Annotated in this window: 47 protein-coding genes and 1 pseudogene; 30 read left to right on the top strand and 18 right to left on the bottom strand. The window is 69.1% G+C overall.

Annotation, left to right across the window (positions count from 1 at the left end):
• Positions 1–289 precede the first annotated feature (289 nt).
• The gene (gene glnA, locus QC818_RS16925; protein WP_309654042.1) at positions 290–1,696 is read left to right on the top strand and encodes a glutamate--ammonia ligase; all 1,407 of its coding nucleotides are present in this window, start codon (positions 290–292) and stop codon (positions 1,694–1,696) included.
• Positions 1,697–2,038: 342 nt separating this feature from the next.
• Here the strand turns inward: glnA and QC818_RS16920 are convergent, their stop codons facing one another.
• Positions 2,039–2,752 (bottom strand): ZIP family metal transporter, encoded by a 714-nt coding sequence (locus QC818_RS16920; protein WP_309654041.1) that lies wholly within the window; start codon positions 2,750–2,752, stop codon positions 2,039–2,041.
• A gap of 228 nt (positions 2,753–2,980) precedes the next feature.
• Here QC818_RS16920 and QC818_RS16915 point away from each other — a divergent pair, with 228 nt between their 5' ends.
• The 3 genes from QC818_RS16915 to glnG all read left to right on the top strand — a co-directional run bounded on the left by QC818_RS16915 (position 2,981) and on the right by glnG (position 6,377).
• Positions 2,981–3,565 carry a DUF4124 domain-containing protein gene (locus QC818_RS16915; RefSeq protein ID WP_309654040.1) on the top strand — a complete coding sequence of 195 codons (585 nt, stop codon included), beginning with the start codon at positions 2,981–2,983 and terminating at the stop codon, positions 3,563–3,565.
• Between the two features lie 366 nt (positions 3,566–3,931).
• The gene (gene glnL / locus QC818_RS16910) at positions 3,932–4,978 is read left to right on the top strand and encodes a nitrogen regulation protein NR(II) (protein WP_309654039.1); all 1,047 of its coding nucleotides are present in this window, start codon (positions 3,932–3,934) and stop codon (positions 4,976–4,978) included.
• The gene (glnG, locus tag QC818_RS16905) at positions 4,971–6,377 is read left to right on the top strand and encodes a nitrogen regulation protein NR(I) (RefSeq protein WP_309654038.1); all 1,407 of its coding nucleotides are present in this window, start codon (positions 4,971–4,973) and stop codon (positions 6,375–6,377) included. Before glnL ends, glnG begins: the two co-directional genes overlap by 8 nt.
• Before the next feature lie 578 nt (positions 6,378–6,955).
• Here glnG and QC818_RS16900 read toward each other — a convergent pair.
• On the bottom strand, positions 6,956–8,770 hold the full coding sequence (locus QC818_RS16900; RefSeq protein ID WP_309654037.1) for an aminopeptidase P family protein: 1,815 nt from the start codon (positions 8,768–8,770) through the stop codon (positions 6,956–6,958).
• A gap of 1 nt (position 8,771) precedes the next feature.
• Positions 8,772–10,343, bottom strand: a complete 1,572-nt coding sequence (locus QC818_RS16895) for a peptide MFS transporter (protein WP_309654036.1) — start codon at positions 10,341–10,343, stop codon at positions 8,772–8,774.
• 266 nt (positions 10,344–10,609) lie between these two features.
• On the opposite strand from QC818_RS16895, the gene QC818_RS16890 reads away from it, so the two are divergent.
• Positions 10,610–11,947, top strand: coding sequence for a deoxyguanosinetriphosphate triphosphohydrolase (locus QC818_RS16890; RefSeq protein WP_309654035.1), 1,338 nt, complete (start codon positions 10,610–10,612; stop codon positions 11,945–11,947).
• Between the two features lie 9 nt (positions 11,948–11,956).
• Here QC818_RS16890 and QC818_RS16885 read toward each other — a convergent pair whose 3' ends face one another.
• Entirely contained in the window at positions 11,957–12,766 is an 810-nt protein-coding gene (locus QC818_RS16885) for an ATP-grasp domain-containing protein (RefSeq protein WP_309654034.1), read from the bottom strand.
• 85 nt (positions 12,767–12,851) lie between these two features.
• On the opposite strand from QC818_RS16885, the gene QC818_RS16880 reads away from it, so the two are divergent.
• The gene (locus QC818_RS16880; protein WP_309654033.1) at positions 12,852–13,595 is read left to right on the top strand and encodes a ribonuclease I; all 744 of its coding nucleotides are present in this window, start codon (positions 12,852–12,854) and stop codon (positions 13,593–13,595) included.
• A gap of 20 nt (positions 13,596–13,615) precedes the next feature.
• Here the strand turns inward: QC818_RS16880 and QC818_RS16875 are convergent, their stop codons facing one another.
• Positions 13,616–14,512 carry a nuclease-related domain-containing protein gene (locus tag QC818_RS16875; protein ID WP_309654032.1) on the bottom strand — a complete coding sequence of 299 codons (897 nt, stop codon included), beginning with the start codon at positions 14,510–14,512 and terminating at the stop codon, positions 13,616–13,618.
• A gap of 251 nt (positions 14,513–14,763) precedes the next feature.
• On the opposite strand from QC818_RS16875, the gene QC818_RS16870 reads away from it, so the two are divergent.
• Entirely contained in the window at positions 14,764–15,666 is a 903-nt protein-coding gene (locus QC818_RS16870; protein ID WP_309654031.1) for an NAD-dependent protein deacetylase, read from the top strand.
• Positions 15,667–15,796: 130 nt separating this feature from the next.
• Here QC818_RS16870 and QC818_RS16865 read toward each other — a convergent pair whose 3' ends face one another.
• Together QC818_RS16865 and QC818_RS16860 are read right to left on the bottom strand one after the other, a co-directional pair.
• Positions 15,797–16,171: a translation initiation factor Sui1 gene (locus QC818_RS16865; protein ID WP_309654030.1), complete on the bottom strand. Its 375-nt coding sequence runs from the start codon at positions 16,169–16,171 to the stop codon at positions 15,797–15,799.
• Between the two features lie 50 nt (positions 16,172–16,221).
• Positions 16,222–16,974, bottom strand: a complete 753-nt coding sequence (locus QC818_RS16860) for a helix-turn-helix transcriptional regulator (RefSeq protein WP_309654029.1) — start codon at positions 16,972–16,974, stop codon at positions 16,222–16,224.
• A 191-nt stretch (positions 16,975–17,165) separates the two neighbouring features.
• Here QC818_RS16860 and QC818_RS16855 point away from each other — a divergent pair, with 191 nt between their 5' ends.
• The 4 genes from QC818_RS16855 (at position 17,166) to QC818_RS16840 (ending at position 22,646) form a co-directional block, all read left to right on the top strand.
• Entirely contained in the window at positions 17,166–18,578 is a 1,413-nt protein-coding gene (locus QC818_RS16855) for an aminotransferase (protein WP_309654028.1), read from the top strand.
• Between the two features lie 127 nt (positions 18,579–18,705).
• The gene (locus tag QC818_RS16850; RefSeq protein WP_309654027.1) at positions 18,706–20,106 is read left to right on the top strand and encodes an APC family permease; all 1,401 of its coding nucleotides are present in this window, start codon (positions 18,706–18,708) and stop codon (positions 20,104–20,106) included.
• A gap of 378 nt (positions 20,107–20,484) precedes the next feature.
• Complete coding sequence (locus tag QC818_RS16845) at positions 20,485–20,868, top strand: DUF6394 family protein (RefSeq protein WP_309654026.1); 384 nt, start codon at positions 20,485–20,487, stop codon at positions 20,866–20,868.
• 44 nt (positions 20,869–20,912) lie between these two features.
• Positions 20,913–22,646, top strand: a complete 1,734-nt coding sequence (locus QC818_RS16840; RefSeq protein ID WP_309654025.1) for a potassium channel family protein — start codon at positions 20,913–20,915, stop codon at positions 22,644–22,646.
• A gap of 56 nt (positions 22,647–22,702) precedes the next feature.
• Here QC818_RS16840 and QC818_RS16835 read toward each other — a convergent pair whose 3' ends face one another.
• The 7 genes from QC818_RS16835 to QC818_RS16805 all read right to left on the bottom strand — a co-directional run bounded on the left by QC818_RS16835 (position 22,703) and on the right by QC818_RS16805 (position 30,133).
• Positions 22,703–23,389: an HAD-IA family hydrolase gene (locus QC818_RS16835; protein ID WP_309654024.1), complete on the bottom strand. Its 687-nt coding sequence runs from the start codon at positions 23,387–23,389 to the stop codon at positions 22,703–22,705.
• A 142-nt stretch (positions 23,390–23,531) separates the two neighbouring features.
• On the bottom strand, positions 23,532–24,539 hold the full coding sequence (locus tag QC818_RS16830) for a sodium:calcium antiporter (RefSeq protein WP_309654023.1): 1,008 nt from the start codon (positions 24,537–24,539) through the stop codon (positions 23,532–23,534).
• Between the two features lie 24 nt (positions 24,540–24,563).
• Positions 24,564–25,274, bottom strand: coding sequence for a retron Ec48 family effector membrane protein (locus QC818_RS16825; RefSeq protein ID WP_309654022.1), 711 nt, complete (start codon positions 25,272–25,274; stop codon positions 24,564–24,566).
• Positions 25,271–26,422 carry a reverse transcriptase family protein gene (locus tag QC818_RS16820; RefSeq protein ID WP_309654021.1) on the bottom strand — a complete coding sequence of 384 codons (1,152 nt, stop codon included), beginning with the start codon at positions 26,420–26,422 and terminating at the stop codon, positions 25,271–25,273. Before QC818_RS16820 ends, QC818_RS16825 begins: the two co-directional genes overlap by 4 nt.
• A 342-nt stretch (positions 26,423–26,764) precedes the next feature.
• Positions 26,765–27,829, bottom strand: a complete 1,065-nt coding sequence (gene fba / locus QC818_RS16815) for a class II fructose-bisphosphate aldolase (protein ID WP_309654020.1) — start codon at positions 27,827–27,829, stop codon at positions 26,765–26,767.
• A gap of 67 nt (positions 27,830–27,896) precedes the next feature.
• Positions 27,897–29,060: a phosphoglycerate kinase gene (locus tag QC818_RS16810; RefSeq protein ID WP_309654019.1), complete on the bottom strand. Its 1,164-nt coding sequence runs from the start codon at positions 29,058–29,060 to the stop codon at positions 27,897–27,899.
• Positions 29,061–29,098: 38 nt separating this feature from the next.
• Positions 29,099–30,133: a type I glyceraldehyde-3-phosphate dehydrogenase gene (locus QC818_RS16805; RefSeq protein ID WP_309654018.1), complete on the bottom strand. Its 1,035-nt coding sequence runs from the start codon at positions 30,131–30,133 to the stop codon at positions 29,099–29,101.
• A gap of 180 nt (positions 30,134–30,313) precedes the next feature.
• Here QC818_RS16805 and QC818_RS16800 point away from each other — a divergent pair, with 180 nt between their 5' ends.
• From QC818_RS16800 to QC818_RS16765, 8 genes and pseudogenes are all read left to right on the top strand, one after another.
• Complete coding sequence (locus QC818_RS16800; RefSeq protein WP_309654017.1) at positions 30,314–30,772, top strand: Hsp20/alpha crystallin family protein; 459 nt, start codon at positions 30,314–30,316, stop codon at positions 30,770–30,772.
• 31 nt (positions 30,773–30,803) lie between these two features.
• Entirely contained in the window at positions 30,804–31,196 is a 393-nt protein-coding gene (locus QC818_RS16795; protein WP_309654016.1) for an Hsp20/alpha crystallin family protein, read from the top strand.
• A gap of 121 nt (positions 31,197–31,317) precedes the next feature.
• Positions 31,318–32,205 (top strand): annotated as a pseudogene (locus tag QC818_RS16790) (class I fructose-bisphosphate aldolase).
• Between the two features lie 292 nt (positions 32,206–32,497).
• Positions 32,498–33,016, top strand: coding sequence for an Hcp family type VI secretion system effector (locus QC818_RS16785; protein WP_309654015.1), 519 nt, complete (start codon positions 32,498–32,500; stop codon positions 33,014–33,016).
• A gap of 239 nt (positions 33,017–33,255) precedes the next feature.
• Entirely contained in the window at positions 33,256–35,349 is a 2,094-nt protein-coding gene (locus tag QC818_RS16780; RefSeq protein WP_309654014.1) for a type VI secretion system Vgr family protein, read from the top strand.
• The gene (locus QC818_RS16775; protein ID WP_309654013.1) at positions 35,346–36,191 is read left to right on the top strand and encodes a DUF4123 domain-containing protein; all 846 of its coding nucleotides are present in this window, start codon (positions 35,346–35,348) and stop codon (positions 36,189–36,191) included. The genes QC818_RS16780 and QC818_RS16775 overlap by 4 nt, the downstream gene beginning before the upstream one ends.
• Before the next feature lie 2 nt (positions 36,192–36,193).
• On the top strand, positions 36,194–36,667 hold the full coding sequence (locus QC818_RS16770) for a DUF3304 domain-containing protein (protein WP_309654012.1): 474 nt from the start codon (positions 36,194–36,196) through the stop codon (positions 36,665–36,667).
• Complete coding sequence (locus QC818_RS16765; protein WP_309654011.1) at positions 36,660–38,456, top strand: DUF2235 domain-containing protein; 1,797 nt, start codon at positions 36,660–36,662, stop codon at positions 38,454–38,456. Before QC818_RS16770 ends, QC818_RS16765 begins: the two co-directional genes overlap by 8 nt.
• Positions 38,457–38,577: 121 nt before the next feature.
• On the opposite strand, the gene tkt is transcribed toward QC818_RS16765, so the two are convergent.
• Both tkt and QC818_RS16755 read right to left on the bottom strand, forming a co-directional pair.
• A complete protein-coding gene (gene tkt / locus QC818_RS16760; protein ID WP_309654010.1) occupies positions 38,578–40,581 on the bottom strand; it encodes a transketolase in 2,004 nt (667 codons plus the stop codon).
• Between the two features lie 206 nt (positions 40,582–40,787).
• Positions 40,788–41,471: a GntR family transcriptional regulator gene (locus tag QC818_RS16755; protein ID WP_309654009.1), complete on the bottom strand. Its 684-nt coding sequence runs from the start codon at positions 41,469–41,471 to the stop codon at positions 40,788–40,790.
• An 88-nt stretch (positions 41,472–41,559) separates the two neighbouring features.
• On the opposite strand from QC818_RS16755, the gene QC818_RS16750 reads away from it, so the two are divergent.
• From QC818_RS16750 to QC818_RS16710, 9 genes are all read left to right on the top strand, one after another.
• Positions 41,560–43,614, top strand: coding sequence for a TonB-dependent receptor family protein (locus tag QC818_RS16750; RefSeq protein WP_309654008.1), 2,055 nt, complete (start codon positions 41,560–41,562; stop codon positions 43,612–43,614).
• Positions 43,615–43,765: 151 nt separating this feature from the next.
• Complete coding sequence (locus QC818_RS16745) at positions 43,766–44,851, top strand: ABC transporter substrate-binding protein (RefSeq protein WP_309654007.1); 1,086 nt, start codon at positions 43,766–43,768, stop codon at positions 44,849–44,851.
• Positions 44,848–45,915: a FecCD family ABC transporter permease gene (locus tag QC818_RS16740; protein WP_309654006.1), complete on the top strand. Its 1,068-nt coding sequence runs from the start codon at positions 44,848–44,850 to the stop codon at positions 45,913–45,915. Before QC818_RS16745 ends, QC818_RS16740 begins: the two co-directional genes overlap by 4 nt.
• A complete protein-coding gene (locus tag QC818_RS16735) occupies positions 45,915–46,730 on the top strand; it encodes an ABC transporter ATP-binding protein (RefSeq protein WP_309654005.1) in 816 nt (271 codons plus the stop codon). Before QC818_RS16740 ends, QC818_RS16735 begins: the two co-directional genes overlap by 1 nt.
• A gap of 130 nt (positions 46,731–46,860) precedes the next feature.
• Positions 46,861–48,081, top strand: coding sequence for a methionine adenosyltransferase (gene metK, locus QC818_RS16730; protein ID WP_309654004.1), 1,221 nt, complete (start codon positions 46,861–46,863; stop codon positions 48,079–48,081).
• A gap of 124 nt (positions 48,082–48,205) precedes the next feature.
• On the top strand, positions 48,206–49,900 hold the full coding sequence (gene ligB / locus QC818_RS16725) for an NAD-dependent DNA ligase LigB (RefSeq protein ID WP_309654003.1): 1,695 nt from the start codon (positions 48,206–48,208) through the stop codon (positions 49,898–49,900).
• Positions 49,901–49,966: 66 nt separating this feature from the next.
• Positions 49,967–51,376, top strand: a complete 1,410-nt coding sequence (gene ahcY / locus QC818_RS16720) for an adenosylhomocysteinase (protein ID WP_309654002.1) — start codon at positions 49,967–49,969, stop codon at positions 51,374–51,376.
• Positions 51,377–51,419: 43 nt separating this feature from the next.
• Complete coding sequence (locus tag QC818_RS16715; RefSeq protein WP_309654001.1) at positions 51,420–52,568, top strand: GGDEF domain-containing protein; 1,149 nt, start codon at positions 51,420–51,422, stop codon at positions 52,566–52,568.
• A gap of 86 nt (positions 52,569–52,654) precedes the next feature.
• Complete coding sequence (locus tag QC818_RS16710; RefSeq protein ID WP_309654000.1) at positions 52,655–53,476, top strand: UDP-2,3-diacylglucosamine diphosphatase; 822 nt, start codon at positions 52,655–52,657, stop codon at positions 53,474–53,476.
• Here the strand turns inward: QC818_RS16710 and QC818_RS16705 are convergent.
• Positions 53,473–54,021: a TetR/AcrR family transcriptional regulator gene (locus QC818_RS16705; protein ID WP_309653999.1), complete on the bottom strand. Its 549-nt coding sequence runs from the start codon at positions 54,019–54,021 to the stop codon at positions 53,473–53,475. The genes QC818_RS16710 and QC818_RS16705 overlap by 4 nt on opposite strands.
• A 113-nt stretch (positions 54,022–54,134) precedes the next feature.
• Between QC818_RS16705 and QC818_RS16700 the strand changes: the two genes are divergently transcribed.
• Positions 54,135–54,788: a glutathione S-transferase family protein gene (locus QC818_RS16700; protein ID WP_309653998.1), complete on the top strand. Its 654-nt coding sequence runs from the start codon at positions 54,135–54,137 to the stop codon at positions 54,786–54,788.
• Here QC818_RS16700 and QC818_RS16695 read toward each other — a convergent pair.
• Positions 54,785–55,717: an AEC family transporter gene (locus QC818_RS16695; RefSeq protein ID WP_309653997.1), complete on the bottom strand. Its 933-nt coding sequence runs from the start codon at positions 55,715–55,717 to the stop codon at positions 54,785–54,787. The genes QC818_RS16700 and QC818_RS16695 overlap by 4 nt on opposite strands.
• A 242-nt stretch (positions 55,718–55,959) precedes the next feature.
• Here QC818_RS16695 and metF point away from each other — a divergent pair, with 242 nt between their 5' ends.
• A complete protein-coding gene (gene metF, locus QC818_RS16690) occupies positions 55,960–56,802 on the top strand; it encodes a methylenetetrahydrofolate reductase [NAD(P)H] (RefSeq protein ID WP_309653996.1) in 843 nt (280 codons plus the stop codon).
• Positions 56,803–56,955 lie beyond the last annotated feature (153 nt).

Genomic DNA, 56,955 nt, shown 5'->3' with positions numbered 1-56,955 from the left:
CTGCATCGCGGGGCATTCTGCGGCGCCATGCTGGGGCATGCCTGGGGGCGCGACGCGGCACGATTCGTGGGCGGCTTCTTTTTTTCCGTTTTATGGCAGCGGGTTATCGTGTTGACTGCGCGGTGTGCGGAAAACCTGGCATGCGACCTGCATTGAACGGGACAGTGCCATGATGATGCATGGCGTCGTGGGCAGGCCGCCCGCGGCATGCTACAACGTCGGCTGGACACACCCGCGACCGGCGACCCGTAACACGCATTGCCATCTCAGCTATCCAGTGGAGGATCCCATGTCCGAGAAGACGCTCGCCCTGATCGAAGAACACGACGTGAAGTGGATCGACCTGCGCTTCACCGACACCAAAGGCAAGGAGCAGCACGTCTCCATTCCGGCCCGTGACGTGGACGACGAGTTCTTCGAGAACGGCCAGATGTTCGACGGCTCCTCCATCTCCGGCTGGAAGGGCATCAACGAGTCCGACATGATCCTGCGTCCGGACGACGGCACCGCCTTCCTCGACCCCTTCACCGAGGACGCCACCCTGGTGCTGCGCTGCGACATCATCGAGCCGGCCACCATGCAGGGCTACGAGCGCGATCCGCGCTCCATCGCCAAGCGCGCCGAGGCCTACCTGCAGTCCACCGGCCTGGGCGACACCGCCTTCTTCGGACCCGAGCCCGAGTTCTTCATCTTCGACGAGGTGCACTGGAAGGCCGACATCGAAGGCGCGATGTACAAGATCACCTCCGAGGAGGGCGCCTGGGCCACCGACCGCCAGGTCGAGGGCGGCAACCTGGGCCACCGTCCGCGGGTCAAGGGCGGCTACTTCCCGGTGCCCCCGGTGGACAGCTTCCATGACATCCGCAGCGCCATGTGCAACACCCTGGAGGCCATCGGCCAGAGCGTCGAGGTGCATCACCACGAGGTGTCCAACGCCGGCCAGAACGAGATCGGGGTGAAGTTCAACACCCTGGTCAAGAAGGCCGACGAGGTGCAGGAGATGAAGTACGTGATCCACAACGTGGCTCACGCCTACGGCAAGACCGCCACCTTCATGCCCAAGCCGCTGGTCGGCGACAACGGCAGCGGCATGCACGTGCACCAGTCCTTCTGGAAGGACGGCAGCAACCAGTTCGCCGGCGACGAGTACGCGGGCCTCTCCGAGATGGCCCTCTACTACATCGGCGGCATCATCAAGCACGCCCGGGCCCTGAACGCCTTCACCAACGCCTCCACCAACTCCTACAAGCGACTGGTGCCGGGCTTCGAGGCGCCTGTGATGCTGGCCTACAGCGCCCGCAACCGTTCCGCCTCCATCCGCATCCCCTACACCGCGAGCCCCAAGGGCAAGCGCGTCGAGGCCCGCTTCCCGGACCCGACCGCCAACCCCTACCTGTGCTTCGCGGCGATGCTGATGGCCGGCATCGACGGCATCAAGAACAAGATCCATCCCGGCGATGCCATGGACAAGAACCTCTACGACCTGCCGCCGGAAGAGGGCAAGTCCATCCCGACCGTCGCCGAGAGCCTGGACCAGGCCCTGGCGGCGCTGGACGCCGACCGCGCCTTCCTGACCGAGGGCGGCGTCTTCACCGACGAGATGATCGATGCCTACATCGAGCTGCTCCAGGAAGACGTCGAGCGCCTGCGCATGACCACCCATCCGGTCGAGTTCGACATGTACTACAGCTGCTGAGGCCGCGGCGCCCCGGCGCCGCCCTCCGGCACATCAAAGGCACGCCTTCGGGCGTGCCTTTTTCGTGATGCCTCGCATTTCACCGGGAAACGGCCGGCCAACCCGGCGGCGGGTGGGGAGGCTAAGCGTTAGCGCATCCGCCATGACCCGGTTCGGCGCTCTTCGCAATGTAGCGTGACACCGTTGAGGTTCGTAGGAGCGCTGCTCCGCAGCGCGATCCGCCGCGTCAGCGGCGGCAGAGCGGGGCACCACCGAGGAGGCGGATGTCTGGGGCGCCTGCGGCGCCTTTCGCGCAGCAAGCTGCGCTCCTACGCAACCCGTCGCACCCTGCCCTGACGCTGGTCAGTGGAGCAGCAAATGCCCGCCGATGCCCAGCGCGAAGCCCAGCACCGCGCCGAGCGGCGGGCCCCAGTGGCGCTCGAGCCGGGCCTGGGGCGCCAGGTCCTGGAATACCGAATAGAGGATGCCGCCGGCCGCGAACAGCATGATCGCCGCCACCGCCGCCGGGTAGTCGGCCAGCCACCAGTAGCCGCCGAGGCCGGCCAGCGGCCCCAGCCAGGCCATGGCGAAGAACAGCCCGAGCAGGCGGCGGTTCGAGTAGTCGGTGGTGCCGTGGAGCTCCCGGTAGGCGTTGAAGCCCTCGGGCAGGTTCTGCAGCGCCATCAGCAGGGCCAGCAGGGGGCCGCCATGGCCGCCGTAGGCGAAGGCCGCGCCCAGCGCCAGGGCCTCGGGCACGAAGTCGGCGAGCATGGCGGCGAGCTGGCTGGCCGAGGTGCCGCTGCGGTGGAGCAGGATATCCAGCCCCATGAAGGCCAGCCCGCCGGCCAGGAACCAGCCCAGCGCCGGGGCCATGGCCAGGTCGCCGAGGCTGTCCGGCACCAGCACCAGGGCCACCGCCGAGAGCAGGGCGCCGCCGCCGAAGGCGATGATGCCGTGGCGCAGCTCGGTCTCCAGCCAGCGAGGGCCGATACGCTCCTCCAGGGCGATCCAGCCGCCCAGCGGCATCGCCATGCCGGCCATCAGGGTCAGGGTCGCGACCGTCTGCCATGCGTCCATGCGGAATGCTCCTCGCCTCGTGGTGTCCGATGGCTATCCTATCCGCATCCGCCGGGGGCGCGCAGGGGCATTCCGTGGCGGGCCCGGGCTGGACTAGACTCGGACGAGCCTTCGGCCTCGGCGCCGCCCGGCTCTTGCGTCACTCGCCGAGTGTTCGGGCAGCGCCTAGGCTGAAAGCATGATGGCGCCCTGCGGGCGTGCGGACGTCGACGATCCTGGGAGAGACGCATGAAAACGGCAGTCGTGTTACTGACTCTGGGCCTGACGCTCAGCCTCTCGGCCGGTGCCGAGACCATCTATCGCAGCACCGATGCCCAGGGCAACGTCATCTTCACCGACGATCCCGGGGCGGGCGGCGAGGAGGTGAATCTGGCGCCGCTCACCGTGGTGCCGGCCCAGGCGCCGCAGGTCGAGGGACTGCCGGTTCGCGGCCAGGGGCAGGCGAGCCGCCCCCGTGACGATGCCGGGCCCGGCCAGCCCTTCATGCCCTACGACCGTTTCGCGATCGCCTCCCCCGAGCACGAGACGACCCTGCCCACCGGCGCCGCGGGCAATGTCCAGGTGCGCCTGGGCATTCGCCCGGCGCTGCGCGAGGATCATCGGGTGCGCCTGCTGCTGGACGGCCGGGTCAGCCAGTCGGCCATGCACACCGACGCCTTCATGCTCTCCAACCTGAACCGCGGCGAGCACGTGCTCGAGGCCGAGCTGCTCGACGCCAGCGGCGCCGTGCGCCATCGCAGCACGCCGGTGACCCTCTACGTGCAGCGCGCCAGCGTCAACCTGCCCCGCAATCCCAACAACCCGGGCAATTAGCTGCCCCCGGGCCGGCCGCATCCGCCGCCCTGTGCGGACGGCTCCCCGCGGCCTTGTGCCCCGCCGCCGGGGCGTGGCGACGGCCGCTTCGATGCCTTCGACCATGCCGAGCGGGTGAAGCAGGGCAGCGCCTTCCGGCGCGCCGAACGCCTGCGCGGCGAGCGGCCGCCGCCGGAGGCCGACTGATCCACCGCGACGCCGGCCGACGCCTTCCCGCAGTGCGTGCACCAGGTTGGTGCACTAAAATGGTGCACAGTGCCCCCGGATATCGCCGTCATGGCGCCGGCTCGCCGCCCGCTCCATGATGGCGCGCTTCTTGCAGCGTACTCCGGGGCCAGTCGCCACTTCGCTGCCGGGAATGCCTGCATGTATCAACGCCTGATGGAACACCTCACCACCGCCGTGCTGCTGCTGGATGGCGAGCTTCGCCTGCGCTGGATGAATCCCGCGGCGGAGGCGCTGCTGGCGCTGAGCCGCGCCCGGGTCACCGGGTTGGCCCTGCCGGGGCTGGTCGGCGGCGAGGAGGAGATCGGCGAGGTGCTGGCCAAGGCCCGGGACGAATTCCATCCCTTCACCCAGCGCGAGGCGCGCCTGATGCGGCCCACCGGCGAGCCGCTGACCGTGGACTACACCGTCACCCCCCTGGCCCCGGACGAACTGCTGCTGGAGATGGAGCCCCGCGACCGGCTGCTGCGCATCTCCCGGGAGGAGGCCCTGCAGACGCGGCAGGAGACCATCAAGGTGTTGGCCCGGGGGCTGGCCCACGAGGTCAAGAACCCCCTGGGCGGGATCCGCGGGGCCGCCCAGCTGCTGGAACGCGACCTGGACGACCCGCAGCTCGCCGAGTTCACCCGGATCATCGTCGAGGAGGTCGACCGGCTGCGTGACCTGGTGGACGCCATGCTCGGCCCCAACCGCATGCAGCATCGCGAAGCGCTCAACATCCACCGGGTGCTGGAGCGAGTGCGCTCGCTGATCGCCGTGGAGCACCCCGAGGTGGCCATCCGCCGCGACTACGATCCCAGCCTGCCCGACCTGACGGGCGACGAGTCGCAGATGATCCAGGCGATCCTCAACGTGGCCCGCAACGCCGTGGAGGCGATGACCGAGGCGCAGACCCCGGCCCCCGCCCTGGCGCTGCGCACCCGGGCCCGGCGCCAGTTCACCCTGGGCGCCGAGCGCCACCGCCTGGTCTGCGAGGTGAGCATCGTCGACAACGGCCCCGGCATCCCCGAGGCGCTCCAGGAGACGCTCTTCTACCCCATGGTCTCGGGCCGCGCCGAGGGCAGCGGCCTGGGGCTCTCCATCGCCCAGTCGATCCTGCACCAGCATCAGGGACTGATCGAGTGCGATTCCGAGCCCGGCCATACCGAATTCCGACTGCTGATACCGCTGGAGGCATCCCATGACTGAAGCCGCACGCGTCATGGTCGTCGACGACGACCGCGCCATTCGCTGGGTGCTGGAGCGCGCCCTGGCCCAGCCCGACTTGGCGGTCGAGTGCGTGGAGCGCGCCGACCGGGTGCTGGAGCGCCTCCTGGCGGAGCCGCCGGACGTGCTGGTCACCGATATCCGCATGCCGGGCATCGACGGCCTGGACCTGATGGCCAGGGTGCGCGAGGCGCACCCGGACCTGCCGGTGATCGTGATGACCGCCCACTCGGACCTGGACAGCGCCGTGGCCTCCTACCAGGGCGGCGCCTTCGAGTACCTGCCCAAGCCCTTCGACGTGGACGAGGCCCTGGCCCTGGTGCGCCGCGCCGTGGCCCATGCCCGGGAGCGGCAGCGCCCGATCCGCGCTCCCGAGGGTCTGGACACCGAGATCATCGGCGAGGCCCCGGCCATGCAGGAGGTGTTCCGGGCCATCGGCCGGCTGGCCCAGTCGCACATCACGGTGCTGATCAACGGCGAGTCCGGCACCGGCAAGGAGCGCGTCGCCCAGGCGCTGCACCAGCACAGCCCGCGGGCCGGCAAGCCCTTCATCGCCCTGAACATGGCGGCGATCCCCCGGGACCTGATCGAGTCGGAGCTGTTCGGCCACGAGAAGGGCGCCTTCACCGGCGCCACCGCCAGCCGGCAGGGCCGCTTCGAGCAGGCCGACGGCGGCACCCTGTTCCTCGACGAGATCGGCGACATGCCCGCCGAGACCCAGACCCGGTTGCTGCGGGTGCTGGCCGACGGCGAGTTCTATCGGGTCGGCGGCCACACCCCGGTGAAGGTGGACGTGCGCATCATCGCCGCCACCCACCAGGACCTGGAGGACCTGGTCGACGACGGGCGCTTCCGCGAGGACCTCTTCCACCGCCTCAACGTCATCCGCATCCACCTGCCGAAGCTCGCCGACCGGCGCGAGGACATCCCGCGCCTGGCCCTGCACTTCCTGGCCGAGGCCGCCAAGGAGCTGTCCACCGACGTCAAGGTGCTGACACCCGAGGCCGAGGCCCACCTGACCCGCCTGGCCTGGCCGGGCAACGTGCGCCAGCTGGAGAACACCTGCCGCTGGCTGACGGTGATGGCCTCGGGCCGCGAGATCCTGGTGGAGGACCTGCCGCCGGAGCTGCGCGACGGCGACCCGGGTGGCGCCACCGGCGACTGGCGGGCCGCCTTCCGCGACTGGGCCGACCGGGCGCTCGCCGCCGGCCATACCCACCTGCTGGAGGAGGCGGTGCCGGACTTCGAGCGCATCCTCATCGAGACCGCGCTCAAGCACACCGGCGGGCGCAAGGGCGAGGCCGCCGAGCTGCTGGGCTGGGGGCGCAACACCCTGACCCGAAAGCTCAAGACGCTGCTGCCGGAGATGGCGGAGGATTAAGGGCGAGGTGCCCCCTCTGGGGTCGGCAAGGGGGGGTAGGAGCGCAACTTGTTGCGCGATGGGTTTTTTCGACCTCCGGGCCCAAGCCGGGCGCCTGCGGCGCCTTTCGCGCAGCGGAGCTGCGCTCCTACACGGCGCGGGGCCACCCAAGCCCCGAGAACCTGCCGGGCGCCGGGCGGCGTCGGGGTGGTAGGAGCGCAACTTGTTGCGCGATGGGGGGCAACAAGGATCGGGCGCCTGCGGCGCCTTTCGCGCAGCGAAGCTGCGCTCCTACACGGCGCGGGGCCACCCAAGCCCCGAGAACCTGCCGGGCGCCGGGCGGCGTCGGGGTGGTAGGAGCGCAACTTGTTGCGCGATTGGGCTTTTTCGACCTCCGGGCCCAAGCCGGGCGCCTGCGGCGCCTTTCGCGCAGCGAAGCTGCGCTCCTACACGGCGCGGGGCCACCCAAGCCCCGAGACACCTGCCGGCGGGCGCCTGGCGTCGCCAGGCATCCGGGTGGCTCGCCCATAAACGAGGGGCGCCGGCCTGGCCGGCGCCCCTCGCACTTTCCGGGCTCGTCCGCGGTGCGGGCGGTCCGGTCAGCCGCGCTCGAGCGGCCGGGTGCGGGCCTCCAGCCAGGCCAGGGCCTCGCCCTCCAGCTTGGGGGCGAGGCGTTCGCGAACCTCGGCGTGGTAGGCGTCGAGCCAGTCGGCCTCGGCGGCGTCGAGCAGCGAGACGTCGATCGGCCGGGTGTCGATGGGACACAGGGTCAGCGTCTCGAAGCGCAGGAAGTCGCCGAACTCGCTCTCTGCCGCCGGGCGGTTGGCGGCCAGGTTCTCGATCCGGATGCCCCACTTCCCGGGGCGATACACGCCGGGCTCGATGGAGGTGATCATGCCCGGCTGCATGGCGGTGTGCGGCGCCGCCGGTGCGGACCAGGCGATCACCTGGGGTCCCTCGTGGACGTTGAGGAAGTAGCCCACGCCGTGGCCGGTGCCGTGGCCGTAGTCGCGGCCGCTGGCCCACAGCGGCGCCCGGGCGATGGCGTCCAGGTGCGGCGAGGGAATGCCGCGCGGGAAGTGCGCCCGGGACAGGGCGATGGTGCCCTTGAGCACCCGGGTGTAGTCCTCGCGCTGGGCGTCGGAGATCTCGCCCACCGGCACCACCCGGGTGATGTCGGTGGTGCCGCCGTGGTACTGGCCGCCGGAGTCGATCAGCAGCAGGCCGTCGCCGGCGATGCGGGCGTGGGCCTCCGGGGTGGCGTGGTAGTGGGGCAGGGCGCCGTTGGCGTTGAAGGCGGCGATGGTGCCGAAGCTGCGGCTGACGAAGCCGGGGCGCCGCGCCCGGGCGGCGGTGAGCCGCTCGTCCACGGTCAGCTCGGTGACCGCCTCGCCGCGCTCGAGCGCCGCCTCGAGCCAGGCGAAGAATTCGCACAGGGCGGCGCCGTCCTCCTCCATGGCCTCGCGCACGTGGGCCAGGTCGGCGTCGCTCTTGCAGCCCTTGGCCAGGGTGCTGGGCTGGCTGGCCTCCACCAGGGTCACGCCCTCGGGCAGCGCCCGGCGGGTGCCCAGGGTCAGCTTGGCCGGGTCGAGCAGCACCCGCGCCTCGGCCGGCAGCTCGCCCAGCCGGCGGTGCCAGTCGGCGTAGTCCGCCACCGCGATGCCGTCCTCGGCCAGGGCCGTGGCCAGGGCGTCGTCGAGCTTGCCCGGGGCGACGAACAGGGTGGCCGACTCGCGGCCGACCAGCAGGTGGGCCAGGAACACCGGGTTGAACTCGACGTCGTCGCCGCGCAGCTGGGTCAGCCAGGCGATGTCGTCGAGGGTCGAGATCGGGTGCCAGTCGGCGTCATGCTCGGCCATGGCCGCCCGCACCCGGGCCAGCCGCTCGGCGCGGGACTCGTCCAGGAAGGCGTGGGGATGGGCGTACAGCGGCGCCTCGGGGAGCGCCGGGCGGTTCGGCCAGATGGCGTCGAGCAGGTCCAGGTCGCCGCGCAGGCGGATGCCCTTGGGCGCCAGCCGGTCCTCGAGGCGGCGCGCATTGGCCAGCGACACCACGTCGGCGTCGAAGCCCAGGGTGGCACCCTCGTCGAGCCGCTCGGCCAGCCAGCGCATCGGCGCGTCGGCCTGGCCGGGGTGCAGCTTCATCAGCTCGATGCCGCTGCCCGCCAGCTGCTCCTCGGCCTGGACCCAGTAGCGGCTGTCGACCCAGACGCCGGCGGCGTCGCGGGTCACCACCAGGGTGCCCACCGAGCCGTCGAAGCCGGAGAGCCAGGCCCGGCCGGCCCAGTGCTCGGGCAGGTACTCGGAGTTGTGGGGATCGGAAGACGGCAGCCACCAGGCGTCGATGCCCTGCGCGTGCATGGCGTCGCGCAGGGCGGCGAGGCGGGCCGCGGGGGTCGAGGGGGCTTGGCTCATGTCAGGCTCCGGTGGTGGATGTGGAGGGGTGGGAGGCATCGCGCTGGCTGCCCTTGAGCATGCGCCCGATCAGCGGCGTCAGCATCGCCAGCACCAGGGCACAGAGTACCAGCGCCACGGCCGAACGACCGAACAGCGCCGGCAGTTCGGCGAGCTTGTCGGCACTGACGTTGCCGCCGATCAGGCCGGCCACCAGGTTGCCCAGCGCCAGGGAGGTGAACCACAGGCCCATCAGCTGGCCGCGGATGCGCTGGGGCGCCAGGGTGCTCATGGTCGACAGGCCCACCGGGCTCAGGCACATCTCGCCGAGGGTCAGCAGCAGCAGGCTGGCGGTGATCCACAGCGGCGAGACCAGGCCGTCGCCGGTCAGGACCTGGCGCGCGGCGAGCATCATCAGGCCGAAGCCGGCGGCCGCGAACAGCAGCCCCATCACGAACTTGGTGGCGCTGCCGGGTTCCCGGCCGCGGCGGCCCAGCGCCGGCCACAGCCAGCCGAACAGCGGGCCGAGCAGGATGATGAAGACGGCGTTGAGCGACTGGAACCAGACGGTGGGGATCTCCCAGCCGAACAGCGCGCGGTCGGTGTAGTCGTTGGCGAACAGGTTGTAGGAGGTGGGCTGCTGCTCGAAGGAGGCCCAGAAGAAGGCCGAGGCGACGATCAGCAGGAAGGCCACCACCACCCGGGCGCGCTCGCGGGCGTCGAGGCCGGCGAGGGTCATCAGGTAGACGAAGAAGCCCAGCGCGCAGACGATGATCACGCTGGTCATGGCCTCGGCGATGGCCACCGGGTCGAGCCGGATCACGCCGATCGCCATCAGGCCCACCAGGGCGGCGCCGAGGATCGACAGCCCCGACACCGCCAGGCCCACTCCGCGGCGCTGCACGGCGGGGGCGTCCCAGCTGGAGTCGCGGCCCCGCTGGCGGTCGGCGCGGCGCATGGACGGGATCGCCCACAGGCGGAAGATCAGCAGCGCGGCCAGCATGCCCAGCCCGCCGATGCCGAAGCCCCAGTGCCAGCCCTGGTGCTCCATCAGCAGCCCGGTCATCAGCGGGGCCAGCAGCGCACCCAGGTTGATGCCCATGTAGAAGATCGAGAAGCCGCCGTCGCGGCGCGCATCGCCCTCGTCGTAGAGGCTGCCCACCATCACGGTGATGCAGGTCTTGAACAGCCCCGAGCCCAGCACGATCAGCAGCAGGCCGACGAAGAAGGCGGTGGCCCCCCACAGCGCCGAGAGGGCGATGGCCAGGTGGCCCAGGGCGATCAGGATCGAGCCGTACCAGACGGCGCGGCGCTGGCCGAGCCAGTTGTCGGCCAGCCAGCCGCCGGGCAGGGCCGAGAGGTAGATGGCGCCGGCGTAGATGCCGACGATGGCCGCGGCGTCCTCGCGGCTGAAGCCGAGGCCGCCCTCGTGGAGGCCGGCGGCCATGAACAGCACCAGCAGCGGGCGGATGCCGTAGTAGGAGAAGCGTTCCCACATCTCGGTGAAGAACAGCGACCCCAGCGGGCGGGGGTGGCCGAAGAAGCCGCGATCCCGTCGGGACGTCGCGTCGGGGGCGTCGGTGGTTGGGTGCATGGAGCGTCTGCCTTGTAAGGAGGTTGTTACGTCACGGGCCGCGCCGGATGGTTGCCAGGCAAGGGTGCTGCCAAGGGTCGCTTTTCCCTAGTCTTTTTTCTGGAAGGCGCGGCCATGACAGACGATTCTATGGAAATTTGTTAGTCGGCGAAATGACGCGACGGACCTGCGGCGCGTCGATGACGCGATCCTGTAATCCGGCGGCGCGGCGATGGCAATGCCGCGCGTGCCGGTGCCAGAATGGAGCCTTCAAGGAGAGCACGCCCATGACGCAGATGACCTGGCAGCGGCTGCTCGACCCGGCCCGGCTGCACGACCAGCGCGGCACCGCCCGGGACGAGATCGGCCGCAGCCCCTTCCACAAGGACCACGACCGCATCGTCTTCGCCGGTTCCTTCCGGCGCCTGGGGCGCAAGACCCAGGTCCACCCGCTGACCGACAACGACCATATCCACACCCGCCTGACCCACTCCCTGGAGGTGGGCTGCGTGGGGCGCTCGCTGGGCATGAGCGTCGGTGAGGAGCTGCGCGAGCGGCTGCCCCGGGGCATCTCCCCGGCCGACCTGGGGGTGATCGTCCAGGCCGCCTGCCTGGGCCACGACATCGGCAACCCGCCCTTCGGGCACGCCGGCGAGTACGCCATCCGCGACTGGTTCAAGCGCGCCGAGGACGACGGCAGCGGTTTCCTGGAGGGGCTCACCGACGCCGAGCGCGCCGACCTGCTGACCTACGAGGGCAACGCCCAGGGCTTTCGCATCGTCACCCAGATCGAATACAACCAGTTCCGGGGCGGCATGCGCCTGACGGCGGCGACCCTGGGGACCCTGCTCAAGTATCCCTGGACGGTCGAGCACGGCGGCGGGGCCGGCAAGTTCGGCTGCTACCAGAGCGAGGCCCACCTGCTGGCCGAGGTGGCCGGGCGCCTGGGCCTGCTGCCCCAGGGCGACAACCGCTGGAGCCGGCATCCGCTGGCCTGGCTGGTGGAGGCCGCCGACGACATCTGCTATGCGCTGCTCGACCTGGAGGACGGCCTGGAGATGGGCATCCTCGGTTTCGACGAGGTGGCCGAGGTGCTGATCCAGATCGCCGGCGGCGAGCCGGCCGACTTCCCGGTGATGCAGCGCCAGGGCGTGTCCCAGCGGCGGCGCATCGCCGCCCTGCGCGGCGCGGCCATGGAGCGCGCGGTGACCGAGGTGGCGCGGGTGTTCGTCCAGCACGAGGGCGAGCTGCTCGGCGGGCGGCTGGACAGCGACCTGCTCGAGCTCTGCCACCCGGACCTGGACTGGGGGGTGAAGTCCGCCAAGCAGCTGGCCCGGGAGCGGATCTTCCGCAACGAGCGCAAGGCCAAGCTGGAGATCGGCGCGCATACGACGCTGGGCATCCTGCTCGAGGCCTTCATCGGCGCCGCCCACGAGCTGCACCACACCGGCCGCTCGACCTTCAAGCACCAGCGGGTGCTGGCGCTGATCGGCGAGAACACCCCGCGGCCCTCCTGGTCGCTCTACGACAGCTACCGCCGCATGCTCGACTTCATCGGCGGCATGACCGACCACTATGCGGTGGACCTGGCCCAGGAGATGGGCGGCCGCCTCAAGGGCGACTGAGCCGCCGGCTCAGGCGGTCAGGCGCAGCGGCGGCTCCCCGTCGGGGTCGCGGTCGTCGTCGCCCAGGCCCAGGACGCGCCCGATGGCGGCGCCGATGCGGCGGCTGCTGTCGGCGATGCCCTGGTTGCCGAACAGGCGGTTGAACTCGAAGACATAGGGGTGGCCGTCGACCATGGCGATATCGAAGCCGGCGTGGTCGAGGTCGAGCTCGCGCGCCAGGCGCCGGGCCAAGGCGATGGCCGCCTCGGGCACGGCGGCGTGCTCGATGCGCCCGCCCCGGCTGACGTTGGCCCGATACTCGCCCAGCGGCGTGTGGCGCCAGTAGGCGGCGATCAGTTCGCCGCCGACCAGCACGATGCGCAGGTCGCGGTCGATGGGGAGGCGGGCCTGGGCGTAGAGCACCGGTTCCTCGGCGAGATGCTCCTGCAGCGCGTCCCGGGAGGCGATCAGCCGCACGCCCTCGCCCATGGCGCTCTTGATCCGCTTGGCGATGAAGGGATAGCCGAAGCGCGACTCGACGTCCGCCACGGCGGCGCGGGAGGCGCCGCGGATCGCGGTGGGCGGCACGTGCTCGGGGCACACGGCCTGGAAGGCGCGGGTCTGCTGGACCTTGTCGTGGCCCAGGTGATAGCTGGCGAGGCTGGGGAAGATCCGCGCGCCGAGGCCGTAGGCCAGGGCGTTGACCTGCCAGTATTCGGGGAACAGCAGCCAGTCCGCCTGGCGGATCTCCTCCAGGTGGTCGTACATGCGCTCCGGCTTGATATAGCGCACTCCGGGAATGCCCAGGGTGCGAAAAACGTCGAACGTGATGAGTTTCATGGCGATGAAAAGAGCATCTCCTGCGAAGGCGACGGATTATTGTCCGTCGGCGCGTCCCTGGCAAGCCCTTTCGAGCGCCCTGGCGGTGCTGCTCCTGGCGCTGGTGCTGGCGGCACCGGCCGCCCGGGGGGAGCCCCCGGCAGTGGCGGGCGTCGACCGCTACACCCTGGCGCTGACCTGGCACCCCGGCTTCTGCGCCAGCCGCTCGCGGCCGCCCCGGGAGTGCCGCGAGCCGGCGCTGCGCCGCGGCACGGCGGACGGCTTCGTGCTGCACGGCCTGTGGGCCGCGCTGCCCGACGGCTTCCGGGCGCGGGGCGTGAGCCGCCGCGACTGGCGGCGCAAGGGGTGCTTCCTGGAGACGCCGCGCCCGGACGGCGGCTTCTGCCGGGCGCACCCGCCGCTGGCGTTGCCCGAGACCCTGGGGCGACGGCTCGACCGGGCCATGCCGGGGCGGGCGAGCTGCCTGGATCGCTACCAGTACGCCAAGCACGCCGCCTGCCTGGCGCTGCCGGCGCCGGCGCTGTTCGAGACCGCGCTGACGCTGCTGGAGCGCGTCAACGCCAGCGCCTTCGCGGACTTCGTGGTGCTGCATCGTGGCGGCGAGGTGGCGCGCAACGCCCTGATCGGCGCCTTCGAGGCCGCCTTCGGCCCTGGCACGGGGCGGTCGCTGCGCCTGGTATGCCGTGGGCGCGGCAACCGGCTGCTGACCGAGGTGCGCATCGGCCTGGCGGCCGAGGCCCTGGCGCGCTTTCCCGCCGCGGACGGCCTGGTGCGGCTGGAGCGCGGCCGCTGCGCGGCCCGGGTGCGGATCGCCGACTTCGGGGGCTGAGCGTCGGGCGCGCTCGCGCCTCAGGGCACGGAGACGCGATGGGCGCCGGCGCGGCGCTGCAGGGCGAGGATGGCGGCATCGTGGGTGGCGGCGTCGAGCTCGCCGGGGCGCAGCGCCGGCAGGCGGTCGGCCAGGGCCTCGCCGCTGACCACCAGCAGGTCCTCGGCGGCCTCGGCCTCGGCGATCTGCCAGCCGGGCAGCGCCAGCACGCCCTGCACCGGCACGGCGCGGCCCAGCTCCTTCTCCAGCCATACCGCCAGCCAGCGCACCGCGCGGCGGGTGTCGCGCAGCGGGCGTCGCTCGAACCAGCCGGGGAAGCGCAGGCGCTCGCGTTCCACGGTGACCCGGTTGTCCTCCTCGCCGGAGGGCAGCACCGCCGGGCTGCGCGCCCAGGTCTCGATGACGAAGACCCCGTTCGGGGTGATCGCCACGTGGTCCAGGGTGTCGTCGGCGCCGGGCACGTCGTGGAAGACGAAGTAGGGATGGGACTCGGGGCGGATCAGCCGCTCCAGCTCCTGGCCCACCGCCAGCTCGCAGGCCAGGCCCAGCTTGAGGCGGCGGATGCGCTGGAAGTCGCGGATCAGCCGGAAGCAGAAGATCAGCACCAGCACCGTGGACAGGGCGCCGTAGAGGGTCCATTCCAGCCAGTTCTGCTCGCTGGCGAACAGCATGCGGCCCATGCCGTAGACCATCGGCACCATGATCGCGATGGGGCCCAGGGCGCCGTTGAGGAAGAGCCCGGCGAAGGCCCGATCGAGCCGGTCGCGCAGCGACTGCCCGGGCTCGCGCAGCCGATGGGCGTCGAACGGCGAGCTGACCCGGGCATCGTGGAGGTTGCGCAGCGCCATCACGATCACCGCGGTCGCCGCCAGGGGGAAGAGGAAGATCAGGGGAAGCAGGTATGCCAGCCAGGCCATCGGGTTTCCTTGCCCGTGGGAGATCCTGCCCATTCTAGACAACCTTGCCCCCGGGGGGCCATGCTCGGTTCGTGCGAGCGAGGAGGGGCGAGGTGTGAGGTGCAAGGGGCGAGGTGCAAGGGGCGAGGTGCGAGGTGCGAGGTGCGAGGTGCGAGGTGCGAGGTGCGAGGGGCGAGGGGCGAGGTGCGAGGTGCGAGGTGCGAGGGCGAGGTGCGAGGTGCGAGGGGTGAGAGGTGAGAGAAACCAGTGGGATGATGGATGATCTGTCCGACCTGACGCGGCTGGTGGACTTCGTGGCGCGCACGCCGCGCCTGGCCGTGCTCACCGGCGCGGGCATCAGCACCGCCAGCGGCATCCCCGACTATCGCGACGATCGGGGCGACTGGAAGCGTTCGCCGCCGATGCGCCACCAGGCGTTCATGGGCAGCCACGGCGCCCGCCAGCGCTACTGGGCGCGGGCGCTGATCGGCTTTCGCGCCCTGCAGGAGGCGCGCCCCAACGCCGCGCACCAGGCCCTGGCGCGGCTCGAGGCCGCGGGGCATGTGGCCGGGGTGATCACCCAGAACGTCGACGGCCTGCATCGCCGGGCCGGGTCGCGGCGGGTGATCGACCTGCACGGGCGCGCCGACCTGGTGCGCTGCATGGGCTGCGGGGCGACGCGGATGCGCCACGACCTGCATGCCGAGCTGGCGCGATGCAATCCCGACTGGCTAGAGACCGGCGCCCGGGCCGGTCCGGACGGGGACGCCGACCTGGAGGCGGACTTCGCCGACTTCCGGGTGCCGGCCTGCACCCGCTGCGGCGACGGGATCTGGAAGCCCGACGTGGTGTTCTTCGGCGACAGCGTGCCCCGCGAGCGGGTCGACGCGGCCTTCGCCCTGCTGGCCGAGGCCGAGGGGCTGCTGGTGGTGGGCTCGTCGCTGATGGTCTATTCGGGCTTTCGCTTCGCCCGGGAAGCCGCCCGGGCCGGCAAGCCGCTGGCCTGCCTGAACCTGGGGCGCACCCGGGCCGACGACCTCTACACGCTCAAGGTGGCGGCCGGCGCCGAGGCGGGGCTGACCGCCGTGGCCGAGGCGCTGGAGGAAGGGGCGCCCCATCGGGCGGATCGTGGCGCCTCCATCGCGGAGACAGGCGCCACGCCGGGAAGGCGCTGATCGATGTCGCGAGCATTCGCCGTGTCAGCGGCGGTGGAATCATCCGGGCGCCTGGCGGCGCCCTTCGCGCGGCGTAGCTGCGCTCCTACGACCTCTGCCGGGTTCCGTTCCGCCTCGCCCTCGGCGGCTGCTAGCCGCCGGCCAGCTTGACCTTGTAGCCGCGCTTCTCCAGCTCGCCCTTGAGCACCTCGCGCTGGTCGCCCTGGATCTCGATCACCCCCTCCTTGAGGGCGCCGCCGGTGCCGCAGCGCTTCTTGAGCTCCTTGGCCAGGGCCTTGAGCGCCTCGGCCTTGAGCGGCACGCCCTCGACCAGGGTCACGCCCTTGCCCTTGCGGCCCTTGGTCTCGCGGCGCAGGCGCACGATGCCGTCCAGGCTCGCCAGGCGTTCGTCCTCGGCGGCCTCCTCGCAGCGGCAGTCGGCCAGGGGTTCGCGACATTCGGGGCAGATGTCGCCGTGTTCGGTGGAGTAGACCAGCCCGCGCAGCTGGTCCTGCAGGGATGCCATGTCGCCTCCTGAGCAGTGCGGGTAGGGCCTCGATGATACGGCGCCCGCGGCTAGCGGTCGATCCAGTCGATGAAGATCGCGAACAGGGCGGACTGGGAGTTCACCTCGAACTTGGCGTAGAGGTTCTTGCGGTGCATGCGCACCGTCTCCGGCGAGATCTCGAGGCGGCGGGCGCTGGACTTGGCCGAGTGGCCGCGCAGCAGCAGCTGGCAGACCTGGCGCTCGCGCTCGGTGAGCCGGTCCTCACCGAAGCGGTCGAAGGCGTCCCGCAGGCGCGGGGCCGGCGGGCTGGGCGAGGGGTGGTCGGCCTCGGCGGGCACGTCGTCGCTCTGCCAGTGGCGGCGCCCCAGGGCCAGGATCGCCGGCGCCAGGGCGCGCAGGGTCTCGAGCTCGCCGCGCGTGAAGGGGCTGGCACTCAGGCCGTGGTAGAGGCAGATGGAGATGCGTTGGCCCGGCGCCAGGTCCAGCAGGAAGTAGCAGTCCTCCACCGAGCCCGCCTCCAGGTAGTAGACCCGGTAGTACTCGCTGCGGAAGAAGTCGTCGGGGGCGATGTCGGCCAGCCGGTAGAAGCCCTCGCCGAGCCCCTGGTCGACGGCCAGGCAGAAGGGGTCCAGCAGGTAGCCCCGGGAGAAGTAGCGATCCAGGATCCGGTCGCGGCTGCGGGCCGGAATGCCCCGCTTGTAGATCAGCCGGGGCGCGGCCCGGGCGTCCTCGAGGATCACCAGGGCCGATTCGATGGGCACCAGGGCGTCGATGGCCGCGACCAGGGCCTCGGCGAAGCCGTCCCCGCCGCAGCGGGTCACGGCATCGGCCAGGGCGTGGTGCCAGCGTTCGAGGTCGGCCAGCGCAACGCCGGCCGGGGTATCTGTGGGGTTCGCGATAGCGGGCCTCCGGGCGCATGGGACGGGGCGGGTCACCCACCCAATTGGGGTATGGGGGCGGCCGCGGCGGGCTGCCTATACTGCCGCCACTCTTTGCCGCCCACAGGATGCGTATGACCAATATCACCGAATCGGAAAAAATTTCCAATATCGATGACGCCCGCCTGACCGCCGCCGACAAGGCGCACTACATGCACGGCTACCACGTCTTCGACGAGCATCGCGAGCATGGCTCGCTCAACATCGTCGACGGCGACGGCGCCCACATCCGCGACGCCCAGGGGCAGCGCTACCTGGATGCCGTCGGCGGCATGTGGTGCACCAACATCGGCCTGGGCCGGGAGGAGATGGTCGAGGCCATCGCCGACCAGACCCGCCGCCTGGCCTATTCCAACTCCTTCTGCGACATGGCCAACGACCGTGCCATCGAGCTCAGCGAGAAGCTGGCCGAGCTGGCGCCGGGCGACTTGAACCGCGTCTTCCTGACCACCGGCGGCTCCACCGCGGTCGACACCGCCATCCGCCTGGTGCACTTCTACCAGAACTGTCGCGGCAAGCCCGAGAAGAAGCAGATCCTCACCCGCATCAACGCCTATCACGGCTCCACCTACCTGACCATGTCGCTGGGCGGCAAGCAGGCCGATCGGCCGCCGGAGTTCGACTTCCTGTCCGACGGCATCCACCACCTGAGCTGCCCCTATCCCTACCGCGAGGCCCGGGGGCGCAGCGAGGCCGAGTTCCTCGACGCCCTGGTCGAGGAGTTCGAGGAGAAGGTCGCCGAGCTCGGCGCGGACCGGGTCGGCGCCTTCCTCGCCGAGCCGATCATGGGCTCGGGCGGGGTGATCATCCCGCCGGAGGGCTACCACCGCCGGATGTGGGAGGCCTGCCGGCGCCACGACATCCTCTACATCTCCGACGAGGTGGTGACCTCCTTCGGCCGGCTGGGCCACTTCTTCGCCTCGGAGGACGAGTTCGGCATCGTCCCGGACATCATCACCACCGCCAAGGGCCTGACCTCCGGCTATCAGCCGCTGGGCGCCTGCATCTTCTCCGAGCGCCTCTGGCAGGTGATCGCCGAGCCGGGCAGCGGGCGCTGCTTCAGCCACGGCTTCACCTACTCCGGCCACCCGGTGGCCTGCGCCGCGGCGCTCAAGAACATCGAGCTCATCGAGCGCGAGTCGCTGCTGCCCCGGGCCCGCGAGGTGGGGCGCTACTTCGAGGAGCGCCTGGCCAGCCTGGCCGAGCTGCCGATCGTCGGCGAGGTGCGCGCGCGGCGCTTCATGGCCTGCGTGGAGTTCGTCGCCGACAAGACCACCCGCGAGCTGTTCCCGGAGGCGCTCAACATCGGCGAGTGGGTGCACCTGCGCGCCGAGAAGCGCGGCCTGCTGGTCCGCCCCATCGTGCACCTCAACGTCATGTCTCCCGCCGTGACCCTGACCCGCCAGGAGGTCGACTTCATCGTCGACGCGCTGCGCGACAGCATCCTCGAGACCGTCGAGGACCTGCGCGCCGCCGGGCACTGGTGACCCCGGCTCGCGTGGCCCCAAGGGCCATGCGAGCCGCCTGCCCTTGCCGAATCGCGCGTCGGCCGTGCCCCTGGCGGCCGGCCCCGACGCGCCCGACGATAACCCTCTCCTGACGGAGTCCCGACTGATGGAAGTCAACAAGAACAAGGTACTGCGCTGCCGCGACGTCACCCTCTACACCGTCTCGGCGATGCTGTTCATGGACCAGATCGCCCTGGCCGCCTCGCTGGGCTCGAGCAGCCTCTTCTGGTGGGCCTATGTACTGCTGCTGCTGTTCCTGCCGATGGCGATGATGACCTCGGAGCTCGGCACCACCTATCCGAGCAACGGCGGGGTCTATCACTGGGTGAGGCGCGCCTTCGGCTTTCGCTGGGGCGCCCGGGTGTCGTGGATGTACTGGGTCAACAACGCCCTGTGGATGCCCTCGGTCTACATCCTGTTCGCCAGCATGCTCAGCGCCTTCTACTTCCCCGACATGAGCCTGTGGCTGCAGATCGCCATCGGCTGCAGCCTGGCGCTGGTGACCTCGCTGTGCACCAGCGCCAGCCTCAGCGTGGGCAAGTGGCTGCCCAACCTGGGGGCGGTGCTGAAGCTGGTCTCGGTGCTGGTGCTGCTGGTCGGCGGCCTGCGCTACGGTTTCGAGGAGGGCTTCGCCAATCCCTTCACCTGGGAGGGCATCATGCCCGCCTCGCCGGCGGCCATCGCCGCGCTGGGGGTGATGGTCTACGGCATCATGGGCACCGAGCTGGCCTGCTGCAGCGCCGCCGAGATGATCGCGCCGCGCCGCGACATCCCTCGGGCCGTGCTGGCCTCGGGGCTGCTGATCGCCGCCTTCAACGTGCTGGGCACCATCGGGGTGCTGGCCGCGGTGCCCACCGACCAGACCGACGTCACCACCATCTTCGCCGAGTCGCTGTTCAACATGTACGGCCGCGAGGGCTGGGGCGGACTGCTGGCCAACCTGGTGGGCGGCTTCGTGCTCTTCACCTTCTTCACCAACATGGTGACCTGGAGCATGGGCACCAACCGGGCCGCGGTGGAGGCCGCCCATGCCGGCGAGTTCCCCGAGGTGTTCGGCATCGTGCACCCGCGCCACGACACCCCGGTGGGCTCGGCCTTGCTCGCCGCCGGGGTCAGCATCCTGGTGATGCTGATCTACGGGCTGGTGGCCGAGACCGCCGAGGGGCTGTTCTGGACCCTGCTGTCGATCTTCGCGATGATCTTCATGATGCCCTATGTGCTGATGTGCCTGGCCTTCATCAAGCTGCGGCTGACCTGCGACGAGCCGCGTCCCTTCCGCCTGCCGCTGGGCAATCGCCTGGCCTGCCTGTGGGCGGGCATCGTGGGGCTCCACGTGATCGCCGGCATCGTGCTGTTCGTGGTGACCCCCGGCGAGCCGATGGACTGGGACTACGCGGGCAAGATCCTGATCGGCGTGCTGCTGGCGCTGGCGATCGGCGAGGCGATGATCGCCCTCGGCCGCCGGCAGCACCGGCGCCGGCCCTCGAGCCAGGCGCTGCCGGGCTGAGACGCCGGCTGTCGGCATGAGAACGGGCCCATCCCTCAGGGGGTGGGCCCGTGTCTGCATGGCGCGGGGCGGTCAAGATGTCCGCGATCCGTGGCGGGCTGGCGGAGTATGCCGAGCTCGACGCCGGACTCGGGCGGCGGGTGCGGGGCGGCCCTGCCTCGGCCACGGCCCGTCATCGCGCCGAAGGCCGCCAGGGCGTGGCGGAAGGCCACGGCGCTCGGCCTCGAGCCTCGTCTCCGGCCGGGGCTTGGCGGACGCGTTGGCGGAGGGCGCGCGCATCCCGTTCTGCCCCCTGCTCGGCCCCATCACGGGGTGGCGTTCGCGGTCATCGAAGGCCCGTGCCTATACTGACGGCGCGTCCCGGCCAGGAGCAGGCCCGTGAATCTCGAGCGCGTCGTCTTCGGTTTCTTCATCGTCCTTACCCTGAGCCTCAATCACGCGTTCGTCGCGGGTGGCCTCGAGGCGCCCGCCCACCACAACGTGTGGATTCTTACGCTGGCCATCATCGTCAACCTGGTCGCGATCGGCCTGAAACTGGGGGATCGCTCCCAGACCGGGGCGTTGCTGCTGGCGGCCGGCCTGGTGGCCGGCCTTCTGTTGATCGCCGCGCGCATCGTCTGGATCGTCGCGGAACCCGGCGGCGGGGGTGGGCCGGGGCCCGAAGGCATGGCGGATATCGTCTCGATCGCCACGGGAGCGCTGGTCGCGAACATCGTCGCGACGGTGATCCTGGTCGGCGATACGCTGCTCTCGCGACGCTAGCATCGGTGCAGCGTGACCGGACAGGCTGAGGGAGGGTTGAAGGCGTGACGCAGACCTCCGATCTCGACCGTGTGGCGATGATCGTCCTGCGCTACATGCGTCGGCCGCTGTTCGCGCTGCTGTTCGTGTATTCGGTGGGCATCATGGGCATGGCCCTGATGCCCGGCCAGGTCGTCGATGGCGAGACGACGCACATGAACCTCTTCCACGCCTTCTATTTCTTCACCTACACGGCGACCACCACCGGCTTCGGCGAACTGCCGAACGGCTTCAGCGAGGAGCAGCGCCTGTGGACCATCTTCTGCCTCTATACCGGCGTCATCGCCTGGTTCTATGCGATCGGCTCGCTGATCGGCCTGGTGCAGAACCCCCATTTCATCCAGGCCATGGAGAGGTTCCGGTTCGCCCGCAAGGTCGAACGCAACGCGGAACCCTTCGTCATCCTTTGCGGTTTCGGCGATACCGGCAGCCTGCTGGCTCGGGGCCTGAGCGACCACCGCATGCGCGCGGTGATCCTTGATGCCGACCCGGAACGCATCAAGGCGCTGGGCGTGCGCGACTATACGGTCGCGATGCCGGGGCTCCATGCGGACGCCAGCGCGCCGAAACACCTCCTGGCCGCGGGGATCGAGCACCCCGCCTGCCGGGCCCTGGTCGCGCTGACCAACGATGACGACGCCAATCTCAAGATCGCGGTCATGGCGCGGCACCTGAACCCCCGGCTCCGGGTCATCTGTCGGTCGACCTCTGCCCGTCACGAGGCCAATCTGCGGGCGCTGGACAATGTCAGGGTCGTCGACCCCTTCGAGATCTTCGCGCAACTCCTCTACTGGGCGATCGCACGCCCCGAACTGCACAACCTCAATGCCTGGTTCGTGGGGGCGCGTGGGGTCGAGCTCGGGGCACCGGTCCAGGTGCCGCGGGGGAACTGGATCCTGTGCGGGTACGGACGGATGGGGTACTGGATCCATCGCTACCTCCGGTCCCATGGCGTCGGCGTACGCATCATCGACCCCGCCGTGGACGCCGAAGAGGCCGGAGAGGGGACGGTCATGGTCCGGGCGCACGCCGATCACTCGGCCTTGGTGACCGCGGGGATCGACGACGCGGCCGGGGTCGTCGCCGCGACGAATCGCGATTCCGACAATCTCAATACGCTGTTGGCGGTGACCCAGCTCAATCCGAAGGCGTTCCGCATCGTGCGCCAGAACAGTCACGAGAATCAGGTCGCCTTCGATGCCGCACAGGCCTGCCTGGTCCTCCAGCACAGCCTGACGACGGCGCGCCGGATCCTGAAGCTGCTGATCTCGCCTCTCGTCCAGGAACTGATCGACTGGCTGGCGGAACGCGAACCGGCCCAGACGAACGAGCTGGTAGCCCGCCTGCAGGCGGCCGTGGGCGCACATCCCCCCCACCTGTGGTCGGTGAGGCTGGTCCCGGGAGAAGCGCCGGCGGTGACCGAGTATCTGGAGGCCGGCGGGGCGGTGGCTCTGGAAGCGCTGTGCCGCGATGCCCGTGCCTTCCCGCACGGGCTTCCGTGCGAAGCGCTCGCCGTGCGCCGGGCGGGGCAATCGATCATGTTGCCGGACAAGGATCTTCCGCTTGGCGTCGGCGACGAGGTCCTCTTCTGCGGTGTCGATTGGGCGGAGCCGTTGCTGGAGGCGACACTCCATAACCCCTATACGCTGCGGTATGTCGTCACGGGAGAGGATGAGCCCCGCGGGTACGTGTTCGCCTGGTGCAAGGACAAGGTCATGGCGTCATCGAGGCGCTCATGAGTCGAACGGTCTCGCCTCGGCCGCCGCCCTTCGCCCGGGGCGGGCGGGCCAGCATATCAGGCCTGGGAGGTGGCCAGGGTGCGGTCCTGCTCCAGTCGGCCGATGACCCTGGGCAGCTGGAACATGCTGGTGATCGTGAGGGCCCCTTCCGGGGTCTGTTCGGCGTCGGGGAAGCGGTTGAGGTGGATCACCGTCATGCCGGCGGCCAGGGCGGCCTTGACCCCGACGATGGCGTCGTCGATGGCCACGCAGTCCTCGGGGGCATAGCCCATCATCGCGGCGGCATGCCGGAACAGGCAGGGGTCGGGCTTCCAGCACTGGGCCTCGTAGGCGCTGAACAGGTGTCGGCCGAACACCGCCTCCAGGTCGGTGGCGATCAGCGAGGTGCGGATCTTGTTGACCGGGCCGTTGGAGACCACGCCCATGGGGTGGCCGGCGAGGGCGGCCAAAGCCTCGGTGGCGCCGGTGATCGGCGTCAGGTCGGTGGCCAGCCGGCGGTTGAGGTTGGCGCGCATGTCGCGCTCCAGCACCTCCAGGCGGTCGGCGTCCACGCTGCCGTGGCGGCGCTCCAGTTCGGCGACGATATGCCGGAAGCGCGCCCCGCGGAACTCGCCGGTGTAATCGGCGGCCCGGAAGGGCAGGCCCACGGCGCTGAGGCTGGTCTCCATCTCCGCCGCCAGCAGGGGTTCGCTGTCGACCAGGGTGCCGTCGCAATCGAAGAGCAGGCAGAGAGGGCGTGCCATCACCGGGACCTCGCGGGTGTCTCAAATCAGCTACAGGGCTATTGTGTCATATCGGCCCCGTGCATCCTTAGTTTAAGACCATTTTTTCGACTTTGCGAACAGCGTTTTTCAATTCATCTTTTGGTGCACATTCGTCCGCCCCTCAGCCGGGGGCGGCCACCAGCATCAGCGCCCCGGCCAGGTAGCAGCCGGCGATGGCCAGGCTCTCGAAGCCGATCCGCCCGGGCCCCAGGCGCTCGCGGTGGATCATGCCGACCAGCAGGATGGCGGTCATCAGCAGCGACAGCGCCACCCACAGCGCCACCCGGTCCGGCATGGCGTGGTACAGCGAGCCGCCCCGGTAGGCCAGGTCCGAGGCGGCGACGAACAGGGTGTCGAAGGCGTTGCCGCCGATGATGCCGGCCACCGCCAGGGTCAGCGCGCCGCGGCGCACCGCCGCCACCGAGGTGACCAGCTCCGGCAGCGAGGTGACCACCGCGGTCATCAGCACCCCGACCACCGACTGGCCGAGGCCGGTCTCGGCGGCGATCGTCGAGGCGGCCCGCTCCAGCAGCCAGCCGCTCAGGCCCAGCAGCAGCGCCAGGCCGGCGAAGCCCAGCCACAGCGCCAGCGCCGAGCGCGCCAGGGCCGCCTCGTCGGGCACGTCCGGGGCCGTCTCCCGGGTCTGGGCCGGGCGCCACATGGGGCGATCCTTGGTGCGGTCGGCCAGGCGCAGGCCGAACAGGTAGACGATCACCAGCAGCGGCGTGACCGGGTGGACCTGCCACAGCGTCCAGTCCGGGGCGAAGCGCCCCACCAGCACCAGGGCCAGCAGGCACAGCAGCAGCCCGCCCTGCAGCAGGTTGCCGATGGAGGCCGCGGCGTGCTCCAGGTTGGCCCGCCGGTGGGTCAGGTCGGCGACGGTCAGGAACAGCGTCTGCACGGCGATGCCGCCCAGGGCGTTGCTCATCGCCAGGGTGGGGCGGTCGGCGAGCGCCGCCGACACCGACAGCACCAGCCCCGACAGCGAGGTGGCCATGCCCAGCAGCACGGCCCCGGCGATGGCCTCGCCCAGCCCGGTGCGGTCGGCCAGGTCATCGACGATACGGGTCAGCCGGGTGCCCGCCACGCCGATCACCAGGGTGCAGGTCATGAACAGACTGAGCGCCATGCTCAAAGTCATGGAGCTAAATATCTATGTGAATAACTGGTCGTATTTGATAGATTCAATATGATCAATCAAGTTGGATCTCTCCCAGTAACATATAGATATCCAAAGGAGCTTGTAAAGGTTTTTCTCGAGTTCGCAGAAGTGTTTTTGTGTGTGCTCGTGATCTTCTATGTGAACAAGACTGACTCCTAGGCTTTCTGAAAGTCCGGAGATATCCTCTCTGTGTCTGTCAAAATCAAAGCCATTGGGCTGAGCAATAAGATCGTTATTTTGTTGTATCGACTGCTTTATGGATTTTTCTTTTTCCCTTGCCTGTGTGCTTATGGATAAATCCCCATACTTGGATTCTGCATGTATATAATTGTACAGTTTCTTGTAGTTGATGTGGTTTATTAGGGGGAGTAGGCGATCTTTTTCTTCCTTGATGTGTTCGGTGAAATCCGCTCTGTGCGCCAAAAAGTTATTGAAGGCTGCTTGCTGTTTGGCGATCTTTGTAGTTTGGGCTGTTGAAACGCTGGTGAATATCGCAGCCAGAATGCCAAAGAAAGTAAAGCTGTATGCAAGAAGTTTTATTGGAAGGTTGAAGAAGTCATAGAAGAAGACAAAGCATTCTCTTGTGAAACAGAAGCTTAGGCCTTCTTTGGGATATATTAAGAATCCTAGCGAGGCAGCCAGGAGTATGGGAGGGATGGTTATTGCTGCAACTGTTCCTAATGCTTGGTTTTTGCTTTTCATCGTAATGCATGGAGGCGGTTGAGAAGCTGCGTTGCCTCTTTGTGAAAAGATTTTCTCATTATTATTGCCAGGTACCTAGATTTTGCGACTTCTTTTTTGTACCAATGGCGATTGCTATATTTTTCATGCTTATTTTCCAGTTTGCTCACTGTTTTGTAAAGCAGAAGCCTCTCTTTTGGTGAGATTAGAGGGCTGATTTTGTTTAATCTCTTTCTTAGGCTTGGGTAGCGTAAATCACCAGCTCTGCGCAGAAGGTTCACTCTTCCTGATGTGCTATGCCAGAGACGTCTAAACTCATGATGAGTTCTCTTGTTTGGTTCGCTCGCTAGTTTTTCGAGGTGTTTCACAGAACTACGAACCTTAGAGGCTTGGCCTGCTTGGAGCTTAGGCTGGCTTTCTCCGAGTCTAAGTCCATGCAAAACAATTGGAGAGTTTCCTTTTCTTTGGATTAGGGAGCTCTTCTTCTCGTTTACTTTGAACCCTTGAGAAGAGATTGTTGCTCTTATGATCGAAGCTTCTCGCTCGATTTTGTGACCGATCTCTGTGTGGGAGATCGCTATGTCGTCCATTAGCCTCGTGTACGTCACTCCTTTCTCTTTCAACGAGGAGTATAATTGGTGCTCTTTTTTGTAAAGGGCTAAGTTGGCTACAATTGGGCTGGTCGGAGCCCCCTGAGGCAAGAAGTCGTAGATAGGGTGCGTGCAAATCTGGGTCAGTGTCCAGGCAACCCTTTCTGGGAAGTGGAAAAATCTTAAGAAAATGTCGAATATCTTGTCTTTGTCGATAGACGGAAAGAAGTCTTCTATGTCGATTGTGGCTAAGCAGCCGGCTCCGCAATGAAGCTGCACGCACTTAAAGTAGTCTCTTGGGTTGCTCTCGTCCTTTATTGAGCCGAAGAGATAGGGTGGAAACTGGATATGTGGAAATATTCTTCCACATATTCTCTGTTGGGTTGTCTTTAACCTATAATTTGGGTTGAATACGGTCCTATAGGTGCCGTTCTTCTTCGGGATGGGGAGCTCGGAGTAAGTTTGCGGTGATTGCTCAATGTCTGATAGTAGCTCTTCGAGCTCACTCTCAGAGATGCTGAGAGTCTTGGCTAAACTTGCTTTGGAAGAGATCCGGTTTTTAGGAGTGTACTTGAGCATGAGGCATTTTTCTGTAATGAATTGGCCTCTTCAGCCGATGGCTTTGCACAGCTAGCCGCGGTAAATGTAGATGAAGAAGAAAGAGCTGTGCTGAAGAGGCCAATTACTGAGGTACTGTCGGTTCCGCCTGCTTCCCAGGCCCGCTGCCCCATAAGACCTTTTGGTCGCCACGTATGGCAAAACTTGCGTCTCCATCAAGTCACCGCGATGGCCGAGACGGCCATTCAACAACTAGTCTGTATTCCTATAGAGCCGGTGTCAATAAGAGTGAGTTCATGGATGGCAAAAAGGGCGACCCCATGGGGCCGCCCTCGCGCGATCAGCATTCAGGGGTGCCGGCGATCACTTCACCCGCGGGTCCAGTTCGCCGCGCTCGTAGCGCTTGAACATTTCCTCGAGGTTGATCGGCTTGATCTTGCTGGCCTGGCCGGCGGTGCCGAAGGCCTCGTAGCGGGCCTTGCAGACCTCCTTCATGGCCGCGGTGCTGACCTTGAGGAACTTGCGCGGGTCGAACTCGGCGGGGTTCTCGGCCAGGAAGCGACGCACGGCGCCGGTGGAGGCCAGGCGCAGGTCGGTGTCGATGTTGACCTTGCGCACGCCGTGGCGGATGCCCTCGACGATCTCCTCGACCGGCACGCCATAGGTCTCGGGGATGGCGCCGCCGAACTCGTTGATCACCTCGAGCCACTCCTGGGGCACCGAGGAGGAGCCGTGCATCACCAGGTGGGTCTCGGGGATGCGGGCGTGGATCTCCTTGATGCGCTGGATGGAGAGGGTGTCGCCGGTGGGCGGCCGGGTGAACTTGTAGGCGCCGTGGCTGGTGCCGATGGCGATGGCCAGGGCGTCCACCTGGGTGGCCTTGACGAAGTCGGCGGCCTCTTCCGGGTCGGTGAGCAGCTGGTCGTGGTCCAGCTTGCCCTCGGCGCCCACGCCGTCTTCCTCGCCGGCCATGCCGGTCTCCAGGCTGCCCAGGCAGCCCAGCTCGCCTTCCACGGAGACGCCGCAGGCGTGGGCCATCTCGACGGTGCGGCGGGTCACGTCGACGTTGTACTCGTAGCTGGTCGGGGTCTTGCCGTCCTCGCCCAGGGAGCCGTCCATCATCACCGAGGAGAAGCCCAGCTGGATGGAGCGCTGGCAGACCGCCGGGCTGGTGCCGTGATCCTGGTGCATGACCACCGGGATGTGCGGGAATTCCTCCACGGCGGCGAGGATCAGGTGGCGCAGGAAGGGCGCGCCGGCGTACTTGCGGGCGCCGGCGGAGGCCTGGACGATCACCGGGGAGTCGGTCTCGTCGGCGGCCTCCATGATGGCGCGCATCTGCTCGAGGTTGTTGACGTTGAAGGCCGGAACGCCGTAGCCGTGCTCGGCGGCGTGGTCCAGCATCTGGCGCATGCTGATCAGTGCCATGAAGTCACCTTTTTGCGTGATGGGGCGCGGCGGGCCGGCGCCGCGTCCGTCTCGGTTGTGTCGGGGGTCAGCCGGCCGCGGCTTGCAGGGCGGCCACGGCGGGCAGGGTCTTGCCTTCCACGTACTCGAGGAAGGCGCCGCCGCCGGTGGAAATGTAGGACACGCGATCGGCGATGCCGTACTTGTCGATGGCCGCCAGGGTGTCGCCGCCGCCGGCGATGGAGAAGGCCGCGCTCTCGGCGATGGCCAGGGACAGGGCCTCGGTGCCGCGGCCGAACTGGTCGATCTCGAACACGCCCACCGGGCCGTTCCAGAGGATGGTGCCGGCGGCCTTGAGCTGCTCGGCGAGGCGGGAGGCGGTCTCGGGGCCGATGTCGAGGATCATCTCGTCGTCGCCCACCTGGTCGACGGGCTTGGTCACCGCGGAGGCCTGCTCGGAGAACTCGGTGGCCACCACCACGTCGCTGGGCAGCGGGATCTCGACCCTGGCCATCAGCGCCTTGGCCGAGTCGATCAGCTCGGCCTCGTGCAGCGACTTGCCGACGTTGTAGCCGGCCGCGGCGATGAAGGTGTTGGCGATGCCGCCGCCGACGATGATCCGATCGCACTTCTCGGACAGGGCATTGAGCACCTCGAGCTTGGTGGAGACCTTGGAGCCGCCGACGATGGCGGTCATCGGCCGCTGGGGGGTGGCCAGCGCCGTCTCCAGGGCCTCGAGCTCGCCGGCCAGCAGCGGGCCGGCGCAGGCCTCGGCGGCGAAGCGCGCCACGCCGTGGGTGGAGGCCTGGGCGCGGTGGGCGGTGCCGAAGGCGTCCATCACGTAGACGTCGCACAGCGCCGCGTACTGCCGAGCCAGGGCCTCGTCGTCCTTCTTCTCGCCCTTGTTGAAGCGCACGTTCTCGAGCAGCGCGACCTCGCCGTCCTGCAGGTCGAGCTCGGCGCCGAGGTAGTCCTTGACCAGGCGCACCCGGCGCTCGAGCAGCCCGCCCAGATGATCGGCCACCGGCGCCAGGGAGAACTCCTCGGCCGGCTCGCCCTCGGTGGGGCGGCCGAGGTGGCTCATCAGCAGCACCTTGGCGCCGGCCTCGAGCGCCGCCCGGATGGTCGGCAGGCTGGCCCGCAGGCGGGCATCGCTGGTCACCTTGCCGTGCTTGACGGGCACGTTCAGGTCCTCGCGGATCAGCACCCGCTTGCCGCGGAGGTCGAGGTCGGTCATCTTGCGCACGTTCATGGAAGCAGATTCCTCGTCTGGGAAAAGCCGAAGGGGGATCAGGCGTCGGAGGACGGCCGCGGGCCGAGTCGGGCGATGCGCCCGGCGACGTCGAGCATGCGGTTGGCGAAGCCCCACTCGTTGTCGAACCAGCACATCAGCTTGATCAGGCGGCCGCCGGCCACCCGGGTCTGGGTGGCGTCCACGATACCGGAGCGCGGATCGTGGTTGAAGTCGACCGAGGCCATGGGCTCCTCGGTGTAGCCGAGCAGGCCGTCGAGCCGGGAACGGCTGGCCTCGCGGAGCAGGACGTTGACGCTCGCCGCGTCGGTGTCGGTGCGCACGCACAGCGACAGGTCCATCGCCGAGACGTTGATGGTCGGCACCCGCATGTGCAGGCACTCGAAGCGCCCGGCCAGGTGCGGCATCAGGCGGTTGATGCCGCGGGCCAGGCCGGTATCCACCGGCACGATGGAGTGCATCGCCGAGCGGGTCAGGCGCAGGTCGGTCTGGTGGTAGGCGTCGATCACCGGCTGGTCGTTCATCGCCGAGTGGATGGTGGTGGTCACGCCGTGCTCGATGCCCAGCGCCTCGTCGAGCACGGTGAGCACCGGCACCAGGCAGTTGGTGGTGCAGGAGGCGGCGGAGACGATGCGGCAGGCCGCGGTCAGGTCGGCGTCGTTGATGCCGGTGACCACGGTGGCGTCCACGTCGCTCTCGGCGGGCTGGGAGAACAGCAGCCGGCCGGCGCCGGCGGCCAGGTGGGCCTCGGCGGTGGCGCGGTCCTTGAAGCTGCCGGAGCACTCCAGCACCAGGTCGATGTCGAGCTCGCGCCAGGGCAGCCGCTCGGGCTCGGCCTCGGAGAGCACCCGGATGGGGCGGCCGTCGATCACCAGGTGGTCGCCGTCGATCTCGACCCGGCCCGGGAAGCGCCCGTGGGTGGTGTCGTAGCGGGTCAGGTAGGCGATGGTGTCGAGCCCGGAGAGCTCGTTGATGGCCACCACCTCCAGCGCCGGCGCGCCGCGCTCGACGAGGGCGCGCAGCACGCACTGGCCGATGCGGCCGTACCCGTTGATGGCGATGCGTGTGGCCATGGCGTTGCCGGTGACTCCTGGGCGAGGGACGGAAACCCGCGATTCTAGCGCATTTCGGTCACGCCGTCGCGGCCGTCGGCCCCCTTGAAAAGCCGCCGTGCGCTCCTATCTAGTAGGGTGAGAGGCCCGCGTGGGGCGGCCTCGCGTTCGCGTCATCAGCGATGACAGGAGGTGTTCGACATGTTCGGAGATCTCAGGCGTTTCGATACCGACTGGACGAGCGGCGGCGACTGGTTCCGTCGCTTCGTGGACGAGCTGTGGCCCGAGCCCGGCGCCGCCGACATCCGCTCGGTGCCGCGGGGCAGCTTCCCGAGGATCAACGTGGGGCGCACCGACGATGCGGTCCGGGTCTACGTCTTCGCCCCGGGCCTGGCGCCCGATGCCCTGGAGGTCAGCCTGCAGGACAACGTGCTGACGGTCAGCGGTCGCCGTCCCGCCGCGACGGAGCCGGCCCCCGGCGAGCGCCGCACCCGCTTCCGCCGTGAGCGGGCGACGGGTGAGTTCAGCCGCTCGGTGGCCCTGCCCGAGGGGCTCGACCCGGACCGCGCCGAGGCGCGCTTCCGCCATGGCGTCTGCGAGGTGGTGCTGCCCAAGCGCGAGGAACTCAAGCCGCGGCGCATCGACATCCAGGCATCCTGAAGACGGCATAGCCAGAAGGAGGTGAATCGCCATGAACGATGTCGCCAAGCACGAACCGGGCCGCGAGCCCGTCGAACGCCGCGAGCGGCGGGTCGATGCCCTGCTGCCGCCGGTGGACATCTACGAGGAGGACAACGCCCTGCACCTGGTGGCCGACATGCCGGGGGTGAGTCGCGACACCCTGTCCATCGAGGTCAACGACAACGTGCTCAGCCTGGAGGGCGAGGTGGCCCTGGACATGCCCGAGGGGCTGACCTCGATCTACGCCGAGGTGCGCTCGCAGCGCTATGCCCGGCGCTTCACCCTGAGCCACGAGGTCGACGTGGACGCCATCCGGGCGAGCATCGACGACGGGGTGTTGCACCTGGTGATGCCCAAGAAGGAGACCCACCGGCCGCGCCGCATCGAGGTCAAGGCGGCCTGACTCGACCGTGCTCTATCGCCCCCGTCACCGGGGGCGATTTCTTTCCTGGCCGTCCTGCCCGCTCCCCCGTCCCATCCTCTACGCTTGAACCATGCCAAGGACATCCACAGGGAGAGAGGGCATGACCGATATCGAAAGCCTGATTGGGCGCTGAGGCTGGGTCCCTGCTCGGCCATGTCTGCGAGGGGTGCGCCGCGATCCCCGCATCTGCCCGGACCGGACTACATCGACCGGGTGCTGGTGCACGGCGACCGCAGCCCGGCGGTGCTGCATAACCTTCAGGCGCTGATGAACCATGGTCGGCTGGGCGGCACCGGCTACCTGAGCCTGCTGCCGGTGGATCAGGGCATCGAGCACTCCGCCGGGGCCTCCTTCGCGCCCAACCCCCGATACTTCGACCCGGCCAACATCGTCGAGCAGGCCTTCGACATGGGCTGCGTGGCGGTGGGGGGCCTCCGTCTACTTCGGCTCTCCCGAGAGCCGCCGCCAGATCACCGAGATCGCCGAGGCCTTCGAACGGGCCCACCAGCTCGGCATGGTGACGGTGCTCTGGGCCTACCTGCGCAGCCCCGCCTTCAAGCGCGACGGTCGCGACTACCAAGCCGCCGCCGACCTGACCGATCAAGGCATCCATCTGGCGGCGACGCTCAAGGCCGACATCGTCAAGCAGAAGCAGGCCGAGACCAACGCCGGCTACCGGGACCTGGGCTTCGGCCACACCCATGCCAAGGTCTACGACGAACTGACCTCCGAGCATCCCGTCGACTTGGCCCGCTACCAGGTGGCGAGCTGCTACATGGGCTGGGTGGGGCTGATCAACTCGGGTGGGGCCTCCGGCGGCGAGAGCGACCTGACCCAGGCGGTGCGCACCGCGGTGATCAACAAGCGGGGCGGTAGCATGGGGCTGATCTCCGGGCGCAAGGCCTTCCAGAAGCCCATGGACGAGGGCGTCGCGCTGTTGTACGCCATCCAGGACGTCTATCTGGACGAATTCATCTCTATCGCCTGAGCAGCGTGGGTGCCCCTCGCCGAAGCCTGGTCTGCCGGCTCGATTCGATAGGGGGCTCGACGAGGGCTCAGCTATCGACACGGGCATGAGGCTAAACAAGATTAGGCAAAAGATTGCCCGCCGGGCAACTTCTTGCTCGATCTGGGCAAGATATTGCCCAAGTCAGTTGAGTGATGGAAAGCTGGTATTTTCATAACTATTGGAAGTTAATGGATAAATAGGCGGATGGCGCAGGGCCTGCTTTTATAGGGTGTCCATCGGACACCGTCATTCAACGTCAAGGAGCAGACCCATGCCTACGCCGTGTTATATCAGCATCGAAGGCCAGACCCAGGGCAACATCACCGCCGGGGCCTTCACCCCCGAGTCCGTCGGCAACATCTACGTCGAGGGCCACGAGGACGAGATGCTGGTGCAGGAATTCAAGCACATCGTCACCGTGCCGACCGACCCGCAGTCCGGCCAGCCCTCCGGCCAGCGCGCCCACAAGCCGTTCATCTTCACCGTGGCCCTGAACAAGGCCGTACCGCTGCTGTACAACGCCCTGGCCTCCGGCGAGATGCTGCCCAACGTCGAGCTGAAGTGGTACCGCACCTCCGTGGAGGGCAAGCAGGAGCACTTCTTCACCACCGCGCTGACCGACGCCACCATCGTCGACATCAACCTGCGCATGCCCCATGCCCAGGACTCCGATAGCGCCGAGTTCACCCAGCTGATGGACGTCTCCCTGGCCTATCGCAAGATCGACTGGGAGCACACCGTCGCCGGCACCTCCGGGGCCGACGACTGGCGCGCCCCGATCGAGGCCTAAGGCCTCGCGCCACCGACGATGCCCCAGCCAATGCTCGCGCCGGCGGGCACCGTGTTCGCCGCCAGGGCCCCGGCCCTGGCGGCGGCATGCGTCAGCGTTTGCCTATTCTGTTTGTAAGCGATCGCTTACGCATGCCGCCGACGCCTTGTCTCGGCGACGCGCTCGCGTAACCTACCCCTGCCGTTGGCCACTCCGCGCCGGCGGGACCAGGAACGGACACGGCCTCCAGGAGGGATGCCATGACCCAGGCCAATGGACTGCAGTTCACCCTGAGCCTCGCCGGGGCCGGCGAGGCCGAGCTGGCGGTGATCGACTTCACCCATGAGGAGGCGCTGTCGGCGCCCTTCCACCTGCGGGTGCGCTTCGCCAGCCGCGCCGGCGACCTCGCGCCGGAGGCGCTGCTCGACCGCCCGGCGAGCCTCACCGTGTGGCAGGACGGCGTGGCCCAGCGCCGCGTCCACGGCATCATCAGTGAGTTCGGCCGCGGCGACCGCGGCCATCGCCGCAGCCACTACGAGGCGGTCATTCGTCCGTCGCTGTGGCGGCTCTCGCTGCGCCAGAACTCACGGATCTTCCAGCGCGTCTCGCCGCTGACGATCCTCAACACCCTGTGCGAGGAGCGCGGCCTGCGTGATGTGGCCTTCGCGGTGACCCGCGAGCCCGCCGAGCGCGAGTACTGCGTGCAGTACCGCGAGACCGATCTCGCCTTCCTCGAGCGCCTGGCCGCCGAGGAGGGGCTGTTCTACTTCCATGAGTTCGAGGATGCCGACCTCGGCGCCCACCGCCTGGTGTTCGCCGACGACCCGCAGGTGCTGGCCGCGCTCGGCGAGCGCCCCTATCACCACCGCGCCGGCGGCAGCGCGCCCCGGCGTCACCTGCGCCGGCTGACCCAGACCGCCCGGGTGCGCCCGGCCCGCGCCCAGCTCAAGGACTATTCGTTCAAGCAGCCGGCCTATGCCCAGCTGCATGATCACCAGGGCCAGGGGCTGGAGCAGCACAGCCAGCGGGCGGACTACGAGCACTACGACTACCCGGGCCGCTACAAGGCCGACGCCTCGGGCCAGGCCTTCACTCGCCATCGCCTGGAGCACCTGAGAAGCGACGCCCTGACCCTGGCCGGCGAGAGCGACCTGCCGGAGCTCGCCCCGGGCACGCGCTTCATCCTGGCCGACCACGACGTGGACGCGTTCAACCGCGGCTGGCAGGTCGTCAAGGTGGTCCACGAGGGCGAGCAGCCCCAGGCGCTGCAGGAAGACGCCGTGGGTGTGACCGCCGGGGATCGTGACGGCATGACCCGCTATCACAACACCCTGAGCCTGACCCCGGACGACGCCGCCTGGCGCCCGGTGCCCCGGCCCAAGCCGCGGGTCGACGGCCCCCAGGTAGCCTTCGTGGTGGGCCCCGAGGGCGAGGAGATCCACTGCGACGCCCACGGCCGGGTGCGCTGCCAGTTCCCCTGGGACCGCTATGCGGCACCGGATGAAACCGCCAGCGCCTGGCTGCGCGTCAGCCAGGGCTGGGCCGGGGGCGGCTACGGCATGATGGCGATCCCGCGCATCGGCCACGAGGTGATCGTGTCCTTCCTCGAGGGCGACCCGGACCAGCCGCTGATCACCGGGCGCACCTACCACGCGGTGAACACCCCGCCGTACCCGCTGCCGGAGCACAAGACGCGCACCGTGCTGCGCACCCAGACCCACCAGGGCGAGGGCTTCAACGAGCTGCGCTTCGAGGACCAGCGCGACCAGGAGCAGATCTGGGTGCACGCCCAGAAGGACCTGGAGCTGCTGACCGAGAACGACCGCACCGAGGAGATCCGCCGCGACAGCCACCTCAAGGTGAAGCGCGATCGCATCGAAGAGCTCGACCGCGACGACCACCTCACCGTGCACGGCGAGCGGCGCGAGAAGAGCGACGGCGCCCAGCACCTGACCGTCGACGGCAGCCTGCACCTCAGCGCCGGCCAGGCCTGGCTCACCGAGAGCGGCCGCGAGCTGCACATCCAGGCCGGCCAGAAGGTGGTGCTGGAGGCCGGCAGCGAGCTGACCCTGGCCGCCGGCGGCAGCTTCCTCAAGGTCGACGGTGGCGGCATCACCCTCGTCGGGCCCAGCGTCAAGGTCAACGCCGGCGGCAGCCCCGGCAGCGGCACGGGGCAGGGCGCCCAGGCGCCGCTGCGGCCGGGCGAGGCCATCGCCGAGCATCACGAGCGAATCGACCCCAGTCAGCGCGAGGCCACATTGGCTTCCACGCTGGTGCCGCCTGATATATGCGAGGAATGCTGGAAGAAGGCCCTCGCCGAGGGGCAATTCCTGATACCGGGAGATGGGACATGAGTACTGGCCTGATGCCCGATGACTGGTGGAATGGCCAGGACTCCTGGGTAGGCAACCGTTATGCCTTGATCGAAATGGGCGCGCTGTCGGGGGAAACGCGGACGGCGCTGGTCGAAGCGGCCGGCGGGAGTTATTGGCCACTGATACGAGGGACCCAGCAGGAGCACTTGATCAGGGAGGGCCCCTGGCTGATGGCGCTGTCGAATGCCGAGGAAGCAGATTGGCCAGGTCTGCAAGCGATGGGGTGTGGCTTGATGGCATGGATCGAGAGCGCCCTGCCAGAACCTGCGCTAGCCAGCCAACTGGCACCGGCCATGACGGTGTTGTCGCCCGAGGGGAAAGCCTGGTTATTGCGTTTCTATTCGCCCTCGATCATCCAGGCCCTCCATGAGCGAGCGACATGGTCCTGGCATCGCGATCTCTTCAACGGCATCGAACGCTGGTGGTATCGGGCTCAACCGGGTGGCTGGCAATACCTAGACGGCCTGCCGGATGATGGACGAAGGCATGATGCCTGGCGTCTCGAGTGTGATGCGTCGCTTTGGGATGCGCTCACCGGCAACACCGAAGTCATGACACTGACCGCACATTTCGTGAGCGAGATGCCGGAGCTGTTCGGGGATATCTGCCCCTGTGACCGTCCCGGACGGGTGGCCAACGCTCTTGCGGCCGCCGATGAGGCACAGCTATTACGCCCCGAGGATCGCAGAGTGTATGTCTACCTCTGGTTGGAGAAAGGGGAAAGCTTCTTGCATAGCGACTCGATGAAACACGGTATTGAACAGGCGGCCTGTAGCGCGAAAACACTGCTCGAATCCCTTCAGACACTGGAGGAGCATTGACCATGCTGGTGCGTTGGATGATACGGCGGGCACTGCGAGACGTACCTGTCTGGGTACAGGTGGTGGGGGTGGCGGCGCTGCTTGCTTACATCGGTTGGTACAGCTTTCTGCGCATGCCGACGGGTGGCACTCTCCAAAGCCACAGCTATATTGACCGGTCCATTTATAGCTATTGGGTCAACGATAACTGGGGGGGGAACTTGGGGCCCTTTGGTGGGAAGACGTCTTGCTGCTGGTCCTTCGAAGGTGATACAGCCGAGGTGGTATGGATATATGGGCGAACCGTAGAAGAATTTGAGCGTGGGGATAAGCAGGAACGTCATAGAATGACACTGCCGATGCCGGAGCGCACCCGGGAGGACCGCTACCTGCATGTGCACTTCCTGCCGGACGATCAGGTAGAGCTGGTTTGGAGCCCAAGTTTTAGTTCGCCCTTGGCAGATCAGATGGTGCGGGAGTATCCCAAGGATGATTGATCAGCAGACCCTGGAACGCTGCCAGGTGCTCAATGCCCGCGCCGAGGCCATGTCATCTCTTCGTATCGGCGCCGACTGCCGGCTCACCCTGGAAATGGGTTTCTTCTTCGATGGCATGGGCCGCCACCTGGAGCAGGATCTCCAGGAAAATCGCGTTAGCAATATCGGCCGGCTATTTTCTGCCTTCCCCGGTAAGGCCAGAGATAAGCAGGGGCAGGCTTTTCGAGCCGTATATATATCCGGGCTAGGAACGCCTCATCAAGCTACTTTGAGCGAAGGCCTTGAAGCTGCTTTGCAGCGTTCCCCTGCCGATATCGATACTGCCGTCTCCGGGCATATCGGCACCAATACCCTGGGGGCCATGGCCGAGACGGCCCTCCACGACGGTAGCCAGGGGCATTGGTGGGAGGTCTTCGGTCGCTCCTGGAAGGCATCGCTAACCAAGCCATGGGAGTGGGTCAAGAGCGCGCGAGATGCGGCCATTCGCACCGGTGCCGAGGTCTTCGGACCTATCCGCGACCACCCCATTGCAGCCAATCTATTGATGAGTGGTGCGGCGACCCGCCAGGCGGCTGCCATCGAGCAGTTTCGCGGTGCTGTACAGGATGCGACCCGCAACAGCCAGATGCCGCTCGGCACGATTCGGATCTCGGTCTTCGGTTTCGATTTCGGTGCCGCCCTGGCCAAGGCCTTCGTGCGCGAGTTGCTGGAGGAGGTCTGCGAGCAAGAGGGCGAACGTTATTATTTCGAGGGCGCCGAGATACAGGTCGTCTTTGCGGGGCTCTTCGACTGTGTCGATCGCACGCACCCCGAACTTGGCCCCGTGGACTGGTTCCACCCCTTGACGCCGGTTCTCGATGATGGCGGTCCACTCCACCTCGGTTGCCGTCGGGCGCTGCACTTGATTGCCGCCCATGAGCGGCGTTTCTATCGCCGCTGTCGCCCCCTCGGGCCATTGCAGGATAACTGGCGAGAAATCCTGCAGCCTGGGATCAGCGAGGATATCGGCGGCGGCCTGAAGCCAGACGAGCAAAAGATCAGTGCCGAGCTGTCACTGGCGGCGCTTCATCGCATGTATCGTAATGCCATGACATCGGGGGTACCTTTCCCGGACCTTGAAGCCCTCTATCAACGAGATCCAGACACAGCAGCGTTCTTTATCCTTAATGATGAAGTGAGTGGCCACTCTCTAGTGGCGCTGCGTCGCCATTATGAGCGGTTCGCCAATGGTGCACTGTCCCCCAACGAGGCGCACTTCCGGCAGCACGCCCAACTTTATCTGGCCTGGTTGGCTCATCGCTATCGGGAGTACCAGGCGACTCGTGCGGCGCTGGAGGCACAGCTTGATGCCCTGCCTGATCGCACGACCAGCGGTGTACTGGGCGTGCCGACCGCCTCACTCACCGCTTCCCCGGACGAGTGGCACGAGATAGAAGCCGATGCCGCGGAGGCGGAGCAGGCCCTTGGTCGCCTGGAAACGCAGTGGGGTTGGCTGGAGGAAGTTGACCAGGAAGCCCGCCAGATTCGCGCGCTATTTCTATCGAGCGATGGCGTGACTCATCGCCAGGCTCGGCAGACGCTCGAGTACGAGTATCGTATGGCCGAGGCCTGGTGGCGCTGGACACGAGAAACGGCGCCACCTGCACGACCTGAAGAAGTGGAACTGCTGTTTGCCTATGGGCTGCACGACAAGCAGCCCGAAGAACAGCGGATGCGCAACCGGCAGGCGACAATGCTTTTAGGGGGCTATCATTTCTTCGCCTGGCGACGCCTCGATGTCCCCCAGTGAGGCATGGTGAGCCTGGAAGCCATCACCGGCTCCCGGTGGGGTGACGCCACAAGGCCAATGAAAAGGGCACGGCCTGCGCCGTGCCCCCTTCTTCATGCGCGATCGCCCGCCGGGGAGCGCGTCACTCGGCGGCGTCGTCCAGCAGCTGCTCGGCCTCGGCCACCAGGTTGTCCACGGTGAAGCCGAAGTGCTTGAACAGGTCGCCGGCCGGGGCGGACTCGCCGAAGCTGTCCATGCCGACGATGCGACCCTCCAGGCCGACGTACTTGTACCAGAAGTCGCGGTGGCCGGCCTCGACGGCGATGCGGTTGCCGACCTCGGCGGGCAGCACGGACTGGCGGTAGGCGGCGTCCTGGGCGTCGAAGACATCGGTGGACGGCATGGAGACCACGCGGATCTGGCGGCCGCTTTCGCTCAGGGCGGCGGCGGCGTCCATGGCCAGGCCGACCTCGGAGCCGGTGGCGATCAGGATCAGCTCGGGGGTGGCCTCGCAGTCCTTGAGCACGTAGCCGCCGCGCTGGATCTCGGCCAGCTGGTGCTTGTCGCGGGCCTGGTGGGGCAGGCCCTGGCGAGAGAAGATCAGCGCGGTGGGGCCGGCGTGGCGCTTGATGGCGACATCCCAGGCCGCGGCGGTCTCCACGGCGTCGCAGGGGCGCCAGGTGGAGAGGTTGGGCGTGGAGCGCAGGGTGGTCAGCTGCTCCACCGGCTGGTGGGTCGGGCCGTCCTCGCCCAGGCCGATGGAGTCGTGGGTGAAGACGTAGATCGCCCGCTGACCCATCAGCGCCGCCATGCGCACGGCGTTGCGCATGTACTCCATGAAGATCAGGAAGGTGGCGCCGTAGGGCACGAAGCCGCCGTGCAGGGCGATACCGTTCATGACCGCGCCCATGCCGAACTCGCGAACCCCGTAGTGCAGGTAGTTGCCACCCGGGGCCTCGGGGGAGATCGCCTCGGCGCCCTGCCAGAAGGTCAGGTTGGACGGCGCCAGGTCGGCGCTGCCGCCGAGCAGCTCGGGCAGCTGCGGGCCGAGCGCGTTGAGGCAGGCCAGGGAGGCCTTGCGGGTGGCGGTGGTCTCGGCCTTGTCCTGGGCCTGCTCGATCAGCGCCTCGCTGGTCAGCTCGGCGGGCAGCTCGCCCTTCTGGCGGCGCAGGAACTCCCGGGCCAGCTCGGGGTGGGCCTCGGCGTAGCGGTCGAAGCGCGCCTGCCAGTCGGCCTGGCGGCTACGGCCGGCCTCGGTGGCGTCCCAGCCCTGGTAGATGTCCTCCGGCACGTGGAAGGGCGCGTGGGGCCAGTCCAGCTGCTGGCGGGCCGCGGCGACCTCGTCGTCGCCCAGCGGGGCGCCATGGCACTCTTCCTTGCCCTGCTTGTTGGGGGCGCCGAAGCCGATCACCGTCTTGCAGACGATCAGGCTGGGCTTGTCGCCGTGGCTGCGCGCCAGCTCGATGGCGGCCTTGACCTCTTCCGGCTTGTGGCCGTCGACGTTGGGCACCACGTGCCAGCCGTAGGCCTCGAAGCGCTTGGCGGTGTCCTCGGTGAACCAGCCCTCGACCTCGCCGTCGATGGAGATGCCGTTGTCGTCGTAGAAGGCGATCAGCTTGCCCAGCTGCTGGGTGCCGGCCAGGGAGCAGGCCTCGTGGGAGACGCCCTCCATCAGGCAGCCGTCGCCCAGGAAGCAGTAGGTGTAGTGATCGACGATCTCGTGACCCGGGCGGTTGAACTGGGCGGCCTGGGCGCGCTCGGCCAGCGCCATGCCCACGGCGTTGGCCAGGCCCTGGCCCAGCGGGCCGGTGGTGGTCTCGATGCCCGGCGCGTAGCCGAACTCGGGGTGACCGGCGGTCTTGGAGTGCAGCTGGCGGAAGTTCTGCAGCTGCTCCAGGTCCAGGTCGTAGCCGGTCAGGTGCAGCAGGGAGTAGAGCAGCATGGAGCCGTGGCCGTTGGACAGCACGAAGCGGTCGCGGTCGGGCCAGTGCGGGTCGGCCGGGTTGTGCTCCAGGTAGTCGTTCCACAGCACCTCGGCGATGTCGGCCATGCCCATGGGCGCGCCGGGGTGGCCGGACTTGGCCTTCTGGACGGCATCCATGGACAGGGCGCGAATGGCATTGGCCAGTTCGAAACGGGACGGCATGGGGGTCAGCTCCTCGCCTGCGGCAGATAGTATGCGGTGACACGGTCTGGCCAGGGGGCGTGGCCGGACGTGGATCCTGGCTGGGATGCGCCGCGGGACGGGGCGGCGCGGTCGAATTCGGGCGGTTATTGTCGCCGAACGGGGCGCGGCCTTCAAATTCGCCGGTCGCGCCCCGCCTTACACCAGGAGATTGGCGCCAGTTTGGGTCAGGTCTCCGGCTCGTCGCCCTGCCGGGCGGCGTCCTCCTGTTTCACCACACGGGGGCGCTGTCGCCATGCGGTGAGGTGGCGGTGGATGACTCCCTGCAAGGCGATGGGATCGTCGGCCTCGAGCGCCGCCAGCATCTCGCGGTGCTCCTCCAGGCTACGCTCCACGCCGCCGGCCTGGGGCCAGCCCGGACCGGCCCCGCGCAGCCCCTGCTCGCGAAGCCAGTTCACTTGGCGCGCCAGGGCGGCATTGCCCGCCAGGTCGGCCAGGGCGCGATGGAAGGCATGGTTGGCCATCGTCATGGCGACGCCGTCCCGGCCCCGGGCGGCGTGCTCGAAGTCCTGCAGGGCGCGCCGCGCCGCGGCCAGCCCGGCCGGCGTCCTGCGCGCCACCATCAGCGGCACCATGGCCTGTTCGATCACCAGTCGCGCCTCGGTCAGTTCCTCGCGCTCTTCCTGGCTCCAGTGGCGCACCCGGTAACCGCGATTGGGCACGTGCTCGATGCTGCCCAGCTCCGCCAGCCGCTCCAGGGCTCCACGTACCACGAAGCGGCTAACGCCGTATTGCTCGGCCAGGGCGTCCTGGCGCAGCCAGCTGCCCGCCGGAAAGCGGCCGCCGCTCATGCCCAGGCGCAGTTGCTCCTGCAGCCAGGCCATCTCGTTGCTGCTCGTGATCTCCGTCATGATTTCCTCCGGCAAATTCCCTTGCAGATTGGCGCCAATTATATATCATCATCGCCATTGTTGATAATCATTACCAAAAGGACACGGCATGCATTCCCGCTTCCGGCTCGCGCCGCTCACCGCCGCCCTGTTGGGCGCTACCCTCGGCACCACCCCCGTCTGGGCCACCGAGGACCTCGCCCTCGACACCCTGGTCGTGTCCAGCGATTGGCTGGGCGCCACCCAGGCGGATCCTCGCACCACGCCCGGCGGACGGCAGGCCCTGGGAGAGGAAACCCTGGAAGCGGGCGAGGTGCGCAATCTCGAGGATGCCCTGGCGCGGGTGCCGGGAGTGCATGTCCAGGACGAGACCGGCACCGGGATCCTGCCCAACATCGGGGTGCGGGGCCTGTCTCCCCGGCGCAGCGAGCGGGTGCAGATCCTGGTCGATGGCATCCCCGCGGCCCTGGGGCCCTACAGTAACATCGGCGTCTCGCTGTTCCCCGTGACCCTGCCCACCCTGGAGCGCGTGGACGTGGTGAGGGGCGGGGCCGCGGTCCCCTATGGCCCCAACAACGTCGGCGGCGTGCTCAACTTCGTCACCCGCGGCATCCCCTACGAGGCCGAGACCCAGCTGCGCGAGCGGCTGACCGTGGATGAGGCCACCGGCCATGTACTGACCGACAGCTACGTCCGCGTCGGCGGCCAGGTCAGCGAGCGCCTGGGGCTACAGATCCAGGCCAACCTGGTACGCGGCGAGGGGAGTCGCGAGCACAGCGACACCGAAGTCGACAACTTCATCGTCGACGGCGAGCTGGCGCTTGACGAGGCCCATACCCTGACCGGTCAGTTGCAGTACTATGGCGTCGACGCCGAGCTGCCCGGAGCCCTGTCGCCCGAGGCCTACGAGCGCGATCGCAGCGACTCTCAACGGCCCCACGACCGCTTCGAGGCCGACACCTGGCGGGGTAACCTGACCTGGCGCTGGCAGCCCAGCGAGGACATCGACTTCAGCTGGCGCCACTTCGGCCATCACAGCGACCGCACCTTCTGGTTCGGCCAGAGCCTGGGCACGGGCTTCCACTGGGCCGATCCGGCCGCGCCCACCACCCATGTGGCCGACTCGCCCCGGCCCTTCCGTGTCTGGGCCAGCGAGCCGCGCCTGGCCCTGCGCCACGGCGACCATACGCTGATGCTGGGCGCCCGCTACCTGGAGGAGAGCGTCGACTTCGACGTCAACCGCCGGGAGCTGGCCACCGCCACCACCAGCGAGGTGCGTCGCTGGGACTTCGAGACCCGGGCCGTGGCGGCCTACGTCAGCGATACCTGGCGGATCGGCGACAGCGGCTGGACCGTCACGCCGGGCCTGCGCTACGAGCACGCCGAGATGGACTTCGAGGACGCCCTGGGCAGCGATGAGGACGACAACCTCGCCGAGGAATGGTTGCCGGGCCTGACCGTTGGCTTCGAGGCCAGCGATGCCTGGTACCTCTTCGCGACCAGCCAGCGTTCCCTGACGCCGGTGCAGCTGGCCCAGGTCACCAACCCCGGTGATGTGGCCAACGAGACCGCCTGGAACCACGAGCTGGGGGCGCGTTTCACCGCCGGCGCCTGGCAGGCCGAGGCCACCGGCTTCCTGATCGACTACGAGGACCAGATCGTCAAGCAGCCGGACAACAGCCTGAAGAACCTCGGCCGCACCCGCTATCAGGGGCTGGAGACCCGCTTGGCCTGGGCGCCTGCCGGTGCGCCTTTGAGCCTGGAAGGGACCTGGACCTGGCTCGATACCGAGCAGCGCGACGGCCAGCATGCCGGCAACGAGGTGCCCAACGCGCCGGAACATCTGCTCAACCTGCATGCCGGCTGGACCCGGGGCGACTGGACCTGGAACCTGAACGGCCGCTACGTGGCCGAGAGCTTCTCGGATGCCGCCAACACCGAGGAGGAGACGGCAGACGGCAGCGCCGGCGAGCTGCCCGACTACTGGCAGGTGGACACCAGCCTCGCCTACCGGCTGCCGGTGGCCGCCGATGCCAGCCTGACCCTGGGCGTGCACAACCTCACCGACCATGACGCCTTCTTCCGCGGCGTGGACGTGAGCCCCGTGGGGCGGGTGCCGCTGCCCGGCCGTGCCTACAGCCTGGGGCTGGACGTGACCTTCTAGGCCTCCCGAACTCGCCCCGCACGCGGTCAGCCGCGTGCGGGGCATTCTCCTGTCAGCATCACCAGTTTCCGGAGTCGCGATGCCCCCCCACGTCTCGCCCCGTCCGACACACCGCTCTCCGCCGATCTGGCCGGTCCTGGGGTGGTTGCTCTTGTGGATCCTGCTGCCTGGTGGTGTCTCGGCCGACGAGATCACGGTAACCGACCTGGCCGGCCGCGAGGTCACCATTCCCCACGGCGCAGAGCGAGTGATCCTCGGCGAAGGCCGCCTGCTCTACACCCTGGCCGCCCTGCGACCCGAGGCCCCCTTCGCACCCCTGGTGGGCTGGCGGGACGAACTCAGGCGCTTCGACGGCGATGTCTGGGCTCGCTATCGGGCACGCTTCCCCCAGGCGGAGTCCCTGGCGACCTTCGGCAAGGCGGCCAACGGCGAGTTCAGCCTCGAGCAGGCCCTGGCCCTCGATCCCGACGCCATCGTCTTCGACCTGGCCGCCTGGTCCGCCCTGCGCGACGGCCCGGCCCTGGCGGTGCTGGAGGCGGCGGGCATCCCGGTGCTGTTCGTCGATTTCCTGACCGAACCGGACCGCCACATGGCACCGAGCGTGCGCCTGCTCGGCCGGCTGTTCGCCGCCGAGGACCGCGCCGAGGCCCTGCTGGCCCTGCGCCGGGAGAGCCTGGAGGCTGTGGCGGCCCGGCTGCCCGACCGCCGGCCCCGGGTGCTGGTGGAGACGGCTGCCGGACTGCATCCGGAATGTTGCCGCAGCGTCGGCGACGATAACCTGGGGCGGGTGGTGCGCCTGGCCGGCGGCGACAACATCGCCGCCGAGCGGATCCCCGGCGTCTTCGGTCGCCTGCATCCCGAATGGGTGCTGGCCGAGGACCCCGAGGTCATCGTCATGACCGGCGGCGACTGGCAGGCCCTGAGCGAGGCGGCGGTGCCCATGGGCTATGACGCTTCTCACGCGTCGGCGCAGGCGGCCATGCGCGCCCTGACCGAGTCGCGCCTGGGCTGGTCCGAGCTGGCCGCCGTGGGTGAAGGGCGCGTCTATGCGCTCTGGCACCAGTTCTACAACACGCCCTATCAGTTCGTGGCGGTGCAGCGCCTGGCCAAGTGGCTGCATCCCGAGGCCATGGCCGACCTGGATCCCGAGGCGCTGTGGCGCCGCCTGCACGACGACTTCCTGCCGCTGCCGGTGGAGGGAGCCGTCTGGGCCGCCCTCGGGGAGGCGGCACCATGAGCCTCGAGGCCGCCGTTTCCGAAGTCCGTCCCGCCCCGGCCGAGAGCTTTCGGCGCCAGGAGGCCCGCCACCGGGCCTGGCTGCTGGCCGGGCTGGGTATGCTGTTGGTCGCCTTCATGGCCGACCTGTTGCTTGGCCCGGGTAAGCATCCCCCGGGTCAGGTGCTCGAGGCCCTGGTGACCCCGGAGCAGGCCGGCCCCCTGGTGCGCATCACCCTGTGGCAGATTCGCTTGCCCACGGCCCTGTTGGCCGTGCTGGCCGGGGCCGGGCTGGCGGTGGCCGGGTCCCAGATGCAGACCGTGCTCGACAACCCCCTGGCCGATCCCTTCACCCTGGGCCTGGCCTCGGCGGCGAGCTTCGGCGCCGCCCTGGCGGTGGTGGCCGGGATCAGCCTGCTGCCACTGGCAGGGCATCTCGCCGCCGCCGGCAATGCCTTCGTCTTCAGCCTGCTGGCGGCGGGCATGATTCACCTGCTCAGTCGCCTGCGGGGCGTGGGGCTGGATACCCTGGTGCTGCTGGGCATCGCCACCATGTTCACCTTCAATGCCCTGCTCGGCCTGCTGCAGTACCTGGCCTCCCCGGACGCCCTGCAGCAGCTGGTGTTCTGGTCGCTGGGCAGCCTATCCCGGCCCAGCGGTCTCAAGCTCGGCCTCATCGCCGCCGTCCTGGCGGGCACCCTGATAGTGAGTCGCCGGCTGGGCTGGCAGCTCGGTGCCCTGCGCCTGGGCGGCATTCAGGCGCAGGCCATGGGTGTGCGGGTGGCCCGGCTGCGTCTGGGCATGCTGGCGGCCATGGCTTTATTGACCGCCGTGGTGGTGGCGGCGGTGGGGACCATCGGCTTCGTCGGGCTGGTGGCGCCGCACATGGCCCGGCTGCTGGTGGGGGAGCAGCAGCGCCACTTCCTGCCGCTGTCGGCCCTGTGCGGCGCCACGCTGATGTGCGTCGCCGACCTGGCCAGCAAGCTGGTGGTGCCGGGGCTGGTGCTGCCCATCGGCATCATCACCGCGCTGGCGGGGCTCCCCGCCTTCTTCCTGCTGATCCTGCGCCGCCGGAGGCCATCCTGATGCACGATGATGACCTGCTCGTCCAGTCCGTCGCCCTCGACGGCCGTCTGGCCATTGAAGGGCCTCTGGCGGCGCCCGCCGGGGCCGTGACGGTGCTCCTGGGGCCCAACGGCGCCGGCAAGTCGACCCTGCTCAAGGCCCTGGCCGGCATCGAGCCGGCCAGGCTGGAAGCGAGCCTGGGGGGGCGGGAATTGGCGACCCTGCCTGCGGCCGAACGGCGCGACGCCTTCTATTACCTGCCCCAGCTGGGGAACAGCCAGGCGGCGCTGAGCGTGCACGAGGCGGTGCTGCTCTCGTACAAGACGCTGCATCCCGGGCGCGTGCGCCCTACGGATCTGGCCAGGGTCGAGGCGGCGCTCGCCGGCATGGGCCTCGAGGCCCTGGCGGGGCGGCGGCTCGCCAGCCTGTCCGGGGGGCAGTACCAGCGCGTGGCCATCGCCCAGGCCGTGGTGCGTCGTCCCCGGATATTGATGATGGACGAGCCCACCAGCGCCTTGGACCTGCATCAGCAGCTGCGGGTGCTGGAGTGGCTGCGTGCGGAGGCGGACAGCGGACGCACCGTATTGCTGGCGCTGCATGACCTCAACCTGGCGGCGCGCTTCGCCGATCGGTGCTGGTTGTTGAAGGAGGGCCGCTGTCGGCTGGCGGGGCCGGCGGGGAGCTGCCTGACGGCCGATCACCTCGAACCGCTGTTCGATGTCCGGCTCGAGGTCGACGCCGGCGAGGACGGCGCGCCACGCATCCAGGCCCTGGGGCTTCGGCAGCGGTGTGTGCCGGGCGGGGAGCCGCTAGGAAGCCGCGCGGCGAGGGTGTAGAATCCGCCCCCAGCCGGTCCGTCCCCGGGCCATGGCGCGCCGTCTCCCGCCTCGCGGGCCTGCGCCACTCCATTACCCTGGCTTCGAGCCCAGACGCCGTCATCCCACTTGCCAGAGGGTCGAGGACGCCATGAGCGAATACTCCCTGTTCACCTCCGAATCCGTGTCCGAGGGGCACCCGGACAAGATCGCCGACCAGATCTCCGACGCGGTGCTCGATGCCATCATCGCCCGGGATAAGAACGCCCGGGTGGCCTGCGAGACCATGGTCAAGACCGGCGTGGCCATCGTGGCCGGCGAGATCACCACCTCCGCCTGGGTCGACCTCGAGGACCTGGTGCGCCGGGTGATCACCGACATCGGCTACACCTCCTCGGACGTCGGCTTCGACGGCGAGACCTGCGGCGTGCTCAACCTGATCGGCAAGCAGAGCGTGGACATCGCCCAGGGCGTCGACCGCTCCAAGCCCGAGGACCAGGGCGCCGGCGACCAGGGCCTGATGTTCGGCTACGCCACCGACGAGACCGACTCCTACATGCCGGCGCCGATCCACTACTCGCACCGCCTGGTGGAGCGCCAGGCGGAGCTGCGCCACCACGGCCTGCTGCCCTGGCTGCGGCCGGACGCCAAGAGCCAGCTGACCTTCCGCTACGACGAGCACGGCAAGCCCTGCGCCGTGGACGCCGTGGTGCTGTCCACCCAGCACGACCCGGACATCGACCAGGAAGAGCTGCGCGAGATGGTCAAGCGCGAGCTGATCGAGCAGGTGATCCCCGCCGAGTGGCTGACCGACACCACCCAGTACCACATCAATCCCACCGGCAAGTTCGTCATCGGCGGGCCGGTGGGCGACTGCGGCCTGACCGGGCGCAAGATCATCGTCGACACCTACGGCGGCATGGCTCGCCACGGCGGCGGCGCCTTCTCCGGCAAGGACCCGTCCAAGGTCGATCGCAGCGCCGCCTACGCCGGCCGCTACGTGGCCAAGAACATCGTCGCCGCGGGCCTGGCCGAGCGCTGCGAGATCCAGGTGTCCTACGCCATCGGCGTCGCCGAGCCGACCTCGGTGTCGGTGAACACCTTCGGCACCGGCAAGATCAGCGACGAGCGCATCGTCGCCCTGGTCCGCGAGCACTTCGACCTGCGGCCCAACGCCATCACCCGCATGCTCGACCTGCTGCATCCCATGTACCGGCTGACCGCGGCCTACGGCCACTTCGGCCGCGAGCCCTTCGAGACCAGCTACACCTGGACCGACACCCAGGGCGAGCAGCACACCGAGACCTTCACCGCCTTCCCCTGGGAGAAGGTCGACCGCGCCCAGGCGCTGCGCGACGCCGCCGGCCTCTAAGCCGTACGCCGCGGGATGGCCGATCGGATCGGCGATCTCGCACACCGCCTGAGGGCCCCGCCCGGCATCGCCGGGCGGGGCCCTTTGCTAGGGTCCCGGTAGGCCCCTGCCGGGAGCGCCCGCCATGCGCCGTCGCCTCGCCCTGCTCCTCTGGGCGGTGTCCCTGCCGCTGTTCGCCGCCGACTGCCCCGACTGGACGGCCGTTCGCGCCGAACGCGAGCTCGCCGCCCTCCATGCACGCCTGAGCGCCTGGAACGCCGCCTATCGCCGCGAGGGCACCTCGCCGGTGAGCGACGCCGTCTACGACCAGGCCGGCGCCCGCCTCGACGCCTGGCGAAACTGCTTTCCCGACCTCGCCCGCGAGGCGAGACCGTCGACGGCCGGCCCGGCCGGCGAGCTCGTCCACCCCGTGCCCCAGGCCGGGCTCGCCAAGCTCGATGACGGGGCGGCGGTGCGCGCCTGGCTCGCGCGGCGCGACGATGTCTGGCTGCAGCCCAAGGTGGACGGGGTGGCGGTGACCCTGGTCTACGAGGGCGGTCGGCTGGTGCGCGCCATCAGCCGCGGCGACGGCCGACGTGGCCAGGACTGGACGGATCGGGCCCGCGGGCTCCCCGCGGTGCCCGAGCGCCTGCCGGCCTCGGCCCCCGAACGGCTGGTGCTGCAGGGCGAACTCTACCGGCGCCTGGACGATCACGTGCAGGCGGAGGCGGGCAGTGCCGGGGCGCGCGGCGACGTGGTCGGCTGGCTGGCCCGGGAGCGGCTCGACGCGGCTCGGGCGGCACGGATCGGCCTGTTCGTGTGGGGCTGGCCGGACGGGCCCTCGACCATGGCGGAGCGCCTCGCGGGCCTCGAGGCCTTGGGCTTTCCCGACACCGCGCGCTGGAGCCGGCCCGTCGGCGATCTCGACGCGGTGCGCGCCCGGCGCGAGGCCTGGTATCGGGGCCCCCTGCCCTTCGCCACCGACGGGGTGGTGCTCAAGCAGGGCCGCCGGCCGGGCATCGCGGCCCGCCGCGCCGAGCCGCCGCGCTGGGCCGCGGCCTGGAAGCACCCGCCCCGGGAGGCGCTCGCCGAGGTGCGCGGCGTGGCCTTCCCGGTCGGCCGCACCGGGCGCATCACCCCGCTGCTGCACCTGGTGCCGGTGGAGCTCGACGGGCGCACCCTGCGGCGCGTGTCCGTCGGCTCCCTGGAACGCTGGGAGGCGCTGGACATCCGTCCCGGGGATCGGGTGGTCGTGGCCCTGGCCGGGCTGACGATTCCGCGCCTCGAGGGCGTGGCCTGGCGGGCCGCCGAGCGAGCCGCGGTGACGCCGCCGGGGCCGGATGCCCATCATCGGCTGAGCTGCTGGCATCCCCGGCCCGGCTGCGAGGGGCAGTTCCTCGCCCGTCTCGCCTGGCTGTCCGGAGAGCGGGCGCTGGACATCCCCGGAGTGGGCCCGGGCACCTGGCGGGCCCTGGTGGCGGCCGGCCGGGTGGACGGCCTGCTCGACTGGCTGGCGCTCTCGCCGGCGGCGCTGGTCACGGCGGAGGGCATCGGCGAGGTGCGGGCCGCACGGCTGGCGTCGGCGTTCGCCGCGGCCCGCTCCCGCCCCTTCGCCGCCTGGCTCGCGGCCCTGGGGCCGCCACCCGGCTGGGAGTCGGGGGCGGCGCCGGGGTGGTCGGCCCTGGCGGCGCGCTCCCCGGCCGAGTGGCGGGCCCTGCCCGGCGTGGGGGCGGTGAGGGCCGAGGCGCTGGGCGACTTCTTCTCGCATCCCGAGGTGCGGCGCCTGGCGGCGCGGCTCGCCGAGGCCGGGATCGCCGGATTCCGGCCTCGGCAACGTTGATTGTCCGCCGCTTTCCGGGCTGCCTATAGTGAAGGTCACGCTTTTCGCCGTGAAAAGAGGTGACGCATGAACCAGCCCGCCGTTTCCGCGCCCCAGGCCGCCGACCACAAGGTCGCCGACCTTGCCCTCGCCGACTGGGGGCGTCGGGAGATCCGCATCGCCGAGACCGAGATGCCCGCCCTGATGGCGATCCGCGCCAAGTATCGCGAGGCGCAGCCCCTGGCCGGGGCGCGCATCGCCGGCTGCATCCACATGACCATCCAGACCGCGGTGCTGATCGAGACCCTCGTCGACCTGGGGGCCTCGGTGCGCTGGTCGTCGTGCAACGTCTTCTCCACCCAGGACCATGCCGCGGCGGCGATCGCCGCCGCCGGCATCCCGGTGTTCGCCTGGAAGGGTGAGACCGAGGAGGAGTTCTGGTGGTGCATCGAGCAGACCGTGGAGGGGCCGGACGGCTGGACCCCGAACCTGGTGCTCGACGACGGCGGCGACCTCACCGCCCTGCTGCACGACCAGCGCCCCGAGCGGCTCGAGGCCATCCACGGCATCAGCGAGGAGACCACCACCGGGGTGCACCGCCTGCAGGAGATGCTGCGCGACGGCACGCTGCGGGTGCCGGCGATCAACGTCAACGATGCGGTGACCAAGTCCAAGAACGACAACAAGTACGGCTGCCGCCACTCGCTGAACGACGCCATCAAGCGCGGCGTCGACCACCTGCTGGCCGGCAAGCAGGCCCTGGTGATGGGCTACGGCGATGTGGGCAAGGGCTCGGCGGCCTCGCTGCGCCAGGAGGGCATGATCGTCAAGGTGGCCGAGATCGATCCGATCTGCGCCATGCAGGCCTGCATGGACGGCTTCGAGGTGGTCTCGCCCTACCGCGAGGGCGTCAACCGCGGCATGGAGAGCATCGACCGCGAGCTGCTGTCGCGCCTCGACCTGGTGGTCACCGCCACCGGCAACATCGACGCCTGCGACGCGCCGATGCTCAAGTCGCTGAAGCGCGGCGCCGTGGTCTGCAACATCGGCCACTTCGACAGCGAGATCGATACCGCCTACATGCGCCGCCAGTGGCACTGGGAGGAGGTCAAGCCCCAGGTGCACAAGGTCTACCGCGACAGCGATCCCGGGGACTACGCCCCGGACAGCCGCGACTACCTGATCCTGCTCGCCGAGGGCCGGCTGGTGAACCTGGGCAACGCCACCGGCCATCCGTCGCGGGTCATGGATGGCTCCTTCGCCAACCAGGTGCTGGCGCAGATGCACCTCTACGAGCGCCGCTTCGCCGACCTCGACGCCGCCGCCCGCCGCGAGGCCCTGGGCGTCGCGGTGCTGCCCCGCCACCTGGACGAGGAAGTCGCGCGCTACATGGTGGAGGGCTTCGGCGGCGTGGTCACGCGCCTCAGCGAGGCCCAGTCGGACTATACCGGGATCCCGGTGGAAGGCCCCTTCAAGCCCGACGCCTACCGCTACTGATCCCCGGCCAGCGGGCGGCGGTCGTCGCCCCGGGAGGGTACCGGTGGAGGGCAAGCCGGAACCGACGGCGCTGGAGCGCGAGCAGCAGGCGCGGCTGAACGCCGCCCTGCTGGCCTGCGGGGTGATCGGCCTGCTGTGCTACCTGCCGTTCGATGTCTGGATGGTCCCGGAGCGCTGGCAGGCGCTGTGGGCCGGCCGGTTCTCGGCGGTGGCGCTGCTGGTCGCCTGCCTGGCCTGGCAGTATCGGCGGCCGGCGCGCAGCGAGCGGGCCCTGCTGATCGGGGCGCTGGGCTCCCAGCTGTATCTGTCCTGGGGCGCCTCCCAGGTCGCCGATCCCTATGCCTTCTTCTTCTGGAACCAGAGCCAGGCGGTGGCGATGTTCGTGCTGCTGCCGGTGGTGGGCGTCTGGCGGCTGCGCTGCATGCTGCTGCACAACCTGGTGATGCTGGTGGCCTACGCCAGCTGCTTCGTGGTCTGGAGCCCCTTCGGCCTCGGCGACCTGCTGCGGCTGGGCGGCGTCTTCCTGATCATCGGCTGGCTGATCTCGCCGCTGCTGTCCTACGTGCGCTACGACAGCTTCCATCGCGCCGCCGCGCTGAGCCAGGCCCTGCGGCTGCGCAACGCCGAGCTGACCCGGGCCAACCAGGCGCTGGCCGCCCGCCAGCGCGAGCTGACCTACCTGGCCAACTATGACGTCATGACCGAGCTGGCCAACCGCCGCTGGGGCATGGTCTTCCTGCGCGAGGCGCTGGACGACTGTCGGCGACGGGGCCTGCCGCTGTCGGTGTTGCTGGTCGACATCGACGGACTGAAGGTCGTCAATGACGCCCACGGCCATGCCTGCGGCGATCGCCTGATCCGCCACGTGGCCGGCGGCATCGCCGACCAGCTGCGTCCCGGGGAGCTGGCCTGTCGCCTGGGCGGCGACGAGTTCCTGATGATCCTGCCCGGCGTGCCGGCGGCCGACGGCGAGGCCCGGGGGCGGCGGCTCGCCGGGGCGCTGGCCGCCACCCCCTGGGAGGCGGCCATGGACGAGGCCAGCGTCAGCGTCGGCGTGGCCGAGGCGAGCCCCCGGGACGCGGGGGCGGGCGACCTGGATGCCCTGATCCAGCGCGCCGACAGCGCCATGTACGTGCACAAGCGCCATGCCCGGGCGCGCTATCGCGCCGCCCGCGATGCCGATGGCTCCTGAGGCGGGTCACCGAAGCGTCACGGGGCCGCCAAGCGGCTGTCATGGCCGTGCGGCAAGCTGGTCCGGCCATGACAGGAGATCGGCCCATGACGCGCCTCACCGCCCGCACCCTCTTCGTCTCCGATATCCACCTGGGCACCCGGGACTGCCAGGCGGCGCTGCTGGCCAGCCTGCTGCGCCGGGTACGGCCCGAACGCCTCTACCTGGTGGGCGACATCATCGACCTGCTGGCCATGCGCAAGCGGGCGGTGCTGCCGCCGGACCAGCAGCGCCTGGCCGCCCGCCTGTTGCGTCTGGCCCGCGGCGGCTGCGAGATCATCTACATTCCCGGCAACCATGACGCCGCCCTGCGCCGGCTGTGCGGGCTGAGGGTGCATCGGGTGCGCATCGAGCGTCGCGCGATTCACGCCACCGCCGACGGCCGGCGGCTGCTGGTCAGCCACGGCGACGAGTTCGATACCCATGTGCGCATCGCGCCCTGGCTGCTGGCGCTGGGGGACGGCATGCACCAGTTCGTGCTGTCGCTCAATCGCTGGTGCAACCGCACCCGCGCGCTGCTGGGGCTGCCCTACTGGTCGCTGGCCAGCGCGCTCAAGCGCCGGGTTGGCGCGGCCCAGCGCTATGTCGCCCAGTTCGAGCAGGCGGCCCTGCACCAGGCGGCCCGGGAAGGCCTGGACGGCTATGTCGGCGGGCATATCCACAAGGCCGGCTTCCGGGGCCGGGACGGGGTGCTCTACTGCAACGACGGCGACTGGGTGGAGCACTGCACGGCGCTGCTGGAGACCCCGGACGGCCACCTGCAGCTGATCGACTGGCGGGGGGAGGTGATCGAGCACGAGCCGGTCATGGCGGCGTCGGCCGTGCCCGGGGCGACGGACGTACTCGCCGCGGCGGCGCGTGCCTCCTAGTCATCGTCCTCCGGCGACACCTGGGCCCGGCAGGCCGCCAGGACCTCCTCGGCCAGGGTGTCATCGCTGAGGGTGCGGGCGATCGCCATGCCGCCGATCAGGGCCACCGCCCGCTGCAGCGTCCGCTCGCGATCGGGTGATGAGGCATCGGCGTCCTGGCAGCGTGCCACGAAGCCGGCGAACAGTCGGGTGTAGGTGTCGCGAACCCGCTTGTCCTGCTGGGCGACATCGCTGACCAGGCAGGCCAGGGGGCAGTTGATGGCCTCTCCCTGGCGATGGGCCTGGCTCAGGTAGCCGGGGGCGAGTTCCCGGGGAGCGACGCCCTCCAGTCGGTGAGCCTGGGAGCGGGCGGCGTGGAGGAGCGACTCGGCGTGGAGCTCGCCCTTGGAGGCGAAGTGCGCGTAGAAGGCGCCGCGCGTCAGGCCGGCGTGGCGCATGACGTCATCGATGCTCGCTTCGGTGAAGCCGTGGTGGGTGAACAGCGTCGCGGCGGCCTCCAGGATGCGATGGCGAGTCCGGACCTTGTGATCGGCGCTCCAGGGCATGGCGATTCTCCTCGTGGCTGATCCCGCCAGGATGGCATCTCGTGACCATATGTTCTTGAACATATGGTGATGCGGACTAGCCTGCCATCATCCCCCACCGAAGGAGTCCCGAGATGACCGCCTCCGTGCATATCGTCGGCCCCCAGTTCAGCACCTTCGTGCGCAGCGTCCAGCTGTGCTGCGAGGAGAAGGGCATCCCCTACACCCTGGGCGCCGAGGTCGATGGCCGCCCCGTTACCCTGCATTCCCCCGAGCACTATGCGCTGCATCCCTTCGGCAAGATCCCGATCCTGCTGCACGGCGAGCGGCGCCTGATCGAGACGCCGAGCATCTGTCGCTACCTGGACGCGGCCTTCGACGGGCCCGCCCTGCAGCCCGCGGATCCCTGGGCGCGGGCCCGGGTGGACCAGTGGACCGGGCTGCTGGCCGGCTACGTGGATCAGGCCCTTGTGCGGCGCTACCTGCTGGAGTTCGTGTTCCCGCAGGGCGAGGGCGGCGCCGTGCGCGAGGAGGCGGTGACCGCAGCCCAGCCCGAGGTGGCCCGGGTGCTGGGCCTGCTGGAGGGACAGCTGGCCGGCGGCGCCTACCTGGTGGGCGACGCCTTCTCCATCGCCGACGCCATCGCCGCGCCGATGCTCGACTATCTCGTCGGGCTGCCGGCCGCCGAGGCCTTCCTCGCCGAGACGCCGGAACTGGTGGCCTATGTCGAGCGGCTCAGGGCCCGGCCCGCCGCGGGCCGGGTGCTGGTGGCGCCGGAGCTGGGCTAGCCGCCGACGAGGGGCCGCATCCAGCCCAGGTAGAGCGGAATGAGCAGGGGGGCGGCCAGGGTGGTCAGCAGCACCGCCAGGGCGCCCTTCTCCGGGGCGATGCCGAGCTCCATGGCCACCACCACCACGTTGGCGGCCATCGGCACCACGCCGATCAGCAGCAGCGCCATGGCCAGCTCCGGCGCGATCCCCAGGGTGGCCTGCAGGCCCCACGCCGCCCCCAGTGCCAGCAGCGGCCAGAGGACGTAACGCACCGCCACGCAGGCGCCGATGAAGCGCCAATCCAGTTGGCGAATGGTCACCCGCCCCAGGGTCATGCCGATGATCATCATGCCGAGCAGGGTGTAGGTGGGCGGGAAGACCTCCAGGCCCTCCAGGACCGCCGCCGGCAGCGCGAGCCCGGCGCCCTCCACCGCCAGCGCCGCCAGGAAGGCGTAGATCAGCGGCAGGCGCAGGATCTTGATCAGGCTGTCGCGCATCGAGAAGCGGCCGCGGGCGCTCAGGTAGAAGCCCAGGGTGAACTCGTAGAGGGTGATGCCCAGCACCCCGAACAGGTAGAGGGTCACGCCCGTCGGCGGCAGCAGCACCAGCGCCACCGGCAGGCCGAAGTAGCCGGTGTTGCCGGTCCCGGAGGAGAAGGCCAGCACCGCGGCCTCCTCGTCGGGCAGGGTGCGGCGGGCCAGCCGGCTGATCGCCAGCGCCACCAGGCCGGCCGCGACGAACAGCGCCGCGGTGACCAGCAGGTAGGCCGGCGTCGGCCCGCCCTGGATCAGGCCGCGGAAGAAGGTCAGCGGGGCGATCAAGTAGATCAGCAGAGTGGCGATGGGACGCGGGTCGACGGCCAGCCGGCGGGCGGCCAGCCAGCCCAGTGCGACGAAGGCCAGCAGCGTCCACAGCGGGCCCATCAGGGTGTCGGGATCGAGGTTCATGCGTCGCCTTCCTTGTCGAGCGGGGCCTCATGATGCCTGCCCGGATCGAGGCTGTCAGGCGTCGCGCCGGGCTCTTAGTATCATTGGTTATTAGCGGCGGGGTTTTTATATGAAAGAAATCGATGCAGAATGACGAAACTTTCATTGGTCGCCGCGCCCGGGGCTGGTCACAATGTCGCCATCAGCCCGTCGCCGGACGCCGGCGGCGCCCCCTTCACCGCTCCCTCAGGAGGACCGGACCGATGAGCGCACAAGAGCACCCGCTGGGGATCAGCTTCGAATTCTTCCCGCCCAACACCGAGGCGGGGCGCGACAAGCTGATGCGCACCCGGGATGCCCTGGCGGAGCGTCGCCCGCGGTTCTTCTCGGTGACCTACGGCGCCGGCGGCTCGACCCAGCATCGCACCCTGAACACCGTGCGCTCGGTGCGCGAGTCCGGCTTCACCACCGCGCCGCACCTGTCGTGCATCGGCAGCGAGAAGGCGGCGCTGCGCGACCTGCTGACCCAGTACCGCGAGGAGGGCATCGACAGCCTGGTGGCCCTGCGCGGCGACCTGCCGTCCGGCATGGGCGGCATCGGCGAGCTGCGCTACGCCAACGAGCTGGTCGAGTTCATCCGCGAGGAGACCGGCGATCACTTCGAGATCGCGGTGGCCGCCTATCCGGAGTCCCATCCCCAGGCGCCGAGCTTCGAGCACGACCTGACGAACTTCGCCCGCAAGATGCAGGCCGGGGCCGATCTCGCCATCACCCAGTACTTCTTCACCGCCGACGCCTACTTCCACTTCGTCGAGCGGGCCCGCGCCCTGGGCGTGGAGGCGCCGATCGTGCCGGGCATCATGCCGATCACCAACTACGCCAAGCTGGCGCGATTCTCCGACGCCTGCGGCGCCGAGATCCCGCGCTGGATCCGCAAGCAGCTCGAGGCCTACGGCGACGACAGCCAGGCCATCGCCGACTTCGGCGAGGAGGTCATCTCGCGGCTGTGCCAGCGGCTGCTCGACGGCGGCGCGCCGGGGCTGCACTTCTACACGCTCAACCAGGCCGAGCCGACCCTCAAGGTGCTGGACAATATCTCCGCCTGAACCCCGCCGGCCGGGCATGCAGCCCGGCTGCACTTGCGCTCCGTACCGGCCTCAACCAGGCCGAGCCGACCCTCAAGGTGCTGGACAATATCTCCGCCTGAACCCCGCCGGCCGGGCATGCAGCCCGGCTGCACTTGCGCTCCGTACCGGCCT

The organism is Halomonas koreensis (assembly GCF_031451675.1).
GTDB lineage: Bacteria > Pseudomonadota > Gammaproteobacteria > Pseudomonadales > Halomonadaceae > Halomonas > Halomonas koreensis.
This window is presented reverse-complemented; position numbering and strand designations above follow the sequence as displayed.

Bases quoted from the DNA above. Each gene is read 5' to 3' on its own strand.
- glnA (WP_309654042.1), top strand. From the start codon at position 290: ATGTCCGAGAAGACGCTCGCCCTGATCGAAGAACACGACGTGAAGTGG.
- QC818_RS16920 (WP_309654041.1), bottom strand. From the start codon at position 2,752: ATGGACGCATGGCAGACGGTCGCGACCCTGACCCTGATGGCCGGCATG.
- QC818_RS16915 (WP_309654040.1), top strand. From the start codon at position 2,981: ATGAAAACGGCAGTCGTGTTACTGACTCTGGGCCTGACGCTCAGCCTC.
- glnL (WP_309654039.1), top strand. From the start codon at position 3,932: ATGTATCAACGCCTGATGGAACACCTCACCACCGCCGTGCTGCTGCTG.
- glnG (WP_309654038.1), top strand. From the start codon at position 4,971: ATGACTGAAGCCGCACGCGTCATGGTCGTCGACGACGACCGCGCCATT.
- QC818_RS16900 (WP_309654037.1), bottom strand. From the start codon at position 8,770: ATGAGCCAAGCCCCCTCGACCCCCGCGGCCCGCCTCGCCGCCCTGCGC.
- QC818_RS16895 (WP_309654036.1), bottom strand. From the start codon at position 10,343: ATGCACCCAACCACCGACGCCCCCGACGCGACGTCCCGACGGGATCGC.
- QC818_RS16890 (WP_309654035.1), top strand. From the start codon at position 10,610: ATGACGCAGATGACCTGGCAGCGGCTGCTCGACCCGGCCCGGCTGCAC.
- QC818_RS16885 (WP_309654034.1), bottom strand. From the start codon at position 12,766: ATGAAACTCATCACGTTCGACGTTTTTCGCACCCTGGGCATTCCCGGA.
- QC818_RS16875 (WP_309654032.1), bottom strand. From the start codon at position 14,512: ATGGCCTGGCTGGCATACCTGCTTCCCCTGATCTTCCTCTTCCCCCTG.
- QC818_RS16870 (WP_309654031.1), top strand. From the start codon at position 14,764: ATGATGGATGATCTGTCCGACCTGACGCGGCTGGTGGACTTCGTGGCG.
- QC818_RS16865 (WP_309654030.1), bottom strand. From the start codon at position 16,171: ATGGCATCCCTGCAGGACCAGCTGCGCGGGCTGGTCTACTCCACCGAA.
- QC818_RS16855 (WP_309654028.1), top strand. From the start codon at position 17,166: ATGACCAATATCACCGAATCGGAAAAAATTTCCAATATCGATGACGCC.
- QC818_RS16850 (WP_309654027.1), top strand. From the start codon at position 18,706: ATGGAAGTCAACAAGAACAAGGTACTGCGCTGCCGCGACGTCACCCTC.
- QC818_RS16835 (WP_309654024.1), bottom strand. From the start codon at position 23,389: ATGGCACGCCCTCTCTGCCTGCTCTTCGATTGCGACGGCACCCTGGTC.
- QC818_RS16830 (WP_309654023.1), bottom strand. From the start codon at position 24,539: ATGGCGCTCAGTCTGTTCATGACCTGCACCCTGGTGATCGGCGTGGCG.
- QC818_RS16825 (WP_309654022.1), bottom strand. From the start codon at position 25,274: ATGAAAAGCAAAAACCAAGCATTAGGAACAGTTGCAGCAATAACCATC.
- QC818_RS16820 (WP_309654021.1), bottom strand. From the start codon at position 26,422: ATGCTCAAGTACACTCCTAAAAACCGGATCTCTTCCAAAGCAAGTTTA.
- fba (WP_309654020.1), bottom strand. From the start codon at position 27,829: ATGGCACTGATCAGCATGCGCCAGATGCTGGACCACGCCGCCGAGCAC.
- QC818_RS16810 (WP_309654019.1), bottom strand. From the start codon at position 29,060: ATGAACGTGCGCAAGATGACCGACCTCGACCTCCGCGGCAAGCGGGTG.
- QC818_RS16805 (WP_309654018.1), bottom strand. From the start codon at position 30,133: ATGGCCACACGCATCGCCATCAACGGGTACGGCCGCATCGGCCAGTGC.
- QC818_RS16800 (WP_309654017.1), top strand. From the start codon at position 30,314: ATGTTCGGAGATCTCAGGCGTTTCGATACCGACTGGACGAGCGGCGGC.
- QC818_RS16795 (WP_309654016.1), top strand. From the start codon at position 30,804: ATGAACGATGTCGCCAAGCACGAACCGGGCCGCGAGCCCGTCGAACGC.
- QC818_RS16785 (WP_309654015.1), top strand. From the start codon at position 32,498: ATGCCTACGCCGTGTTATATCAGCATCGAAGGCCAGACCCAGGGCAAC.
- QC818_RS16780 (WP_309654014.1), top strand. From the start codon at position 33,256: ATGACCCAGGCCAATGGACTGCAGTTCACCCTGAGCCTCGCCGGGGCC.
- QC818_RS16775 (WP_309654013.1), top strand. From the start codon at position 35,346: ATGAGTACTGGCCTGATGCCCGATGACTGGTGGAATGGCCAGGACTCC.
- QC818_RS16770 (WP_309654012.1), top strand. From the start codon at position 36,194: ATGCTGGTGCGTTGGATGATACGGCGGGCACTGCGAGACGTACCTGTC.
- QC818_RS16765 (WP_309654011.1), top strand. From the start codon at position 36,660: ATGATTGATCAGCAGACCCTGGAACGCTGCCAGGTGCTCAATGCCCGC.
- tkt (WP_309654010.1), bottom strand. From the start codon at position 40,581: ATGCCGTCCCGTTTCGAACTGGCCAATGCCATTCGCGCCCTGTCCATG.
- QC818_RS16755 (WP_309654009.1), bottom strand. From the start codon at position 41,471: ATGACGGAGATCACGAGCAGCAACGAGATGGCCTGGCTGCAGGAGCAA.
- QC818_RS16750 (WP_309654008.1), top strand. From the start codon at position 41,560: ATGCATTCCCGCTTCCGGCTCGCGCCGCTCACCGCCGCCCTGTTGGGC.
- QC818_RS16740 (WP_309654006.1), top strand. From the start codon at position 44,848: ATGAGCCTCGAGGCCGCCGTTTCCGAAGTCCGTCCCGCCCCGGCCGAG.
- QC818_RS16735 (WP_309654005.1), top strand. From the start codon at position 45,915: ATGCACGATGATGACCTGCTCGTCCAGTCCGTCGCCCTCGACGGCCGT.
- metK (WP_309654004.1), top strand. From the start codon at position 46,861: ATGAGCGAATACTCCCTGTTCACCTCCGAATCCGTGTCCGAGGGGCAC.
- ligB (WP_309654003.1), top strand. From the start codon at position 48,206: ATGCGCCGTCGCCTCGCCCTGCTCCTCTGGGCGGTGTCCCTGCCGCTG.
- ahcY (WP_309654002.1), top strand. From the start codon at position 49,967: ATGAACCAGCCCGCCGTTTCCGCGCCCCAGGCCGCCGACCACAAGGTC.
- QC818_RS16710 (WP_309654000.1), top strand. From the start codon at position 52,655: ATGACGCGCCTCACCGCCCGCACCCTCTTCGTCTCCGATATCCACCTG.
- QC818_RS16705 (WP_309653999.1), bottom strand. From the start codon at position 54,021: ATGCCCTGGAGCGCCGATCACAAGGTCCGGACTCGCCATCGCATCCTG.
- QC818_RS16700 (WP_309653998.1), top strand. From the start codon at position 54,135: ATGACCGCCTCCGTGCATATCGTCGGCCCCCAGTTCAGCACCTTCGTG.
- QC818_RS16695 (WP_309653997.1), bottom strand. From the start codon at position 55,717: ATGAACCTCGATCCCGACACCCTGATGGGCCCGCTGTGGACGCTGCTG.
- metF (WP_309653996.1), top strand. From the start codon at position 55,960: ATGAGCGCACAAGAGCACCCGCTGGGGATCAGCTTCGAATTCTTCCCG.